Origin of the sequence: Variovorax sp. VRV01, assembly GCF_014852545.1 — a bacterium.
GTDB lineage: Bacteria > Pseudomonadota > Gammaproteobacteria > Burkholderiales > Burkholderiaceae_C > Variovorax > Variovorax beijingensis_A.
On record NZ_JACVBS010000004.1, the window covers coordinates 280,562 to 334,524 of the forward strand.

Here is a 53,963-nt window from a genome sequence, read left to right on the forward strand (position 1 = left end):
CAGGAACAGCATCTGGGACGACAAGCTCCAGACCGTCGCCACGCGCATCCTGCTGACCATTCCCGGCGAAGACAAGCTCAAGGGGCTGCGGCCGCGCGCCAACGGCCTTCAGCTGCGCGACGAGGCGCTGCCCGAGAGCGAGGCGTTCGCGTTCCAGATCTGGCTCGACGGCGACCGCCTGCTCGTGCGCTCGCCCGGCGCGCCCGAGACCCCGCTGCGGCCGGGCTTCGCCGGAGGCGCGGCCACCAGCGTGATCGCGGGCGCGCGATGGCGTGTCTACTCCGCCTCGGACAAGACTGGCCGCGTGCATGTGCAGGTGGGCAATCTGCACAGCGTGGTCGACGCCGAACTGCGCGGGGACGCGATGACCGCGCTGGTCATCAACACGCTCTTGCTGCTGCTGGTGGGCGCGCTGATGTGGTTTGTGGTGCGCCGTTCGCTGAAGCCGGTGCTGGCGCTGGGCGAGCAGATGCGCCAGCGGCGCAGCTTCGACCTCACGCCGCTCTCTCCGGCGCCGCTGCCGCGCGAACTGCATCCGCTGGTCGCGTCGTTCAACCATGCGCTGCGGCAGCTCGACGAGGCGGTCGAGGGCGAGCGCCGCTTCATCGGCGATGCGGCGCACGAGCTGCGAACGCCGCTCTCGGCGCTGCAGGCGCAGGCCCAGATCGCGCTGCGCGCACCCACCGCGGCCGAGAAGGACGTCGCACTCGCCAAGCTGCTCGCCGTGGCCGAGCGCAGCACGCGCCTGTCGGAGCAGTTGCTCGACCTGGCGCGCCTCAATGCGGGCGCCAACGCGCCGCAGCATGCGCCGGCCGACCTGGGCGCACTCGTGATGCACGTGGCGAACGAGTTCGACGTGCATGCGCTCCAGCACGCGCGCACCATCCTGCTCGACGCGCGGCCGTGCACCATTCGCTGCGACATTGACGAGATCGGCATCCTGTTGCGCAACCTGGTCGACAACGCGCTGCGCTACACGCCCAAGGGCGGCCGCGTGCGCGTGAGCTGCGGCCACGCGGCGGGCACCGAACCCGACGAGGCCCGGCGCGTCTACCTCGAGGTGGCCGACGACGGCCCGGGCGTGCCGGACGCGGAGCGCGCCGCGATCTTCAAGCGCTTTCATCGCGTGGCCGGCACGCCGTCGCGCGGCAGCGGCATCGGGTTGTCGCTGGTGGCGGGCATCGCCGAGGTGCATCGCGCAACCATCGAGACCGGCGCCGGACTCGACGGCCGCGGCCTCGGCATCCGCGTGCTGTTTCCGGCGTTGGGCTCCGCCGAGACTCCCGCGCTTCAGAATCTGTAGAGGTAGCCGACGCGCACGCCGGTCTGGCTCGACCGGCCGACCAGCGGGCTGTTCTTGATGCCGCTGCCGAGGCGGGTGCCGCTGAGGTCCAGGAACAGGGTCTGCTTGGGCGCCACGGCGTAGTCCACGCGCAGGCCCAGTTCGACGTTCGCGGCGGCGTCGCCGTCGTAGCGGGCGCGGTCCGGGCGGGATTCCGCTGCGCGCACGCCGTAGTAGTAGTCGACGTACTTGCGGTCGACCCAATGCACGGCGAGCCGTGGCGTGAAGCTGAAGGCACCCGAGGTGAAGCGGCGGTCGACCTGCAGCTTGAACCTGGTGCCCTTGCTGTGCCCGGAAGCGTCGGCCAGCAGCTCGGCCGACAGGTTGGCGAACTCGTTGCGCCAGATCGCGGCGCCCCCGAGCCAGATGCTGGCCTTGCGTTCCTCCATGCCGGCCAGGTAGGGGGAGTCTTCGGCCTCGTAGCCGTCCGACGCGTAGCGCGCACGCAGCCGGAACGACACCGGACCCGCGGAAGGGAGCTTCAGGTCGAGGCTCGGGCCCGCAACGCTGACCCACCGGTTCTCGTAGGTGACCATCGGAATGGCGATCGTCTTGTCGTCGAATTCGCGGTAGGGCTTGCGGTCCATGCCCGCAGCGATACCGAGACCCCACTGGGAGCCCCCGGCCTGGAACTTCTCTTCGTCAGACTGCGCCCAGGCGAGTGGCATGCAGGTGGCGGAGATGGCGGCCGCGGCGATTGCCGCGAAGGCCGGGCGGCCATGGAAACGGGGGCCTCGGGCGGCAAGGCGGGTTGGCTTCTTCATCAGGATCCTCAGGGTGGAGAGTCGAAGGTTCGAAGCGGCATCGCCGCCTCGCCGCCGGATGCTGACCCTGAGGCTTTAATAACTCTTTAGGCTTTTTAAGATTCGATGAATGGCCCGGCGCTCAGCCCAGGAAGCGCAGCAGCAGCCGGTTGAATTCATCGGCGCGCTCGTACTGCGCCCAATGCCCTGCCCCGTCGATCACCACGCCTTCGCGCTGCGGATGGCCGGCCGTGAGCTGCGCCACCAGCGGCCGCGGATCGGCGGTGACGTCGTACTCGCCCCAGAGCAGCAGCTGCGGCCCGCCGAGCGTGTCGAGCGTGGCCTGCAGGCCGCCCGCCTGCGACACGTCCTTGCTGCGAAAACGCGTGCCGTGGCAGGAGATGTCGTGGATCTCGAACGCCACCGGGTCGATCGCGGCCTTGTCGTGCAGCATCAGCGCGGCCAGGTTGTGCAGCAGCGCGGCGCGTTCCTGCGCGCGGTCGGGGGCGGCGCGCCAGTTGATCATCTCCACCGCCATGCGCCGCATCGTGCCGTGGCCCCCGCTGCCCACAAGCGCGAGGCGCCGGATGGCACCGCGCCGCACCGCGAAGCGCGCCGCGGTGAGCCCGCCGAAGGAGAAGCCGCTCAGGTCGATGGGCGTGCCCGCGCCGATCAGCTGGTCGAGCGATCCGCCCAGCGCATCGAGCAACGGGCCGAGCGGGTCCTCGCCGGGCGCTGCGCGCGGCGGCGCGTCGGAATCGTTGAAGCCGGGCATGTCGGGCAGCCAAAGCGTGCGCCCGGCCGAAAGCGCCTCGACGTTGCGCAACCAGTGCATCCAGCTGCCGTGGCCGCCGTGCAGCAGCACCAGCGGCGCGTGGGTGTTGTCATCGCCGAAGCGGCGCCAGCAGACGCGAACGCCGCCGTGCACCACGTCATGGCGCGTACCGCTCGCGGCGATGCGTTCGATCTGCAGGCGGGCTTCGGTATTGAAATCTGAATCAGGAATGGAAGGCATCGCCCGATTCTGCCAACGCGCAGCCTTTTCAGCTGGCGCCGGCGCCGAAGCGGTAGCTCGACACCACGAGGCCGCCCATGAAGGCCTCTTCGTGATAGACGCGTTCGCCGGGCTCCTGCTCGGCCGCGCCGACTGCCACCATCAGCGGGATCAGGTGCTCCTCGCGCGGATGCGCCATGCGCGCCGACGGTGCGGCGGCCCAGTCCTGCAGCCGCTGCACGCGCTCCTGCGGTGCCGACTGCACTGCCGTGTGGTCGAGCCAGTCGCCGAAGGCCTTGGAAACGCCGTGTGCCTGCGGGCCGAAGTTGCGCAGGTTGTGGTAGCTCAGGCCGCTGCCCACGATGAGCACGTTCTCGTCGCGCAAGGGCGCGAGCGCGCGGCCGAGTGCCAGGTGCTCCGCCGGATCGAGCCCGCGACGCAGCGACAACTGCACTACCGGCACGCCGGCATCGGGGTACATCGCCTTCATGGGCGAGAACATGCCGTGGTCGAAGCCGCGCTCGGGGTCGATGGCCGCCGGCAGCCCGGCCGCCTCGAGCAGCGACTGCACACGCCGCGCAAGCTCGGGCGAACCCGGTGCGTCGTAGCGCACTTCATAAGTGTGGGCGGGAAAGCCGCCGTAGTCGTAGATCATGGGCGGCCGGCGGTTGCCCTGCACCGTGAAGACCGGCGCCTCCCAATGGGCCGACACCATCAGGATGGCGTCCGGCGTGCGGCCGATCTGGCGCGGCATATCGGCCAGCGCCGCGGCCAGCTGGTCATAGACACCGCCCATCTCCTTCTTCATCCAGGGCCAGGGGCCTCCGCCATGCGAGATGAAGTACGTGGGCAGGCGCGAGGGGGTGTTGTCGTGGGTCAAGCCGATGCTCCTTGAAGGCGTTGCACCGACTGTAGACATTTCCCACGGGGAAATCGACAGGCTACGATGCATCGATTCATTTCCTCAGAGGAAACCATCCATGGACCGTCTGACCAGCCTGCGCGTGTTTCGGGAGGTCGTCGAATCGGGCAGCTTCGTGGCCGCGGCCGAGCGGCTGTCGATGTCGCCGCCGATGGCCAGCAAGCATGTGGCGCAGCTCGAGAAATCCCTGGGCGCGCGGCTTTTGCACCGCTCGAGCCGCCACCTGAGCCTGACCGAGGCCGGCACCGCCTGGTACGAGCAGAGCCGGCGCGCACTCGACCTGCTCGATGCCGCCGAGGCCGCCATCGGCCAGACAAGCGAGGCGCCGCGCGGCCAGCTCAAGGTGAGCGCGCCGGTGTGGTGTGCCACGCCGCGCTTCGCGCGCGTGCTGGCCGACTACCGCGAGCGCTTTCCGGAAGTGCTGGTCGACATCCACCTGGAGAACCGCAAGGTCGATCTCGCGGCCGATGGCTACGACCTCGCGTTGCGCGCCACCCAGGAGCCCTCCCCGGCGCTGATCGCGCGGCCGCTGTGCCGCGTGCCCTTCCACCTGGCAGGCACGCCCGCCTACCTGCGCCGCATGGGCGGCAACCCCACGCTGCCGGCCGACGTGGACCGGCTCGGCGCCATCGTGCCGAGCTACGTGAACCTCGACAACCTCTCGCTCAAGGGGCCGGGCGGGCGGATGTTTGCGCTGCGGCTCACGCCGGCGCTGCGCTCGGACGACACCACGCTCACCTTGCATGCGGTGCGCGCGGACATGGGCATTGCCTTCCTGCCCGAATGGCTGGTCGACGACGACCTGGCCACGGGCCGGCTGGTGCGGCTTTTGCCCGACCACGCCTCGCCGCCGGTCACGCTGTTTGCCGTGTACACCAGCCGCCAGTACATGGCGCCCAAGCTGCGCAGCTTCATCGACTTTCTCGGCGAACGACTGGGCGGCCAACCGCCCGCGGCGGCAAAACGCACCCTTTCGGGGCAAGGACATGCCACCCCGGGCTAAAGTCGCGGCTTCCCCTGGAGACCGCACGCCTTGTTCCGTTTCTTCGAAAAACTGCTCCATCCCTATCCCGCGGCCGAACCGTCGCCTCCCCCGACGGGCTTCTTCGCGTTCCTGTGGGCCTGCACCCAGGGCCTGCGCCTCAAGATGGCCGTCATGGCGGCGCTCACCGCGGCCATCTCGGGCTTCGAGGCGCTGCTGTTCGCGATCCTCGGGCGCATCGTCGACTGGCTCGGCGGCCAGGTGCCGTCGCGGCTGTGGGCCGAGCGTGGCGACACGCTGGCGTGGCTGGCCGCGCTGCTGGTGATCAGCATCGGCGTGGTCGCGCTGCAGACCATCGTCAAGCACCAGACGCTGGCGGTGAACCTGCCGATGCGCCTGCGCTGGAACTTCCACCGGGTGATGCTGGGCCAGAGCATGGCCTTCTACCAGGACGAATTCGCGGGCCGCATCACGGCCAAGGTGATGCAGACCGCACTGGCGGTGCGCGACACCCTGTTCGTGCTGGCCGACGTGGTGGTGGCGATGGGCGTGTACGTGGTGACCATCATCGTGCTCGTGACCGTGCTCGACGTGCAGCTGGTGCTGCCCTTCATCGTCTGGCTGGTGCTCTATGCGGGTGCGCTGATGTACTTCGTGCCGCGGCTGGGCAAGGTGGGCAAGGCGCAGGCCGACGCGCGCGCGCTCATGACCGGGCGCGTGACCGACGCCTACACCAACATCGCCACCGTCAAGCTGTTCTCGCACACGCAGCGCGAGGCCGGCTTCGCGCGCGAGGCGATGCGCGAGTTCATGCACACGGGCTACGGCCAGATGCGGCTGGTGAGCGCCTTCGAGATCGTCAACCACACGCTCAGCATGGGCCTGACCGCCGGCATGGCCGGCACCGCGCTGTGGCTCTGGTCGAACGGCACGGTGGGCGTAGGCGCGGTGGCCGCAGCCACCGCGATGGCGCTGCGCCTGCAGGGCATGTCGCACTGGATCATGTGGGAGATGACCAGCCTGTTCGAGAACATCGGCACCGTGCAGGACGGCATGAAGACGCTGTCGCGCCCGCGCACCGTGCTCGACGCGCCCGAGGCCGGCGTGCTCGAGGTGCCGCGCGGCGAGGTGCGCTTCGAGCATGCGAGCTTCCGCTATGCGGATGCGGGCCGCCGCGTCATCGACGACCTGAACCTGGTGGTGCGGCCCGGCGAAAAGATCGGCCTGGTCGGCCGCTCGGGCGCGGGCAAGTCGACGCTGGTCAACCTGCTGCTGCGCTTCCATGACCTGGAGAGCGGCCGCATCCTGATCGACGGGCGCGACATCGCGCACGTGACGCAGGATTCGCTGCGCAGCCACATCGGCATGGTCACGCAGGACACCTCGCTCATGCACCGCTCGGTGGCCGACAACATCGCCTACGGCCGGCCCGATGCCACGCCGGCCCAGATCGAAGCGGCCGCCCGGCGCGCCGAAGCGCACGACTTCATCCAGACGCTGGGCGACGCCAGCGGCCGGCAGGGCTATGAGGCGCACGTGGGCGAGCGCGGCGTGAAGCTCTCGGGCGGCCAGCGCCAGCGCGTGGCCATTGCGCGCGTGATGCTCAAGGACGCGCCGATCCTGCTGCTCGACGAGGCCACCAGCGCGCTCGACTCCGAGGTGGAGGCCGCCATCCAGCAGAGCCTCTACCGGCTGATGGAAGGCAAGACCGTGATCGCGATCGCGCACCGGCTGTCGACCATCGCGGCGATGGACCGGCTCATCGTGCTCGACGAAGGCCGCGTGGTGGAGGAAGGCGACCACCGCACGCTGATGGCGCAAGGCGGACTCTATGCACGGCTGTGGGCGCACCAGAGCGGCGGTTTCCTGGGCGACGATCTCGACGAGGAAGAAGAAGCCCTGCGGGCCTGAGTGCCTGAGCCCATGCCGGCGATTTGTCAGCAAGAGTTACAGCCGTGCGGGGCGGGCGCCCGGACGGTCTTCGCGAGTCCTACAGCACAGGCCGCCACCCGCCGACAGCAACCGGACACCCCGGGCGCGATGCTGAAGCTGTCGTCAACAACGAGGAGTCCTCGCGTGAATTCCATCATTTACATCGTCGGTCTGGTCGTCGTGGTCGTAGCCGTGCTTTCGTTCTTCGGCCTGCGCTGAAACCGGGCACGCGTTTTCGACTCGCCTGCTGAACAACAACGGGGCCGTTCGCGCGGCCCCGTTTCTCATGGGTCACCCAAAGCGCGCCGGGCATAATTCGCGCGCCCCGGCACTTGCGGGGCACCACTTGCTGCGAAGGGACCCTGTTGACCAACACCGCGTTGCGCGAACCTGCCTTTCCGGACGCGGTCGTCACCGAAGCGATCCGATGGACCGAGGAGAAAGGTCCGCTCGACGACGCAGAGGTCCTGCGCGCGGCCCTCGCCCGCGCTTGCGGCGCGCCGGCACGCATCACCGTACGCGCGCTCCTGCTCGGTGAACGCATCGGCCTGCAATCCGAGCTGGCACGCGCCAGCCAATGGGCGCCATGGGTGCTGCTCGGGCTGGTGGCGCTCATCGTCATGGCCGGCCTGGGCCTCGCGGGCAACGTGGTCGGCGGCGGCGAACGGCACATCAACGTGATCGTCGCGCTCGCGAGCCTGCTCGGCCTGCATGCGCTCACGCTGCTGCTCTGGCTGGCCGGCCTGTGGCTGCCGCTCGGCGCGTTCAACACGAGCTCGCTGGGATGGATCTGGCTGTCGCTCACCGCGCGCGTGGCCGGCGGCAAGCGCGGCCAGGCGCCGGTGCTGGTACGGGCCGCCACCGGGCTGCTCGCGCGCGCCAGGCTGCTGCCCTGGGCGCTGGGGCTGGTGAGCCACGGCATCTGGTCACTCTCGTTCGCCGTGGTGCTGGCCGCGCTGCTGTTCGCGCTGGCGTTCCGCAGCTACACGCTGAGCTGGGAGACGACGATCCTCGACCCGGCCTTCTTCGTGCACGCCGTGCAGGTGCTGGGCTGGGCGCCGTCGCAGATCGGCTTTCCGGTTCCCGACGCCGCGACCGTGCTCTCTGCTTCTCCCGGCGCCGCGGGCCAGCGCACGTGGGCGCTGTGGCTGACCGGCTGCATCGTGGTGTACGGGCTGCTGCCGCGCCTGGCGCTGGTGCTGCTGAGCGCGGCGGTGTGGCAGCGGCGCCGCGCCGCGCTGCGGCCCGACTGGAGCGATCCTTACTACCGCAGGCTCGCGGCGCGCTTCGCTGCGCTCGCGCCGCCCGCCATCGTCGATGCCGATCCGGGGCGTGCGCCGGGCTCGGCGCCCGCGGGCCTTGCGCCTTCGGATCTGCGCGATAGCCTGTTCGTCATCGGCTTCGAGCTGCCTGCGGATACGCCGTGGCCGCCCGAGGGCCTGCCCGCCATCACCCCGGCCCAGGTGCAGCGCATCGACGGCAGCGCCCCCGCGCGCCGCGCGCTGCTCGACCAGTTGGCGCAGGCCCGTCCGCGTGCCGTGCTGCTGGCGTGCCACGCCGCATCGAGCCCCGACCGGGGCACCGAACGCTTCCTGCGCGAAGTGCTGGCCCATTGCGGCGAATGCCGGCTCTGGCTGGCACCGGCCGCCAGGGACATGCCCGGCGCGAACGCATCGCAGCGCTGGATCGACTGGTTGCAGGGCACCGGCTTGCCGCGCGTCGCGGCCACGCCCCGGCTCGAAGACGCATTGCAAGGCCTCGGCACCACCCCATGACGCAGCAGCATCAAGCCATCCGCATCGCCGTGGTCGGCCACACCAACGCGGGCAAGACCTCGCTGCTGCGCACGCTGACGCGGCGCGCCAATTTCGGCGAGGTGTCGCAGCGCCCCGGCACCACGCGCCATGTCGAATCGGTCGATCTCGAGGTGAACGGCCAGGCCGCCGTGCGCTTCTTCGACACGCCGGGCCTCGAGGACGCAGTGGCGCTGCGCGAGCACCTGGCCGGCTTCGATGCGCAGGCCACGCCGCCCGAGCGCATCCGCCAGTTTCTGCAGGGCCCCGAAGCGCATGGCGTGTTCGAGCAGGAAGCCAAGGTGCTGCGCACCATGCAGGGCATCGATGCGGCCTTCCTCGTGATCGACGTGCGCGAACCGGTGCTGCCCAAGTTCCGCGACGAGATCGAGTTGCTCAACTCCTGCGCCCGGCCCGTGCTGCCGGTGCTCAACTTCGTGCGCGATGCGGCCAGCCGCGAGCCCGACTGGAAGGAACTGCTCTCGGCCTATGGCCTGCACGTGCAGGTGCGCTTCGACGCCGCCGCGCCCTTCGTGGGAGCCGAGCGCGAGCTCTACGGCGACCTGTCGACCTTGCTGCGTGACCGCCGCGAGCAGCTGCGCGCGGTGGTGGATTCGCTCGCCGCCGAAGCCGCGGAGCGCCGCGGCGCGGCCTGCGCGCGCATCGCGGAACTGCTGGTCGATGCCGCCGCGCTGCGCCGCACGGTGCCGGCCGAGGAGTTCGCCGACACGGCGCGCCGCAAAGCCTTCGTCGCGGCCTTGCGGAAGGACGTGTTCGACAAGGCGCAGCGCTGCACCGACGACCTGCTCGCGCTCTACGGCTTCCGCCAGGACGATGCGGGCGAGGCGCCGCTGCCGCTCATCGAAGGCCGCTGGACGCTGGACTTCTTCAGCCCCGAAGCCCTGAAGGACGCGGGCCTGCGGCTCGGCAAGGGCGCGGCCATCGGCGCGGCCGTGGGCGTGGTGGCGGACCTGGCCGTAGCCGGCATTTCGCTCGGCACGGGCGCGGCGCTGGGCGGCGCCATCGGCGGCGCGGTGTCGCAGGGCTGGGGCCCGTTCGGCCGCAAGCTGGCGAACCGGCTGCGCAACGTGCACGAGCTCACGGTCGAGGACGGCGTGCTGTTTGCGCTGGTGGCCTGGCAGCTGAAGCTCACGCGCGCACTGGAGCAGCGCGGGCATGCGGCCACGGGGCGCATCGCGGCCGAAACGAGCGCGACGCAGGACGCGCCGACGCGCGCCACGGCCGCCGCCGTGCGCGCGGCGCGGCCTGCACGCAGCCATCCCGAATGGGTATCGGCGGGCCTGGCCTCGCGCGGCTTCTGGCGCCCGGCACCGCAGCGCGATGCGCTCGCGGCCGATCTCGCGCGCACGCTGCTGCAAGCGTTCGAGCCCTGAGCGCCGGCTCCTGCCTTCGCTTGCAGGCGGAGGCGCCGGATTCCTACGTGCTGACGCTGCCGTGCGCCCCACGCTTTGTTCGAAGACATCGACGGCACGCGGGGTGCCGTTCGTTTTTTTGTCTTCCCCGAAAAGGAGCATCCATGGCCGTCGAATGCAAACTGCTCGCCACCCCCTTGATCGGGCGCGTGTGGCAAGGCCGCACCCCCATTGCGCGCGCCGACGAATACCTGCGCTACAGCTTCGAGCATGGCATCCAGGAGATCGCCAAGAAACCGGAATGCCTGGGCGTGCAGTACTTTCGCAAGCTGAACGGCGAGACCGCCGAATTCAGGACCGTCTCCTACTGGCAATCGATCGAGCACATGCACGCGATGCACGCGCAACGCGGCGATCCGCTGCGCGTGGCGCCGCTCGCACGCGATTCCGAGTTCCTGCTCGAGCTGCCGGAATTCGTGGACATCGTCGAGGTGCACGTCAACTCGTTCGGCACCGGCAGGTAGCCTCCGGTCCTAGCTTTCGAGCAGATCCTCCAGCCGCAGCGGCAACCGGCGCAGGCGCTTGCCGGTGGCATGGAACACCGCATTCACGATGGCGGGCGCCACGCCGACCATGGCCACTTCGCCCAGGCCTTTCACGCCCATGGCATTGAGCCGCGTGTCGGGCTTGCCGACGAAGTCGACATCGATGCGGCCGATGTCCGCCGCCACGGGCAGCACGTATTCAGCAAGGTCCGCGTTGAGGAAGCCGCCGTAGCGCGTGTCCACCTCGCTCGCCTCGCGCAGGGCGGCGCCAATGCCCCACACCACGCCCCCTTCGACCTGGCTGCGTGCGGTGCGCAGGCTGGCCACCGTGCCGCAGTCGGCCACGCTGAGCACGCGCGGCACGCGGATGCGCCGCGTGGTGGGTTCGATGCGCACCTCGACGAAGTGCGCAATGAAGCTGAAGGCGACGAAATCCGGGTACACCGGCCCCGCCGCGGCGGGCAGGCCGCCGGTGAGCCGTCCGAAGACCTGCTCCGGCTGGCCCGGCGCGCGCATCCGGCTCTCGGCCTCGGCAAAGGGACGGCCCGAGGCACGCAGCAGCGCCACGGCCGTGCCGCCGTTCGCATCGCCTGGCGCACCCGCGTTCTGGCGCAGGTCGTCCATGAGCCGCTGCGCGGCTTCCTGCACCGGCGGCAAGGCGGTGGCCGTGCCCCAGGAACCGGCGGTCAGGTGTTGCGGCGCGGCGGCGGTGTCGCCGACCAGGATCTCCACCGCGGCCACCGGCGCGCCGAGCACGCGCGCCACCGTCAATGCGATGGCGGTGCGAATGCCCTGCCCCATCTCGTGGCCGCCGACCGCCACCCGCACCGCGCCGCTCGCATCGAGTCGCACCTTGGCCACGGCCGGAGCAATCGCCGCCTTGTAGGCGCCGGCCGCCACGCCCCATCCGATGAGGCTGCCGTCGGGCGCGCGCATCGAGCGCGGCGCCATCGTGCGGCGCGCCCAGCCGAAGGCGCTGCTCCCCTTGGCGAGGCACTCGGCCAGGTGGCGCGACGAAAAGGGCTTGCCGCTGATCGGATCGACGGCCGCGTCGTTCGCCAGCCGGAACGCGACCGGGTCGCGGCCGAGCGCGTAGGCCATCTCGTCCACCGCGCTTTCGAATGCGAAGGCGGCCGGATGCTCGAACGGCGCGCGCATGTAGCCGGGCGTCTGCACGTCGGTGCGCACGAGCCGCTCGCGGCCGAGGAAATTGCCGATGCCGTAGAGCCGCGCAGTGATCTCGGTGCCGCTCGACGGAAACAGGTCGTGGCGCGAGGTCTGCTGGTCGATCTCGTGGATGGCGGCGACCAGCTTGCCGCCGTGGTCGGCGCCCAGGCGCACCCGGTGGCGGCTCGCCGGCCTGAAGCTCGCGTTGTGGAACAGCTGGCTGCGCGACAGCACGAGCTTGACCGGCCGGCCCAGCGCGCGCGCCGCAATCGCCACCAGCGCGGTGTGCGACTGCAGCGAGTTCTTCTGGCCGAAGCCGCCGCCCACCGTGGGCGACAGCACGCGCACCCTGGCCGGCTCGATGCCGAGCTGCTTCGCCAGGCCGTGGCGCACGCTTTCGGCATTCTGGGTCGGCTCGTGGATGGTGAGCACGCCGTCGGCGCTCCACTCGGCCACGGTCGCGATGATTTCCATCGGGTTCTGGTGCTGGATCGGCAACTCGTAGGCCGCGTCCACCGTGAAGGCCGCGCCCTGGAGCACGGCCTCGGCATCGCCCGCCCGCCGGTCGGCGAACATCGGCTGCGGCAGCAGGGCCGATTGCGCCTGCGGCTGGGCGTCGGGCGCATCGATGGTCGCCACGAAAGGGACGGCAGCATAGGTCACGGCCACCAGCGCCGCGGCCTCGCGCGCGGCCTCGGGCGTGTCGGCCACCACCATCGCCACGGTCTGGCCGCGGTAGGCGACCTGCGGCGAGCGCAGCGGATAGAAGCTCTGGAAGCCGAAGCCGCCGCCCATCAGGAAGCCGCCGGTGTCGAAGCTGCCGGCGTTCTCGTGCGTGAACACCGTGCGAACGCCGCGCACGCGCTGCGCCGCCGCGGTGTCGATGGCGGTGACGGCGCCGCGTGCGATGCGCGAGGGCACCAGCGCGGCATGCAGCAGCCCGGCGCGCGCATCGTCCGCCGCATAGCGCGTGGCGCCGCGCACCTTGTCGCGCGCGTCGACGCGCTCGGCGCCCGCGCGGGTCGTGCGCTTCGTCATCACCGTCTTGAGGCTCGTTGCCATCTTCAGCTCCTTTCCCTGGCCAGCATCAGCGCATCGGTCACCGTCTCGATGCCGAGCGCCACCTTGAACGCGTTGTGCTCGAGCGGCTTCGCGCCCTCGAAGGCAAGCTCGGCGGCGCGCCGCGCGGCCGCGCGCGTGAACGGCTGGCCGACCAGGCTGCGCTCGGCCTCGGCCGCGCGCCACGGATGCGTTGCCACGCCGCCGAGCGCAATGCGTGCGTCGGACACGCGGTTGCTCCTGAGCTCCAGGGCCACGGCCGCCGAGGCGAGCGCAAAGGCATAGGACTCGCGGTCGCGGATCTTGTGGTACGTGGAGCCCCGGCCGATCGCCCCGCGCGGCACGCGGATGCCCACGATCAGCTCGTCGGCCGCGAGCACCGTCTCCAGGTGCGGCGCGGCACCGGGCGCGCGGTGCAGTTCGCGCACCGGCACCGTGCGTTCGCCGCGCGGGCTGACGGTGTCGACGAGCGCATCGAAGGCCACCAATGCAACGGCCCAGTCGCCCGGATAGACGGCCACGCAGTCGTCGCTGCCGCCCAGCACCGCATGGCCGCGGTTCTGGCCGCCCACTGCCGAACAGCCGCTGCCGGGCACGCGCTTGTTGCAGGCGAATTCGGGCCCGCCGCGAAAGTAGGCGCAGCGCGTGCGCTGCAGCAGGTTGCCGCCCACGGTCGCCATGTTGCGCAGCTGCTGCGAAGCGGCCTTCCACAGCGACTCCGACAAGGCCGGGAATTCGCGCTGCACCACGGCGTTGTCCGCCACGTCGCTCATGGCCGCGAGCGCGCCGATGCGCAGTTCGCCGCGGCTGGCGGTGTCGACTTCGCGCAGGCCCTCGATGCGGGTGATGTCGATCACCGTGGCCGGCGCTTCCACGCCGAGCTTCATCAGGTCGAACAGCGTGGTGCCGCCCGCGAAGTAGCGCGCGCCGGGCTGGTTCTGCGCGAGCAGCTGCACGGCTTCGCCGGTGCTGCGCGGACGCAGGTAGGCGAAGTCATGCATGGCGGCTGCCCTCCATGCGGCGCATCCGTGGCGCGGCCTCGCGGATCGCTTCGAGAATGCCCGTGTACGCACCGCATCGGCAGATGTTGCCGCTCATGTATTCGCGGATCTGCGCGTCGCTGGTGGCATGGCCTTCGCGCACGCAGGCAATGGCGGCCATGATCTGGCCGGGCGTGCAATAGCCGCACTGCAGCGCGTCGTGGTCGAGGAAGGCCTGCTGCATCGGATGCAGCGTGCCGTCGGGCGACTCGATGCCCTCGATGGTGGTCACGGCGCAGCCGTCGGTCTTCACGGCCAGCGTGAGGCACGAGGCCACGCGGCGGCCGTCCACATGCACCGTGCAGGCACCGCACTGGCCGTGGTCGCAGCCCTTCTTGGCGCCGGTGAGGCCGAGCTGTTCGCGCAGCACGTCGAGCAGCGAGGCGCGCGGCTCCAGCTTCAGTTCGTGGAGCCTGCCGTTGATGGTGACGCGGGTCTCCTGGGAGCCCGTGCCGGAGTTGGGTGCCGCGCTGCCGGCTTCCGCGGCCGCACTCGCGCCGGCCGAAGCCGCGGCGCCCGCACCGGCCGCCGTGGTCATCATGAACATGCGCCGATTGACGGCAGGCAATGCGCCTGCCGCGTTCTGCAGGAGTGGTTGGCTCATGGGGCTTCTTCCTTTCTTGCTTCTTCAGAATTCACGGCCGAGGCGCGCATCGACCGACGCGGGGCCGCTGCCGCGCGCCGCGATGCACAGCGCGGCGAAGACCAGCATCAGCGGGTATTCGTAGCCGCGGTCGATCCAGGGAAAGGTGGGTGCGAGCAGGTAGCAGATGACCAGCATCTGCACCACCACCATCGGCGCGACGATGCGCGTCAGGAAACCCAATGCCAGCATCAGCCCGCCGACGCCTTCGAGCAGCGCGATGAACCAGCCGATCAGCGGGGCAGCGGGCAGGTGCAGCACGTTGGCGATCAGGTTCACCGAGCCGGCCATCGGATCGGCCATGCTGCCGTGGCTGCGGCCCAGCAGCTTGGGGATGCCGTGGGTCATGAGCATCAGGCCGAAGGCGGTGCGCAGCAGCGCATAGCTCAGCGGCTCCAGCCGCTCATAGACGCTGCGCAGCCGCGGAAAGATCAGTTGCATGGGGATTGCTCCTGGGTCAAAGGGGATGCGGGAAGCGCCTTCGAAGATGGCGCGAGAGAAAGTCTCTCTGTTCTCCCTGGGCGAATAAATACGTAAATCTCGCCAATACAATTCAAGGAGACTCAACAATCGAGAAGAACCCATGGACCGCTTCGACGCCATGCAGCTGTTCACCCGCATCGTCGATCTGGGCAGCTTCACCCAGGCCGCGGCCGCGCTCGACATCCCGCGTGCCACGGCCACGCATGCCATCAAGGAGCTGGAGGCCAGGCTGCACGTGCGGCTGCTGGAGCGCACGACGCGCCAGGTGCGCACCACCGTCGACGGCCAGGCCTTCTACGAGCGCTGCCGCCATTTGCTGCGCGAACTCGAAGAGACCGAGTCCTCACTGGCGGAGCTGTCGGTCAACCCGCGCGGGCGCCTGCGCATCGACATCCACGGCGCGCCCGCCCAGGCCATCGTGCTGCCGCGCATCCAGGAATTTCATGAGCGCTATCCGCACATCCAACTGGCCATGGGCAGCGGCGACCGGCTGGTGGACCTGGTGCGCGAAGGCGTCGACTGCGTGGTGCGCGCGGGCGAGCCCAAGGATTCGTCGCTGGTCACGCGCCGCCTGGCGCTGCTGCCGCAAGTGACCTGCGCGAGCCCGGGCTACCTGGCCGCGTACGGCACGCCCACGCAGCCGTCCGACCTCGCCCGGCACCTCGCGGTCAATTTCTTCTCGGCCTCGCGGCCCGAGGTGTTTCCGTACGAGTTCATGGTGGACGGCAAGCTCGAGACCTGCATGCTGAAGGACTGGATCAGCGTCAACAACGCCGATGTCTACAAGAGCTGCGCCGAACAGGGCTGCGGCATCATCCAGGTGCCGCGCTTCAGCGTGGAGAGCCAGTTGCGCGAAGGCACGCTGGTCGAGATCCTGCCGCACACGCCCTGCCCGCCCATGGTCTATTCGGTGCTGTACCCGCACCACCGCCAGCTCTCGCCGCGGGTGCGGGTGTTCATCGACTGGATCGCGCAGCTCTATGCGGAGCGCTTCGGCAGCGCGGCCGCATAGGCGCCGGCGCAGTGGTCACCGCTCAGTCATGCGGCGCACCTAGCATCCGCAGGCCCTTGCCGCCATCCACCCAGACTGCACCCCACCCACGCGATGTACCCCGGCGAACGGCTCAACGGATACAGCCATCTGCTGGGCCTGCTGCTCGCACTCGCGGCCACCGCGCTGCTGCTCGCCAAGACCCTGCCCACCGGCGACGCCGCGCGGATTGCCGGCGCGCTGGTGTTCTCGCTCTCGGCGGTGGTGCTGTATGCGGCGTCCACGCTGTTCCACAGCACCCGCGGGCGCCTCAAGCGCTTCTGGGAGCGCGTGGACCACTGCGCCATCTACCTGCTGATCGCGGGCACCTACACGCCGTTCGCGCTGGTCACGTTGCACGGGGTCTGGGGCTGGCTGCTGATGGCCGCCGTATGGGGCGCGGCCCTCTTCGGCATCGCACGCGAACTGCTGCAGGCAGGCAGCGCAGCCTCGAAGCCGCCGCTGGCGCTCTACATTGCCATGGGCTGGCTCGGCGTGCTGGCCGCGGTGCCGCTGGCCGCGCGGCTCGACAGCGGCGGGCTCGCGTGGCTGCTGGCCGGCGGGGTGCTCTACACCGTGGGCACGGTGTTCTACCGCAACCGGCGGGGCTTCAGGCATGCGCACGGCACCTGGCACCTGTTCGTGCTTGCGGGTACGGCGAGCCACTACGTGTGCGTGGGGTGGTTCGTGCTTTGATGCGCAGCCGCGGGCGAACAGGACCCCGCCGTAAGCACCTGTTACCACCTCCCGCGGAGTTTCGCGTCGTGAGATGTGCACAATGCGCCCCATGCCAAATATCGCCTCCATCCTGAAATCCGAGATTTCCCGTGTCGCCCGCAAGGAAGTTCGCGCGGAGATCGAAACGCTCAGAAAAGCTTCCACGCTGCACCGCGCCTCGATCGCCGCATTGCGCCGGCAGGTCGAAAAGCTGGAGAAGGAACTGCGCCGCGCCACCAGGACCGTGGCGCGCGCCACTCCCGCAGGCGATGCCGACGAAGCCGCCGAATCAGGCCCGCACCGGCGATTCAGCGCGAGCCGGCTGGCCGCGCACCGCGTCAAGCTCGGCCTCTCGGCCGCTGCCTACGGCAAGCTGGTGGGCGTGACCGGCCAGACCATCTACAAATGGGAGCAAGGCAAGGCCAGGCCGCGCAAGGCCCAGCTCGAAGGCCTGGCCGCCGTGCGGGGCCTCGGCCGGCGCGAAGTGGCCGAGCAGCTGAACGGATAAGCCGGCCGCGCTCTTCTTTCATGTCCAGCCTCATCGTGCACGGCGGCACGCCGCTTCGTGGCCGCATCACGCCTTCCGCCAACAAGAATGCCGTGCTGCCGGTACTGTGCGCCACGCTGCTCACGCGCGAGCCGCTGCGCCTGCATGGCGTGCCCGACATCACCGACGTGCGCAAGATCCTCGACATCTTCCGCAGCCTGGGCAGCGAGGCGCGCATGGACCACGCCACCGGCACGCTGGAGCTGCACCACCGCGACACGGCCTTCGATGCCGCGCGCGACCGGCTGCCCGAGGAAATGCGCTCTTCGATCATGCTGGTGCCGCCGCTGCTCGCGCGCTTCGGCATTGCGCGGCTCGAAGACAACGTCAAGGGCTGTACGCTGGGCGTGCGCGAGATCGATCCGCACGTCGATGTGTTCCGCCGCTTCGGCGCAGAGGTGGAGCGCGCCAGCGGCTCGCTGCTGGTGCGCTGCGCCGGGCCGCTCGTGCCCGCGCAGCATTGGCTCGACTACGCCTCCGTCACCACCACCGAGAACTTCGTGCTGTGCGCGGCGGCGGCCAACGGCAGCTCCACGCTCACCAATGCCGCCTGCGAGCCGCACGTGCAGGAGTTCTGCCGCTTCATGGCGATGCTCGGCGTGCGCATCGAGGGCATCGGCACCTCTCGGCTCACGGTGCACGGCGGCGGCGCGCTGGGCGGCGGGGAATTCCGCTTCGACGAGGACTTCAACGAGATCACCACCTTCCTCGCGCTGGGCGCCATCACGGGCGGCGACGTGGTCGTGCGCAACAGCGCGCCCGAGAACTTTCCGCTGATCGACCGCACCTTCGCGAAATTCGGCGTCACGGTCACGCACGCCGACGGCTGGTCGCGCGCCAGCAGCGACGGCCCGCTGAAGGTGCAGACGCCTTTCACCAGCAACGTGCTCACCAAGGTGGAGGCGGCGCCGTGGCCGTACTTTCCGGTCGACCTGCTCCCCATCTTCATTGCGCTGGGCGTGCGCGCCCAGGGCAATGCGATGTTCTGGAACAAGGTGTACGACGGCGCGCTGGGATGGACCGGCGAGCTGTCGAAGTTCGGCGCCCACGTCTTCTCCTCGGACCCGCACCGGCTCATCAGCTTCGGCGGCAGCCCGCTGACGCCCGCCGTGGTCGAGAGCCCCTACATCATCCGCGTGGCGATCGCGCTCTTCATGGTGGCGGCGAGCATCGAGGGCCGCTCCGAAATCCGCAATGCCACGCCGATCCGCCGGGCCCATCCGCGCTTCGCCGAGAACCTGCGCAGCCTGGGCGCGCAGGTGGAGTGGGCGAGCGAGGAGTGAATCATCGGGCGGGCGCGGGGCGGCTCAGCCCCGCAGCGCCTCCACCGCGATGCGCGCCGCCGATGCGATGACGTCGTTGCGGCCCGGCGCATCCTGCGCCGGGAACGTCAGGTACACCGCCATCACCAGCGGCGCGCCGGCCGGCGGCCACAGCACGGCGATGTCGTTCACCGTGCCATAGGAGCCGGCCCCGGTCTTGTCGCCCACCTTCCAGTCAGCCGGCACGCCCGCACGGATGCGCGTGGCGCCGGTGGTATTGCCCAGCAGCCAGGCCTCGAGCTGGCTGCGCTGCGCCGCCCCGAGCCCGTCGCCCAGCACCAGCCGCTGCAGGCTCGCGGCCATGGCCTCGGGCGAGGTGGTGTCGCGCGGATCGCCCGGAATGGCGCTGTTGAGCTCGGTCTCCCAGCGGTCGAGCCTGAAGACCGGGTCGCCGATGGAGCGCGCGAACGCAGTCACCGCGGACGGGCCGCCGAGCATCTTCATCAGCAGGTTGGCCGCGGCGTTGTCGCTGTACTGGATGGTGGCGGCGCACAGCGCGGAGACCGTCATGCCCTCGCCCAGGTGCTTCTCGGTGACGGGCGAGTTGGGAAGAATGTCGCTCCTCGCGTAGCTCACGCGCCGCTCCAGCAGGCCGGGCTCGCGGCTGCTGCGATCCAGGATGACGGCGGACGCCATCATCTTGAAGGTGCTGCACATCGGGAAGCGCTCGGTGGCGCGGTGCTGCACGCGTGCGCCGGTGGCGGTGTCGAAGGCGACCACGCCGAGCCGCCCGCCCACGGAGCGTTCGAGGGCCGCGAGCTGCGCTTGGGCACCTGAAAGCGTGCCGGCCTGCGGTCCCTTGGCGGACCATGCGGTACAGGCGCCGGCCAGGGGCAAGGCCGAGGCGGCGAGCAGGAAGGTGCGGCGATTGGCGGAGGATTTCATGGGTCTTCTTTTTTGCGAGTGGATGGAACGGAGCGAATCGTAGGAGCGCCATCGCGCAGGCTCCAGCGCCAGGCGGCGCTGCCGCGTCTCGCCTGTATCGGGTGTAACCGCAAAAATCATTCAACTTATTGGTTGAATAATTTTCGAGGCACGGCTACATTCAACCTCATGGTTGAACTAGACGATGAACGGCTCGACGCCGTGTTCCAGGCCCTGGCCGACAGCACGCGCCGCACCATGCTGCAGCTGCTGGCCCAGGGCGAATGCAGCGTGGGCGAACTCGGCGCACCGTTTCGCATGTCGTTCGCGGGCGCATCCAAGCACGTCAAGGCGCTGGAGCGCGCCGGCCTGGTCTCCCGCACGGTGCAGGGCCGCGCGCACGTCTGCCGGCTGGAACCGGCGGCGCTCGCGTCGGCCAACGCATGGCTGCGCTACTACGAAGGCTTCTGGAACAACCATCTGGACGCGCTGGAGAAGGAACTGCGGCGCGACGCATCCCGCGGCAAGTGAAGTCCCCATTCTTTTTCAAGGAGCAAGCCATGGCCAAGAACAGCCTCGGAACCCTGATCGAACCCGGCACCCTGCGCATGGAGCGCACCCTGCCCGCCCCCGTCGAGCGCGTATGGGCCTATTTCGTCGACCCCGGCAAGCGCGCCGCCTGGCTGGCCGGCGGCACCATGGCCGAAGTGCCCGGCAGCGTGTTCGAGCTGCGCTTCGACCACACCCGGCTCTCCGGCGAAGTGGCCCCCGAGCGCTTCAGCGCCTGCCGCAGCCCCATCGTCCAGAAATCGCGGGTCGTCGAATTCGAGCCACTCAAGCGCCTGACCATCAGCTGGGGCAGCGAAAGGGCCACCGCCTCCGAGGTCACTTTCGAGTTCACGCAAGAGGGCGATGCCACGCACCTCGTGCTCACGCACCGGCGCCTGCCCGACCGCAGGGAAACCCTCAGCGTCTCCAGCGGCTGGCACGCCCACCTCGACGTGCTCGACGACGTGCTGCACGGCCGCAAGCCGCGGGGGTTCTGGACCAACCACGCGGCGCTCGAGAAGGCCTACGACGAACGCCTTCCGGCCTGAGCGGACGAAAAAGCCGCGCCGCTCCATCCGGTGCGGCCGGCCCCTTTGCGGAGTCGGATGGCGACTACAGGCAAGCGCCCGCGCTTGCGTTAAGGTTCGCAGCATCCGCGACTCCGAAGCATCCCATGGCCACCACTCCTTCCCCCGTACCGGTCCGCAAGCATTTCTCGATGATCCGCGGCTTTCACCTGGCCGACGTATTCACGCTCGGCAATGCGGCGTGCGGGGTGGGCGCGGTGTTCCTCTCGATGGCCTTCATGGCGAGCCAGTCGCTGGCGCACTTCCTCTGGGCCGCCGCGCTCGCGCCCGCGGCCTTCGTGTTCGACGTGTTCGACGGCCGCATCGCGCGCTGGCGGCAAACCCATTCCGCGCTGGGACGCGAGCTCGACTCGCTGGCCGACGTGATCTCCTTCGGCGTGGCGCCGGCCGCGCTCGCCTTCGCGGCGGGCCTGGACGGCGGCTGGGACTGCGTGCTGCTGATCTATTTCGTCGGCTGCGGCGTGAGCCGGCTCGCGCGCTACAACGTCACTGCCGAGGCGCTTTCCGCCGGCGCCGACAAGGTCAAGTACTTCGAAGGCACGCCCATTCCGACCAGCGTGGTGCTGGTCGGCGTGCTGGCCTGGGCCGCGTGGCAGGGCCGCATCGGCGACGCGGTGTGGGGCGGCGCCTGGGTGCTCGGCCCCTGGCAGCTGCATCCGCTCACGCTGCTCTTCGCGCTGTCGGGCACGCTGATGATCAGCAAGACGCTGCGCATTCCCAAGTTCTGACCGTCCATCCACTCCAAGGAACCCCGTCAAATGATGAAGCTGTATTTCGATCCACAGAGCCGCTCGCAGGTCGCGAAATGGATGCTCGACGAAGCCGGCGTGGACTACGAAATCGTGCCCACCCTGATCCGGGAGAAGGCGCACAAGAAGCCCGGCTACCTGAAGATCAATCCCTCGGGCAAGCTGCCGGCGCTGGTCGACGGCCGCGCCCGCGTCTTCGAGAATGCGGCCATCTGCATGTACGTGGCCGAGAAGTTTCCGCAGGCCAGGCTGGCGCCATCGGTAGGCTCGCCCGAGCGCGGCCGCTACCTGTCGCTGATGGTCTATTCGACGGCGCAGCTCGAACCCGCGATGGGCGACAGCCTGCTCGGGCTGCACAGCAACAACAGCGCGCGCGGCTGGACCCATTTCGAGCAGGCCAAGAATGTGGTGGAGCACGAGCTGGGCTACGGCCCGTACCTCTTCGGCGCGCAATTCACCGCGGCCGACGTGATGATCGGCTCGATGTTCATCTGGCACCGCGCCTTCGGCGGGCGCTCGAACCGCCCCAAGATCGACGCCTACATCGACCGCCTGCAGGCCCGCCCCAAGGGCATGAAGTTCGGCTGAACCGCACCCATCCCATGTCAAAAGCACCCTTCCCCCAAGGCGCGGCGACCGGCCTCGACCAGCTGGTCCGCATCGCCGCCGAGCAGCCGCTGGCACCGGCCTGCGACCATTTCTACTTCCTGCGCCACGGCCAGACCGGCCGCAATGCGCAGCGCATCTTCCAGGCCGTGGACGAGCCGCTGAGCGAACTCGGCCTGCAGCAGGCCGCGCGCGCCGCCCAGCTGCTGGCGGGCGAGCCGATCCGCACCATCGTCTGCAGCGACGCCCGCCGCGCGCACGACACGGCGCATGCCGTGGCCACCGTGCTTCGCCTTGTGCCCACGCCGCAGGCGGCCTTGCGCGAGCGCAACTTCGGCGCGCTCATCGGCACCTCGTCGGCCGAGATCGACTGGGCCTGCGAGCCCGAGGGCGGCGAAACCCTGGCCCAGTTCGTGGCCCGCAAGCGGCTGGCGCTGGACGCAGCGCTGGCGCAACCCGCGCCGGTGCTGGTGGTGGCACACGGAGGCACGCTCTACGCACTGGCCGCGCTGATCGGCCTGCCCATCGACCTGGCCCTGCTCGGCAATGCGCAGCCATTGCGTTTCTCGCGCAGCGGCCCCACATGGACCGTGACGCCGCTGCTGCGGCATGCCGACGGCAGTTCAAGCCTGGCCTGAAGCGGCCGGCAGGCGTACCGTTCGGCATCCACACCACCGAAAAGCATGGAATTCAAGGACTACTACAGCGCCCTGGGCATCGACCGCACTGCGTCCGAAGAGGACGTGCGCAAGGCCTACCGCAAGCTCGCGCGCAAGTACCACCCCGACGTCAGCAAGGAGCCGGACGCCGAGAAGCGCATGCGCGACATCAACGAAGCCAACGACGTGCTGCGCGACAAGGAAAAGCGCGCCGCCTACGACGCGCTGGCCGACCGCGTGGCGCGCGGCGGCCATCCCCAGGGCGACTTCCAGCCGCCACCGGATTGGGACACGGGCTTCGAATTCCACCGCGGCCCGAACCAGGGCCCGGCCGACCATGCCGACTTCAGCGAGTTCTTTTCGTCGCTGTTCGGCGAGGCCGAGCGGCGCGGCGCGGCAAGGCGCAACTACCGCGCCCGCGGCGAGGACCATCACGCGGCCATCGAGATCGCGCTCGAGGATGCGCTCAACGGCGCCGAGCGCGAGATCACGCTGCGCGCACAGGAACTCGACGCGCAGGGCCGGCCCACCTTCAAGACGCGCACGCTGAGCGTCAAGATCCCGCCCGGCGTGCATCCGGGGCAGTTCATCCGTCTCGCCGGCCAGGGCATGCCGGGCCACGGCGGCGAACCCGCGGGCGACCTCTACCTGGAAGTGCGCATCGCGCCGCACCGGCTCTACCGCATCGAGGAACGCGACCTCTACATGACCTTGCCCGTCACGCCGACCGAGGCCGCGCTCGGCGCGCAGGTCAAGGTGCCCGTGCCCACCGGCGGCGTGGTCGAGGTGACCGTGCCGCGCAACGCGCGCAGCGGCCTCAAGCTGCGGCTCAAGGGCCGCGGGCTGGCCGGCAAGCAGCCCGGCGACCTGTACCTGCTGCTCGACATCGCCCTGCCACCGGCCGACAGCGAGGCCGCGCGCAAGGCCTACGAGCAGCTGGCGCAGGCGTCCGCTTCGTTCAACCCACGCCAGCATCTGGGAGTGTGAGCATGGCGACCGTTTCCGTGACAACCACAGCCATCAGCGCCTCGCAGCCGCTCGCCGCCAGCGAGCTGGCCCATGCCTGCGGCGCCGATACCGAGTGGGTGGTGCAGCTCGTCGAGGTGGGCATCGTGCAGATCGCCGCGGTCGAAGCGCCGCCCGAGCACTGGCGCTTCTCCAGCACCGACCTGCAATGCGCGCTCGAGGCGCGCCGCCTGGAGCGCGACTTTGGCGTCGGCCTCGACGCCGCCGCGCTGATCCTCGACCTGCAGCACGAGGTGCGGCGGCTCAAGGCGGTGATCCGCGCGCACGGGCTTCGCTAGCCACCCCGCAAAGCGCAGATCAGCCGGATTTGCCGCGCGCGTTTTTCTTCGGGCCTTCGGCGCGCGGCGCATTCGCGGCGGCCGGGCCATTGCTGCCATTCAGCTGATCGACCCACAGCAGGGTGTCGACGTACGACATGAACCGGTTGAGGTATTCCGGCGAAAGCTCGTGCATCAGCATGAGCGACCGGTGCACCAGGTGGTGCGAATTCAGCGGGCCCGCATTTTCCGGCACCTTGGCCAGCGACTGCGTCAGCCGCCGGTCGGCACTGAGCCGCGACCAGGTGCTCCTGAAGTAGCGCAGCGTCTTGAGCTCGGGGGTGGCGGGTACGGCGTCATCGGCCGCCGCGCCATCATCGCCTTGCGGCGGCGCCTGCCGCGCCATGTGCTCCACGAGCTCCGCGAGCGGGCCGCGGGGAAGCCGGGCTGCCTGTTTCGCGCTCGCATCGCGAACCGCCGGAAGGCCGTCCGCGTGCCGAGCCTCTTCGAGATTCCCGCGATACGCCGCGAGCAGCACGGCCAGCCGCTCGTCGAGGATGCGCCGCGCATCGCCCTCATGGGCGGCCGCCCGCCTCGCGAGCGCCTCGATGAAGCGAAAGCGCACGGGATCCCGGCGATGCCCGCCCTGCGCGCGCCAGGCGTCGAGCACTGCGGCGGGATCGATGCTGCTGCTACTCACGGGACTTGGTGCCGGCGCCAGCCTGCCGCGGCGTGGGCGCCATTTCGACACGCCGGTTCTTCGCCCGCCCTTCGGCATCGGCATTGGATGCCACGGCCTGCTCGGAGCCGAAGGCCGCGGCAAACACCGATGACGACGGAACGCCCTCCTCGATCAAGGCCCGCGTCACCGTCAATGCGCGCTGGGCCGAGAGCTCCCAGTTGTCGGCGAACGGACGGTTGCCGTCCTTCGACTGCCGCATCTGCCGGTCGTCCGTGAAGCCGCTCACCATCAGCACCTCGTCGCGCGCGCGCAGGTACGTGGCCACGGGCGCGGCCAGGCTCTTGAGCACCTGCCGGCCTTCGGGCTGCAGGTCGGCCGAGTTGAAGGCGAACAGCACGCTGCCGCTGATGCCGATGCGCCCGTTGTTCAGCGTGACCCGGCCCGCCGCGAGCGGCCCGGCCAGCGCCTGCTCGAGCGCCTCGCGGCGCTGCGTCTCGGCCTGGCGCTGCTGCACTTCGGCCTGCAGCTTCGCCGCCAGGTCCAGTTGCATGCCGAGCGCCCCCACGAGAATCAGCACGAAGGCCCCCACCAGCCCCGACATCAGGTCGCCGAAGACCGCCCACACCGGCACGCTCGGCTCCAGGCCGGCGTCGAGATCGTCCCGCATCACGCCTCGCTGCCCACGGCGGCCTGCCGGCCCGCGATCTGCTGCAGGTCTTCGACGATCTGCTTCTGCGACATGATGCTCAGGTCGATGACTTCCCTCGCCTGCGCCACGTAGTACGCCAGCTGCTCGTCGCTGCGCGCGATGGACTTGCCGAGCGCCCCTTCGACGCGCTGCAGGTGGGCCACCAGCTTGTCGTTCGACTCGCTGAAGAGCTGCACGGCAAAGCCGAAGGCCTCGCCCAGACTGGCCACTTCAACGGCGCTGCCGGTGATCTGCGCGGCGACCGCGGCCATCTTGCCGGTTTCCTCGTCGACCTTCTCGGTGAAGCGGCTGCCCACGCGGTCCAGCACGTCCGCCGATACACCCACCAGCGCATCGACCGCCGAGCGCTGCTCGGTGGAGGCGTGGTTCACGGCATCGAGCAGGGTTCCCAGCGTTTCCATGATGCGGCTGCGTTCTTCCAGCATCGCGTTGTCGCGCGCCATGCTGTCGGACAGCTTCTGGCGCAGCTCGGCCACCACTTCGGCCGCCACCCGCGGCGCTTCCGAGGCGGCCTGCAGCAGTTGGGCGATCTCGCCGACCGTGTTCTTCGCATGCGTCTCGGCCTGGGTCGACATGTCGCGCGCGGTTTGCGCGAGCGCGTCGAAGAGCTGCTGCTGCTGGCTTGCCGTGTATGCGCCCGCCTGCTGCCACTGCTGCTGCAGCGACGCGGACACGGTCGCCAGCGCTTGCGTCCAGGCCGACAGCCGCTGCTCGTCGCGCGCTGCGATATCGGCCTGCAGCGCGGCATGCGCCTGTTCCACCGTGCGCAGCAGCGAGGCCGAGTGCTGCTCGAAGCCGGCTGCCGCCGCCGCAAGCGACTGCTGCGCCTCCTGCGACAGCTTTTCGCTGACGCGCTGGTGCTGCGCGAGTGCGCTGCTCCAGGTGTCGGACACGCCGGCCGCCGTGCTTTCGAGCCGGGCCGAGACGCCCTCCACCAGCGAGGCCGAGCGCTGCTCGAAGGTTTCGGCAAAGCGGTCATGCGAAGCGCGCAGGTCGCTCGACAGCGCCTCGGAGGTGCGCTGGTGCTCGGCGAGCGCAGCCTGCCAGGTGCCTGCCACGCTGGCGGTGGCCGCCTCGAAGCGGCTCGAAAGCCCGTCGAGCTGCTGCTGCACGGTGCGCGCGACGGTGTCGTGCAGCGAGGCCGTCTCGCGCGCGATGCCCGCCATGGTGGCCTCGACCACCGGCTGGATCGTCGCGCCCGCGATGCGCGCGCTTTCGCTCAGGCTCTGCTTGAGCGACTGGTCGACCGAAGAGGCCAGCCCGGCATACACGGCCTCGGCCTTGGTGTGGAACTGCGCCTGGCCGGCGGCAAGGCGCTCATTCAGGGCCTGGCTCTGCCGCTCCATCGCCGCCATCATGGCCTGCAGCTGGTCGACCAGCCGCGGCATCTGGTGGGCTTGCTGTTCGAGCAGCTGGAACGAGGCCTCGCGCTGGTGGGCCAGCGAGTAGGCGCGCAGCGTGGTGGCGATCCTGCTGTCGAGCATCTGCCCGGCCTGCAGCCGCTCGCGCCGGCACAACGCCGAGGCCAGCCCCAGCATCGCGGAGGCGGCCACGCCGGCCACCGAGGTGCCGAACGCCAGCCCCAGGCCCTTCACGGGCGCCGACAGCGAGGCGCGGATGGCCGGCAGGTCGGTCGCGCTTTCCAGCGCCATGCCGGTGCCGTTCAGCGTGACCACCATGCCGAGGAAAGTGCCCAGCATGCCCAGCAGCACCAGCAGTCCGGCCAGGTACGGCGTGAGCGCCGGCCCCGGCAGGCCCACGCGCTCGCCTTCGATGCGAAGGCGCACCGCATTGCGCAGCGTGGGATGCAGCCGGTCGAGCCAGGCGCCCAGGCTCGAGGGCGGGTCGGAAAGATCCGCCACGGCGCGCGACAAGGTGGCGGTGGCCTGCTGGAAGCGATGCAGTTCCAGCGCGCCCATCAGGTAGAACGCGCCGACCAGCATCGTGACGGCGAGCGCCAGCGTGTGCGAGCCGACGTATCCGGCCCCGACCCAGCAGACGACGGCCAGGCCCGCAGCAAAAACAGCGTAGTGAAGAAATCTATTCATGGCACTCTGGTGGCCTCATGCGAAGGGCTTCGAGCAGTCCTTCGATCGGTTGAAATCGGAAATCGAGTTCGGCGAGCAGCACGTTCTTCATGTCCTTGCGGAACACATGCAGCCACTCGCCGGCCTCTGCCTCGCTGCCGGGTTCGCCCACCGTCTCCGGGCTGGCCTGGCGCAGGCGCGTGAAATGCTTTTCGAGCAGCGCGGGCACGGCCGCGAGCAGGCTGTGCTCGCGCGCAGCCAGCACCTGCTCCATCACCACGTCCACCGCCGCAAGCCGCGCCATGGCCGGCGACCTGGCCGCCAGCAGCGCCCGCAAACGGCCGCGCAGCGGGCCGATGCCTGCTTCCATGGCCTGTTGCAGCGTGAGATGGCGGCGGCGAAACGGCGTGAAATCAACGGCCGCCGCGACAGCGCCGTCTTCGGCCACCGCCTTGGCCAACGCGGACCGCGCACGCACGCATTCGCGCTCCTCGGCGCTCGCGGAAGCCCGTGCGCGCGAAGGCGCAGCCGCCGCCACGGCGCCGTCCAGCGCGGCCGACAGCGAGATGGCGTCGGTCCAGCCGAACCATTGGCTCAATCGATCCGCGGTGGCCTGCCGGGGTTCGCGGACGTCGACCTCGGTCAGCCGGGAAAGCAAGCGAACAAGCGCCGAGCCGTTGAAAACTGTGCGCTGTGAAACTTGCGCCATACCCGCCAGAACGAAAAACCTGGCAGTCTACACCGGCGGCTCTCCTTGGCCTCCCCGCTCCACGGCTGCTGCCGGGAGGGAAAGTTCAAGCAAACGTTCCAGGCGGTAACCAGGCGTTCCGTTGGATTCAGACCGCCGCTTCCGCAGGCCAGCCTGAGCGCGCCGCGCGTTCGAGCGCAGAACGCACCACCATCCGGTGGAACGGCGCGATCAGCCGGATGTAGTTGCGGCCGAAGAGGTTGTGGCAGTGCACCACCGTGACGGCAGTGAGCGAATCCCCCGCCACGGAGCGCATCACCGAAACGCGGAAATCCAGGTGCCGGTCGTCCTCGCCGAGCACCACCTCGTTGGCATGCGTTTCGTAGATGCGAAAGATGCCGACGCGCGGCGCACCGTCCGGCGTGCCGGCGCGCAGCGCGCTGGCCGTCTTGAGGCCGAAGCCGCCGACCAAGCGGTCGCGCAGCGCCAACAGCGCGTTGACCCAGGGAGCGGGACGCTCGAAAGTGAAGCGCGCCAGCGCCAGCACGTCGCGGGTGGCGCCCTGAGGCAGGTCGATGGCGAAGGCGTCGGCCAGAAAGGCGCCGCGATAGAGGCCGGCCACGCGCGCGCCCGGGGGCAGCGCCTCGCGGCGGGAACTGTGCAGCCGATGGTGGTTTGTCATTGCAAGATCTCGAACACATCGCCGTTGGTCGGCGTCGCCTGCTCGTGATAGATGTCGTAGAGATACTGCGAAAGCTCGGCGCGTGGGACGTCGGATGGAATTGCCAGCTGGATCCTGCGGCGCTTGCCGTCGGGCCCCGTCAAGTAGCTCTCCCAGCGGTCCGCGGCTCTTTCAATGGCCATGACCTGGCCGAACACGTTGAACAGATAGCGCTCGCCGCTCATGGGTATTCACGCTGGACCGCGTGCGAGAAGGCCAGCGGATCGGCCGCCAGCGAGGCCGGGAGAAAGGTCGGCCGCAGGTTGACGGCCGCCAGCTCCGAGATCGGGAACCAGCGGAATTCCAGATCCAGGTGGCTCTCGATGCCGCGGTAGCTTCGCGCCTTGTCGAGATGGGGCGAATCCTCGGCCAGCGAGACGAGAAAATAGAACCCGATCTCGTGGTTGCGCCGGCCCGCGAGGTCGAAGAAGTTCTCCGCCACATGAAGAAGCCGGCCGCATTCGACTTCTTCGCCAAGCTCTTCCCTCATCTCCCGCACGATCGTGGCCGAGGCCTCTTCGCCGACTTCGACCCTGCCACCCGGCAAGGCCCAGTAGTCGTCGCCCGGCGCGCGGTGAAGGAGCGCGTGGCCCGCATGAAGGATGACCGCGGCGGCCCGCACCTGAAAGCGCTGGCCGTGGAGATGGACTGAAATCATGAGGCTCGAGTATCGGTGGTTAAAGTCCGAAGCACCCCCTGCCGAAGAACGAAACCCGCAACCAGATGACCCCAGAGACCAAGCCCCGCTGCACCTGGGCCCAGAGCGATCCGCTGCTGGCCTCCTACCACGACGCCGAATGGGGCGTGCCCGAGCGCGACAGCCGCGCGCTGTGGGAAAAGCTCATGCTCGACGGCTTCCAGGCGGGCCTCTCGTGGCTCACGATTTTGCGCAAGCGCGATGCGTTCCGTGCTTCATTCGAGGGCTTCGTGCCCGAAAAGGTGGCACGGTTCACCACGGCCGACGTCGACCGTCTGATGCTGGACGCGGGCATCGTGCGCTCGCGCGCCAAGATCGAGGCCACCATCGGCAATGCCCGCGCCTATCTGGCGATGCAGGCCGCGGGCGAGGATTTTTCGGAATTCGTCTGGGGCATGGCCGGCGGCAAGCCCATCGTCAACAGCAGGACCGGCGCAGTGCCGACCAAGACGCCGCTTTCGGAACAGATGTCGGCGGCCCTGAAGAAGCGCGGCTTCAAATTCGTGGGGCCGGTGATCGTCTATGCATGGATGCAGGCCACCGGCATCGTGGACGACCACGCACCCGAGTGCTTCTGCCACCACGCCGCGCCGCGGCAGCGCTGAAAACGCAAAAAAACCGGACGGCACCTGGGGCGCCGTCCGGCTTTTTTACTGCAGAGGAAAGACGCGCGGGCGATGCCGCCGTCTCTTCTCTTGTGCCCGCCTTCTTACAGGCCGGCTTGGCGCGTGAAAGTGCGTGCCTGCGAGGGAACCACGCTGCCGGCGAAAGCTTCGCGGCGCAGGTTCTGGCCGGGCGCGTGAGCGGCAGCAACAGCTTCGCTGCGGACTGCGGCGCGGTCGGTCGAAGCAGCCAGCACGGGCGCCACGGTGGACGAAGCGGCGTCGCTGTAGACGTTGCCTTCGCGGGCAGCGGCAGCGGCCTGGGGAGCCACGTCGGCGCGGCTGTAGCCGGAGCTCAGGGGCTGCACGCCTTCGTAGGTTTCTGCGTGGGCGCCGGCAGCGGCGAGCAGGGACAGAGCGGCGGCGGCGAGGATGTTCGAGGTCTTCATTTCAATTTCCTTCTTGATTGGGCTTTGGATGCCCTGAAGTTTGCACCAGGATGACAAGGGAAAACCCTAGCCAAACCGAATCGCAGTGTTCATGAAACTGAAACAATAACGGGGAACTTTTTGACGTGAGCGCCAAAGTCCACACTTTCCTCAAGAAATTTGGCTCAACCTGCGTATTTTTTCTCTAGCTCGTCGAGCGCGGGCTTGCCGACGAGGCGCTGCCGTTCGGCAAACGAAGCCACGAGCGATGGGTCTTCGTCGAGGCGGCGAGTATCGCGCAACACGGTCAATGCACGTTGCATGCCAGCCACTGCGCCCTGCAACGCGGCATTGGCGTACAGCACCAGTCCATAGCCGAGCGCGCCCAGTTCTTCGGCGCCGAAGGTGGGCGTCTTGCCGCCGATCACCATGTTCATGAGCTGCGGCTTGTCCAGAAGCCGCGGCATGGCGCGCACTTCGTCGGCCGAGGTCACGGCCTCGACGAACAGGATGTCGGCACCGGCCTCGCTGAACTGCTGCGCACGTTCGATGGCCGCCTCGAAGCCGTGCACGGCCGCCGCGTCGGTGCGGGCCATGACGAGCATGCCGGCGTCGGTGCGCGCATCGACCGCAGCCTTGATCTTGCCCAGCATCTCTGCGGTGTCGATCACCGCCTTGCCGGCGAAATGGCCGCAGCGCTTGGGGCTGACCTGGTCCTCGAGCTGGATGCAGTCGGCCCCCGCGCGCTCGAGCACGCGCACCGCGTGCCGCACGTTGAGCGCGTTGCCAAAGCCGGTGTCGGCATCGACCAGCAGCGGCAGGTTCACCGCATCGCGGATGCGCGCGGTGTGCTCCGCGATGTCGTGCAGGCCCATGAAGGCCTGGTCGGGCAGGCCGAAGTGCATGTTGGTGACGCCGGCGCCGGTGACGTAGACGGCCTCGAAGCCCAGGTCTTCGATCACGCGGGCCGACAGTGCATTGAATGCGCCCGGCACCAGCACGCCGCGGCGCGCCTCGGCCAGGCGGCGCAGGGTCTTCTTCGGCGACTCGTTGTCTTGGGTCATGGTCATGCGGCGTACAGATCCACGTACTCGTGCACCGGCATGGCCTCGAGCTTCCTCGCATCGAGCGACACGCCGAGGATGGCCTCTTGCTGCTTCTGCGCGAAGCGGCGCGCCAGGTTGGTACGGAACTTGGCTTCGAGCAGCGGAATGCCTTCGGCGCGGCGGCGCTTGTGGCCGATCGGGTATTCGACCGCGACCTCCGCAAAGCTGGTGCTGTCCTTGAACTCCACGGTCAGCGCATTGGCGATGCTGCGCTTCTCGGGGTCGTGATAGTCGGCCGTGAAGCGCGGGTCTTCCACGCACACGATCTTGTCGCGCAGCGCATCGATGCGCGGGTCGCTCGCCACGCCGTCCTCGTAGTCGGCGGCGGTGAGACGCCCGAAGATCATGGGCACCGCCACCATGTACTGGATGCAGTGGTCGCGGTCGGCCGGGTTGGCGAGCGGCCCCTTCTTGTCGATGATGCGGATGCAGGCCTCGTGCGTGCGGATGCTCACCTTCCGGATGTCGTCCACCGTCTTGCCGGACTGCTGCAGCTGCGCATGCAGCGCCATGCCCGCCTCCACCGCCGTCTGGCTGTGGAACTCGGCGGGAAAGCTGATCTTGAACAGCACGTTCTCCATCACGTAGCTGCCGTACGGGCGCTGGAACTTGAACGGCTGGCCCTTGAACAGCACGTCGTAGAAGCCCCAGGTCTTCGCGGTGAGCACGCTCGGGTAGCCCATCTCGCCGGTCTTGGCGATGAGCGCGAGCCGCACCGCGCGGCTGGTGGCGTCGCCCGCGGCCCAGCTCTTTCGGCTGCCGGTGTTGGGCGCATGGCGGTAGGTGCGCAGGCTCTGCCCGTCGACCCATGCGAGCGACACGGCATTGACGATCTCGTCGCGCGACAGCCCCATCAGGCGCGCCACCACTGCAGTGGAGGCCACCTTCACCAGAACCACATGGTCGAGCCCCACCTTGTTGAACGAATTCTCCAGTGCCAGGCAGCCCTGGATCTCGTGCGCCTGGATCATCGCCGTGAGCACGTCGCGCATCAGGAGCGGCTGGCGCCCCACGGCCACCGCATTGCGGCTGAGCCAGTCGGCCGTGGCCAGGATGCCGCCGAGGTTGTCGCTCGGATGGCCCCACTCGGCCGCGAGCCAGGTGTCGTTGAAGTCGAGCCAGCGGATCATCGTGCCGATATTGAAGGCGGCCTGGATGGGGTCGAGCTGGTACGGCGTGCCGGGCACCTTCGCGCCATGCGGCACCACCGTGCCCGGCACGACCGGGCCGAGCAGCTTGGTACAGGCCGGGTATTCGAGCGCCTCGAGGCCGCAGCCGAGTGTGTCGATCAGGCAGTGGCGCGCGGTCTCGTATGCCAATGCGCTCGTGATCTGCTGGGGGGCAAGCAGGTAGTCGACGATGTCGACCAGCACCTGGTCGGGTTCGGGGCGGATGTTGCTGATGGGAGCGGACATGATTCTGCTGTGGTGGTGAACGGGGGAGGATGCCTTCAGCGGCGATCGGAGATGGGCACGAAGACGAGGTCTTCCGGGCCGGTGTAGTTGGCGCTGGGCCGGATGATCTTGTTGTCCTGCCGCTGCTCGATGATGTGCGCGGCCCAGCCGCTGGTGCGCGCAATCACGAAGAGCGGCGTGAACATGGCTGTCGGCACGCCGAGCATGTGGTAGCTCACGGCGCTGAACCAGTCGAGGTTCGGGAACATCTTCTTCGCATTCCACATCACGGCTTCGATCCGCTCGGCGATGTCGTACATGCGGGTGGACCCGGCCTCCTCCGAGAGCTGCTTCGCGACCCGCTTGATGACCGCGTTGCGCGGATCGGAGACGGTGTAGACCGGGTGGCCGAAGCCGATCACGACCTCCTTGGCTTCCACACGGCGGCGGATGTCCGCCTCGGCTTCGTCGGGCGTGTCGTAGCGCTTCTGGATCTCGAAAGCCACCTCGTTGGCGCCGCCGTGCTTGGGACCGCGCAGCGCGCCGATGGCCCCGGTGATGGCCGAATACACGTCGGAGCCCGTGCCCGCCACCACGCGCGCGGTGAAAGTCGAGGCGTTGAACTCGTGCTCGGCATAGAGATTGAGCGAGGTGTGCATCGCCCGCTCCCAGCTCGCCGATGGCGCGCGGCCATGCAGCAGGTGCAGGAAGTGCGCGCCGATCGAGTCGTCGTCGGTCTCGACCTCGATGCGCCGGCCCTGCGTGGACCAGTGATACCAGTAGAGCAGCATCGAGCCGAGCGACGCCATCAACCGGTCGGCGATGTCGCGTGCGCCGGGCAGCGAATGGTCGTCCTTCTCGGGCAGCACGCAGCCGAGCGCGGAGACGCCGGTGCGCATCACGTCCATCGGATGGGCGCTGGCGGGCAGGCGCTCCAGCGCCTCCTTCACGCTCGCGGGCAGGCCGCGCATGGCCTTCAGGCGGCTCTTGTAGGCGCGCAGCTCCGACGCGCTGGGCAGTTTGCCGTGCACCAGCAGGTGTGCGATTTCCTCGAACTCGCAGACATCGGCGATGTCGAGGATGTCGTAGCCGCGGTAGTGCAGGTCATTGCCGGTGCGCCCCACGGTGCACAGCGCGGTGTTGCCTGCGGCGACGCCCGAAAGCGCGACGGATTTCTTCGGCTTGAAGCCGGCGGCAGGCGGGTTCTCTGTGGCCAGTGTCATACGGTCTCCTCGAATGTTTCTTCATGAAGGCGCGGCGTATTCGCCAGCCGCACCGGTCGTCCGGCGGCATCCACCGCCACCATCTCGAATTCGCCGTCAAGCACACGCACGAGCGCCTCGGTGGCCACGTCCTGCACGCTGCCGGCCACGCGCACGGTGAGCGAGCTGCGGCCCACGCGCGACACCTGCGTGTCGAGCACGAGCGTGCTGCCCAGCCGCACCGGCGCATGGAACAGCACCTCGCCGCAGCGTGCCATCACCACGTCGCCGCGCACGAAGCTGCGGCCCGACAGGAACGCCGCCTTCGACAGCAGCTGCAGCGCCTGCCCGCCGAACAAGGTGCCGTAGTGGTTGGTGTGTTCCGGAAACACCACCTCGATCAAACGGACAGTGCCGCGCGCGTTTTGCATGATTCGCAATTTACGCAACATCGTGCCCATAATGAAGACCTGAATTGGCGAATGATTGCGAACGGATCGCCATCGATTTGCGAATGTTGCGAAGAACGGATCAACGATGAAGAAGACCTTCATGGGCGTGCGGCTCCGAAGCCTGCGCGAGGAGCGCGGCCTGAGCCAGCTCGCGCTGGCGCAGCAGCTCGGCCTGTCGCCCAGCTACCTGAACCAGATCGAGCAGAACCAGCGGCCGCTCACCGTGCCGGTGCTGCTGCGCCTGCACGCCACACTGGGTGTCGACATCCAGGCCTTCTCGGAAGACGAAGAGGCGCGGCTCGTCGCCAGCCTGCGCGAGGCGCTGGCCGACAACCCGGGCGGCGATGCGGTCGCGCTCGCCGAGCTGCGCGAAGTGGCCACGCAGATGCCGGCCGTGGGCCGCGCGCTGGTAGCACTGCATCAGCGGCACCGCGATGCCATGGAGCGGCTCGAAGCGCTGGCCGCCGAGCTCGGCGACGGCCGCGGTGATCTCGCACGCATGCCGCAGGCGCGGCCGATGCCTTTCGAGGAGGTGCGCGACTTCTTCTTTGCACACCAGAACCACATCGCCCCGCTCGACGACGCCGCCGAGGCTTTCTCCGCGCAATGGCGGCTGCGCGAAGGCAATCCGGGCGACCGGCTCGCGCATCGCCTGCTCGACGCGCATGGCGTGCAAGTGATTCCGGCGGAGGATGACGAGGGCGGCGCGCAACGCCGCTTCGACCCGGCCACGCGCGTGCTGCGGCTCTCGCGCCATCTGGAGCCGGGCCAGCACGCCTTCCAGCTCGCAACGCAACTCGCGTTCCTCGAACTCGGCGGCATGATCGACCAGCTCGTGGCCGAGGCGCCGCTGTCGAGCGACACCGCGCGTTCGCTGGCGCGCATCGGCCTGGCCAACTACTTCGCTGCCGCGTTGTTGCTGCCCTACGGCATCTTTCTTGAAGCGGCCGAGCAGCTGCGCTACGACATCGACCAGCTCGCACGGCGCTTCGGCGTGGGCTTCGAGACCATCTGCCATCGCCTGAGCTCGCTGCAGCGGCCCGAGGCGCGCGGCGTGCCCTTCTTCCTGATCCGCGTCGACCGCGCGGGCAACATCTCGAAGCGGCAATCGGCCACGCACTTCCACTTCTCGAAGACCGGCGGCACCTGCCCGCTGTGGAACGTGTACGAAGCCTTCGCGCAGCCCGGCCGCGTGCTGACGCAGCTCGCGCGCATGCCCGACGGCCGCGCCTACCTCTGGATCGCGCGCACGGTGTCGCACGGCTACCGAGGCTATGGTTCGCCCAACAAGACCTTTTCCATCGGGCTGGGCTGCGACATCAGCCATGCCACGCGGCTGGTCTATTCCAAGGGCATGGACCTGCACGATCCCGAGGTGCCGACGCCCATCGGCGCGGGCTGCAAGGTGTGCGAGCGCGAAGCCTGTCCGCAGCGCGCCTTTCCGTTCGTGGGGCGCCCGCTCGACGTGGACGAGAACCAGAGCCGCTTCATGCCCTATGCCGCGGCGCCCGACAGGTACGCCACTGCGCGCACCGCCGTCAGGAACGCGGCCAGCCGCGCACCAGCGTCCGGATCGCCACGGCGCCGCTCCCCTTGACCTCGGCGCGGTAGCTGCCCACCAGGGCTTCGCGCTCGGCCGCGGCCTGCGGGTCGTTGCGCCAGGCGAGCAAGGCGGCCACGTCCGCATCGGGCAGCGCTGCGAGCAGCGCCTGCGTGACCTGCCTCTCGAACTCGCGTGCCACCGTCAGCAGGTTGCGCGGGCGCGGCGATGTGACGCCGCGCGACCACAGCGTGTCGACGGCCATGTCGAGCGTGCGGTCCGGCAGCGAAGTGAACTGTCCGGCGTTGCCGCGCGCCAGTTGCTTGACGACCGAGCTCAGCAGCAGCTGGCTCGAGAAATCGACCTCGCGCAGGTCGGCCACGGCCATGCGCTCGAGCAGTTCCGTGCGCGCGGGATCGGCCGGCTTCGCTCGTTCACGGTTGAAGAACTCCATCTTGCCTGTGTCGTCCATTGCGGCGTAGTCGGTGCGCAACTTCGAGAGCCGGGCCACCGCGGCCTGCACCTGCGGGCTCGGCGCCGCGCCGCCCTTGCCGGCAGCAGCCACCTCCTGCTGGATGGCGGCAACGGACGCGGCCACATCGAAAGATCGCGCAGCGGCCGTGTCCAACGCCTTGAGCGCCTTGTCGGCAATGGCCTGATCGGCAGGCTCCAGCAGCTGGCGCGCATCGCGCGACACGGCACCCGGCGCATAAGCCGCCTGGTAGCGCGCCTGCACGCCCTCGAACTGCAGCAGGGCCTGGGCGCGGTCTTGCGCCCAGCCCATGACGGGTGCGAGCAGCAGCGGCAGCAGGAGAAAAAAAGGCGCGAGAAAGAAACGTCTCGGTGAAACTGAAAGGGCAACCATGGCGCCATTATTGGCGCTCGCCCTGCCCGCTTCTCTCTCCTCAGGCGGCCGCCAGTTCCTTGCGCAGCAGATTCGCGGCCGCAACCATGTTCGACAGCGCGGCCTCGGTCTCCGGCCAGCCGCGGGTCTTCAGGCCGCAATCAGGGTTGATCCAGAGGTTATCCAGCGGCACCACGCCGGCCGCCTTGCGCATCAGGCGCACGATCTCGTCCACCGAGGGCACCCGCGGCGAATGGATGTCGTACACGCCGGGGCCGATCTCGTTCGGGTAGCGGAAGCCCCCCGCATTGTTCTCGCCGCCGAATCCCCGCAGCAGCTCCATGTCGGAGCGGCTGGTCTCGATGGTGATCACGTCGGCATCCATGGCCGCGATTTCCGGCAGGATGTCGTTGAATTCCGAATAGCACATGTGGGTGTGGACCTGCGTCTCGTCGCGCACGCCCGAAGCGCTGATGCGGAAGGCGCGCGTGGCCGACTTCAGGTAGGCCGGCCAGCCGGCGCGGCGCAGCGGCAGGCCTTCGCGGATCGCGGGCTCGTCGATCTGGATGATGCCGATGCCGGCGCCCTCGAGGTCCACCACCTCGTCGCGGATCGCCCAGGCGATCTGCTCGCAGGTGATGCTGCGCGGCTGGTCGTCGCGCACGAAGGACCATTGCAGGATGGTGACGGGGCCGGTCAGCATGCCCTTCATCGGCAGCTTGGTGAGGCTCTGCGCATAGGCGGTCCATTCGACCGTCATCGGCGCAGGGCGCGCCACGTCGCCGAAGATGACCGGCGGCTTCACGCAGCGCGAGCCGTACGACTGCACCCAGCCGTTGGCGGTGAAGGCAAAGCCGTCGAGCTGTTCGCCGAAGTACTCGACCATGTCGTTGCGCTCGGCCTCGCCATGCACCAGCACGTCGATGCCCAGCGCTTCCTGCTTGCGCACGGCCAGTGCGATTTCGGCGCGCATCTTCTCGCGGTAGCCTGCCGCATCGAGCTCGCCGCGCTTGAAGGCGGCACGCGCGGCGCGGATCTCCCTGGTCTGCGGGAACGAGCCGATGGTGGTGGTGGGCAGCGCGGGCAATGCGAAGCGCGCGCGCTGCACCCGCTGCCGCTGGCCGAACGGGGATGCGCGCTGGTCGTCGCCGGCCACGCTGCGGGCGAGCCGCAGCGCCACGTCGGCGCGGTGCACGCGCGGGCTGCTGCGCCTTGCGGCCACCGCGGCGCGCGCGGCTTCGAGTTCTTGCGCGACCGAGTCCTCGCGGCCGTCGAGCACGGCGCGCAGCACGCGCAGTTCGCCGAGCTTTTCGACGGCGAAGGCGAGCCACGACTTGAGCTCCGCATCGAGCTTGTCTTCCGCGGCCAGGCTGAACGGCACGTGCAGCAGCGAGCACGATGGCGCGATCCAGAGCTCGCCGCGCCGCTTGTCGATCACCGGGCGCAGCACGGCAAGCGCCGCGTCGGGGTCGGTGCGCCAGATGTTGCGGCCGTCGACGATGCCGATCGACAGCACCTTGTGCGTGGCGAGCCAGTCGGCCACGCCCGTCAGCTCCTGCGGCGCGCGCACGGCGTCCACGTGCAGGCCGGCCACCGGCAGCTGGCAGGCGAGGCGCAGGTTGTCCGACAGCGGCGAGAAGTAGGTCGCCAGCAGCAGCTTCGGCGCACTGCGGGCCAGTTGCCAGTAGGCGCGCTCGAAGGCATTGCGCCAGGCATCGGGCAGGTCCAGGCCGAGGATGGGCTCGTCGATCTGCACCCATTCGACGCCCTGCTGCTTGAGCCGGTTCAGCACCTGTTCGTACACGGGCAGCAATGCATCGAGCAGCGACAGGCGGTCGAAGCCCTCTTGCTTCTCCTTGCCAAGGTACAGGAAGCTCAGCGGCCCGAGCAGCACGGCCTTGACCGCATGGCCGGCCTGCTGCGCCTGCGCCACCTCGTCGAAGAGCCGCGTCGAGGCCAGCCTGAACTGCGTGGCCGCGGTGAACTCGGGCACGAGGTAGTGGTAGTTGGTGTCGAACCACTTGGTCATTTCCAGCGCGAAAGTGCCCTCGGCGCCGTGGCTGCAGCCAGCCTGGTGCGTATGGCCGGCCTCGTCCTCCACGCCGCGCGCCATCCTGAAATAGCGCGACAGCTCGGGCTCGTCGCCTTTGAAGCCGAAGCGCGCCGGCTCGCAGCCGAAGAGTTGGATGTGGTTGGCCACGTGGTCATAGCAGGCGAAGTCGCCGACGGTGACGTAGTCGAGCCCGGCGTCGCGCTGGGCCTGCCAGTGGCGTACGCGCAGCTGGCCGCCAACTTCTTCCAGCGCGGCGTGGTCGATCTCGCCGCGCCAGTGCTTTTCGAGGGCGAACTTGAGTTCCCGGTGGGCGCCCATGCGCGGAAAGCCGAGGATGTGGGTACGGGTGGTCATTGCAGATGGTCCGGTCGCTGAATCTTTGAGAATCGGCAATGGTCGGGCTTTGGGGCATATGATTCAAACGAAACCTTTTGCCCATTCGCTTGAAAATCATTCATGTTGCAGTCGATCCTCGAGATACGCCACCTGCGCACGCTCGTTGCGCTGCGCGACACCGGCAGCCTGGTGCGCGCGGCGCAATTGCTGAACCTCACGCAGTCGGCGCTGTCGCACCAGGTCAAGCTGCTCGAAGACCGCTACGGCGCGCAGCTCTTCGAGCGCAAGTCGGTGCCGCCGCAGTTCAGCACCACCGGGCTGCGGCTCTTGCAGCTGGCCGATGCCGCGCTGCCGCTGGTCGAAGAAGCCGAGCGTGACGTGGCGCGGCTGGCGCTGGGCCGCAGCGGGCAGCTGCGCATCGTGGTCGAGTGCCACACCTGCTTCGACTGGCTGATGCCGGCCATGGATGCCTTCCGCCAGCGCTGGCCGGAGATCGAGCTGGACATCGTCTCGGGCTTTCATCCCGACCCGATCGCGCTGGTGATGCAGAACCGCGCCGAGGTGGCGATCGTCTCCGAGCAGGACCCCGACGAGACCGTGGACTACCACGCGCTGTTCCGCTTCGAGATCGTGGCGCTGCTCGCCAACGACCATGCGCTCGTCGCCAAGCCGCATCTGACGGCGCGCCACTTTGCCGACCAGACGCTCATCACCTACCCCGTGCCCGACGAGATGCTCGACATCGTGCGCCAGGTGCTGGCGCCGGCCGGCGTGGCGCCTGCGCACCGGCGCACGACCGAGCTCACGGTGGCGATGCTGCAGCTGGTGGCGAGCGGCCGCGGCGTGGCCACCCTGCCGCTGTGGGCGGTGCAGAACTACCTGGACCGCGGCTATGTCACGGCCCGGCGCGTGGGCGCCCGGGGCCTCACGGGGCGGCTCTACATGGCCTGCACGCAGGGCACGTCCGGCCAGCCGTGGCTGGCGGACTTCGTGCGCATCACGCGCGAGAGCTGCTTCAAGAGCCTGCCGGGCATCGAGCTGCTCTGACGCGGCCCTGCAGCAGAATCATGGCCATCGATTCGACAACAGAATGAGCTTCCCATGGCACTGACGAAGAAGGGCAGGTACTGGTATGGCAGCGGCCCGGACGACACCCGAGCCGAACTGCTGCGCTACAGCAAGGCCAACGCCTGTCCGGCGACCCGGTTCGCGGAATCGGTGTGCGCCTGCGGCCACCGCGCGTTCAGGCTCGAGACCGACGAAGACGCAGGTGCCGCACGGCGCACCTGCCTGGCCTGCGGCACGGTTCAGCTGATGGGCGACAGCGCGGAGTTTGCGGACGAGGCCGAGTTCGGCGGCCATGAATGCGTCTGCGCGGCCGAGAGCTTCGAGCTGCTGTCGGGCGTCGCGCTCTACAGCGACAGCAGCGACGTGCGCTGGTACTACCTGGGCTGCCGCTGCACCGCGTGCAATCTCGTGGGCGTATTTGCCGACTGGAAGTGCGAAGCCGGCGACGCCGAGGCCTTTCTTGCCGCGGTCTGACCGGCACCCGCGGCGCCGAGCATCCATGCCCTGAAGGCGGCCACCTTCGGCCTGTGGCGGCTGTCTTCGGGGTACACGAGGTAGTAGGCAAAGTCTTCGAGCCACGCGGCTTCCGACAGCTGGACCAGCCGGCCTTCGGCCATCTCGTCCGCCACCAGCGCCGCCGGCAGCAAGCCCGCGCCCTGCCCCGCAAGCACCGCCTTCAGCAACAGGCCCGAATCATCGAAGGACGGGCCGCGCACCGGCGCGGCCTGATCGATGCCCTGCGCCTCGAACCACATGGCCCAGCCCTTGCGCTCGGCATCGTTCACGCGCGGCCAGCGCATGAGATCGGCCGGTGCCGCGGGCGGCCCGAGGCTGCGAACCAGCGCGGGCGCGGCAACCGGAACGATCTCCACCGTGAGCACGCGGTGGCTGATCAGGCCGGGATAGCGGCCGAGCCCATGGCGGATCGCCACGTCCACACCGTCGCGCGAAAAATCGGCCAGCGCGGTGCTGCTCACCACCTGCAGATCGATGTCCGGATGCGCATCGTGAAAGCTCTTGAGCCGCGGCACCAGCCACATGGACGCGAAGAACGGCGTGGTGCTCACCGTGAGGATGCCGGTTTCCGCAGGCATGGCGATGCGGCGCGTCGCGTCGCTGATCTGCCGGAAGGCATTGCGCACCGGCGGCAGGTAGGCCTGGCCCGCATCGGTCAGAAAGATGCCGCGGTTCGCGCGCCGGAACAGCGCAATGCCCAGGTGCAGCTCCAGCGACTTGATCAGCTGGCTGACGGCGCCGGCGGTCACGCACAGCTCGTCGGCCGCGTTCTTCACCGAGAGATGGCGGGCGGTCGCCTCGAAGGCGCGGAGCGCGTTGAGCGGCGGGAGCTGGTGTTCCATCGTTTAGCTGAGCTGAACTGATTGCCTCAGAAAATCTGGTTTGTAAGGCCGTGCGGGAAAGAGGAGCATCCGCACACTGGCGCATGAAGAAGAAGCACTCTTGCGCGCTGGAGCCCATTCTCCAACCAATAGATATTCTGAGCAAACTGGAGACCCGCATTGACCTCCTTCTCCTCCCGCTCAGCGCCACGCACACGCCTTTTCCGCGGCTGGTTCGTGGTGGCCGGTGCATTCGCCGTCACGCTCGTGGGCTTCGGCAGCGCCTACACCTTCAGCGCCTTCCTCGAATCGCTGCAGCGCGACTTCGGCGCCTCGCGCGGATCGGCCTCGCTGGTGTTCTCGCTCGCGGGCTTCCTCTACTTCGGGCTGGGTGTGGTCAGTGGCCCGCTCGCGGACCGGTGGGGTGCGCGGCGGCTGGCGGTCGCGGGCATGGTGCTGGTCGGCCTGGGCCTGGCCGCCGCGGGACAGGCGCGCAGCCTGACCGAGGCTTGCCTGGCCTACGGCCTGGGCGTCGGGCTCGGCGTCGGCGCCTCCTATGTGCCGGTGCTGGGCGCGGTGCAGCGCTGGTTTGTCAGGCGGCGCGGATTCGCCTCGGGGCTGGCGGTGAGCGGCATCGGCGTGGGCACGCTGGTGATGCCGCCGCTGGCCTCGCTTCTCATCGAGGCGCTGGGATGGCGCCACGCCTACCTGGCGCTGGGCGCAATGGCCGTGGTGGTGGGCGCCGGCATGGCGCTGCTGATCGAGGACGATCCGCGCCACCGCGGGCTCGGGCCCGACGGCGATCCACCGCAGCCGCAAGCACCGTCGGCCTTGCCCGCAGGCTCCACGTTGCGCGACGCGATCAGGTCGCGCCGCTTCGCCGGGCTCTATGCGGCCTGCCTGATCAGCTCGTTCGGGCTGTTCGTTCCCTTCGTCCACCTCGTGCCCTACGCGCTCGACCACGGCCAGTCGGCCAGCGCGGCCGTGCTGCTGCTCGGCGCCATCGGCGTCGGCAGCACGGCGGGGCGATTTTTTCTTGGCGGGCTGGCCGATCGGCTGGGCCGGCAGCTGGCGCTGCCGCTGATGTCGGGCGGCATGGCGCTTTCGCTGGTGGTGTGGGCGGTGTCCGGCGGGTTCTGGGGGCTGGCCGCGTTCGCGTTTGCCTACGGCGTTTTCTACGGCGGCTTCGTCGCGCTGCTGCCTGCCCTCGTCATGGATTACTTCGGCGGCCGCAGCATCGGCGCGATCCTGGGCGTGCTGTACACCAGCGTGGCCTTCGGCACCCTGGTCGGCCCGAGCGCGGCGGGCTTCGCATTCGACATCAGCCGCAGCTACCTGCTGCCGATCCTCGCCAGCATCGGCGCCAACCTGGTCGCGGCCGGGGTGCTGCTGGCCATGTCGAAGACGCGCACGGCGGCAAAACCGGGCGCGCGGGGTACAGTCGGGAATGAACCCACAAACGCCCAGCGCTCCTAAGCCGCCCGAAACGGCTCCCGCCGAGATCACGGAGACGCAGGCGTTCACGCGCGCATGGGCCGTGTTCCTGCTGCTGTTCGTGGGTGTGCTGGGCCTTCTGTGGGCCAGCGACGCCCTGTTCGGCTAGAAGCGGGGACGCTAGGACGAAGCCTTCTGCAGCAGCTTCAGCACGCTCGAGAAATCGAGCGCGCCATGGCCCGCCAGGCTGTGCGCCGCATAAAGGCTGCGTGCGAGCCCGCCCAGCGGCGTGGCAGCGCGAACGGCGGTGGCGTTTTCCTGCGCGAGGCCCAGGTCCTTGAGCATCAGGTCGGTGCCGAAGCCGCCCGCGTAGTTCTTCGATGCGGGCGCGGTTTCCATCACGCCGGGCATCGGGTTGTACTTTTCGAGCGCCCAGTTGCCGCCCGAGCTGCGCCGCATGATTTCGGACAGCACCTTGGGATCGAGCCCGTTGGCCACGCCCAGCGCCAGCGCCTCCGAGGTGCCGATCATCAGGATGCCGAGCAGCATGTTGTTGCAGATCTTGGCGGTCTGGCCCGCGCCGATGCCGCCCGCATGGAAGATGTTGGCGCCCATCTTCTCGAGCACGGGGCGCGCACGTTCGAGGTCGTCGGCCTCGCCGCCGACCATGAAGGTCAACGTGCCGGCAATCGCGCCGCCGGTGCCGCCGGAAACCGGCGCGTCGATCATCGCGATGCCCTTGGCCGCAGCCGCCTCCGCCACCTTGCGCGAGGTGGCGGCGGCAATGGTGCTGCTGTCGATCACGAGCGTGCCGGCACGGATGCTGTCGAGCAGGCCGGGCTTGCTGCCGCCGCTGCCCAGGAACAGGCCCTCCACGTGCGCGCTGGCCGGCAGCATGCTGATGACCACGTCGGCATCGGCCACCGATTCGGCGGCCGATGCGGCAATGGCCAGGCCTTCGGCCGCGTATTTCTTGCAGGCCTCGTCCGACAGGTCGAAGCCCTTGACCGCAAAGCCCGCCTTGCGCAGGTTCAGGGCCATGGGTCCGCCCATGTGGCCGAGGCCGATGAATGCGATTTTCATTTGATGTCTCCGTTGTATTCGTGAAAGAGGCTCAGGCCAGCGCGGCCAGCTCCGCGGGCATCTGGCCGCGCGGGCGCAGGTGGTCCTCGATGAAGGCGGGCGTGATCTCTTCGAGGGCGGCGGGGTTCCAGCGCGGATTGCGGTCCTTGTCGATGAGCACCGCGCGGATGCCCTCGGCAAAGTCCTTGTGCGCGCAGAAGCCGAGCGAGGCCCAGTATTCGAGCCGGAACACCTCGGCCAGCGACATGTGGTGCACGCGCTGCCAGAGCTCGAAGCTCAGCGCCGCAGAGCTGGGTGCGCCCTTGGCGAAGGTCTTGGCGGCGGACTGCAGCCAGGCATCGTCGCTCTGCAGGCTGCGCAGGCGACCAGCGATGTCGAGCAGGTCGTCGCCGGCCATCAGCGCGTTGATGGTGTCGTAGTGTTCGCGCACCTTGGAGGGCGGCATCTCGGCGCCCTCGCCGGCGCGCGCGAGGATGCGCGAAAGCTCGGCGCGGTCGGCCTTTTGCTCGCCGCGCCAGTGCGCGGCGGCAATCGCTTCGAACACCTGGCCCTTGCGCTCATGCGGCACCAGCACGTCGGCCAAGCCGCAGAAGATCGCGTCGGCCGCATTGAGGTTGGCGGCCGTGAGCGCCAGGAACAGGCCCGTGCGGCCCGGCGTGCGGCGCAGGAACCAGCTGCCGCCCACGTCGGGGTACAGGCCGATGCTGATCTCGGGCATGGCAACGCGGCTCTGCGCGGTGACCACGCGGTGCGAGCAGCCCGCCATCAGCCCGACGCCGCCGCCCATCACGATGCCGTGGCCCCAGCAGAGGAAGGGCTTGGGAAAGGTGTGGATCAGGTAGTCGAGCTCGTATTCCTCGCGGAAGAAGTCTTCGGCGTAGGTGTTGCGCGCGGGGCCGCACTCGAGCAGCGTCTGGTACAGCTGGCGCAGGTCGCCGCCGGCGCAGAAGGCCTTCTCGCCGGCCGCCTGCAGCAGCACACCGACGATGCCGTCGTCCTTCGCCCATTCGCGCAGCCGAGGCGTGAGCAGGCGCACCATGTCCACCGACAGCGCGTTGAGCGAAGCGGGTGCGTTGAGCGTGGCGGTGGCAAAGCGCTTGCCGCCGGCGGTCTTGATTTCGTCGAAGAGAACTACGGAGTCGGTCATTGTCTTGAGAGGTTCTGGATGCGGGGCTTCAGCGGATATCGCTGTCCCCTTCCAGCAATTTTCGCGCAACGATCACGCGCATGATCTCGTTGGTGCCTTCGAGGATCTGGTGCACGCGGGTATCGCGCACCAGCCGCTCGAGCGGAAACTCGCTCAGGTAGCCGTAGCCGCCGTGCAATTGCAGCGCATCGTTGCAGACGTTGAAGCCCGCATCGGTCGCAAAGCGCTTGGCCATGGCGCAGTAGGTGCTGGCATCGGCATGGCCCGCATCGAGCTTGCTTGCCGCGAGCCGCACCATCTGCCGCGCGGCGACCAGTTCCGTCGCCATGTCGGCCAGCTTGAACTGCAGGGCCTGGAAGCTCGCGATCGGCTGGCCGAACTGCTGGCGCTCGTGCAGGTAGCGGCGCGCCGCATCGAGCGCGCCCTGCGCCGCGCCCACCGAGCAGGTCGCGATGTTGATGCGCCCGCCATCGAGCCCCTTCATCGCGATGCGAAAGCCCTCGCCTTCCTTGCCCAGCAGGTTCTCGGCCGGCACGCGCACGTTGTCGAAGCTGATGGTGCGCGTGGGCTGGCTGTTCCAGCCCATCTTGTGCTCCTTCTTGCCGTAGCTCACGCCCGGCGCGTCGGCCGGCACCGCAAAGGCCGAGATGCCGCTGGCGCCCGCGCCGCCCGTGCGCGCCATGAGCACCAGCACGTCGGTCGACCCGGCGCCCGAGATGAAGGCCTTGCCGCCGTTGATCACGTACCCGGCGCCCTGCAGCTCGGCGCGCGTCTTGAGCGAGCCCGCGTCCGACCCGGCGCCCGGCTCGGTGAGGCAGTAGGAAGCCAGCTTGCGCCCGCTCGTGAGCTCTTCGCCCCATTGCTGCGCCACCGCGTCGGTCGCCCAGGTGCCGAGCATCCAGGTCGCCATGTTGTGGATCGTGATGAAGGCCGTGGTCGAGGGGTCGACCGCGGCCATCTCCTCGAACACCAGCGCAGCATCGAGCCGCGGCAGCCCGAGGCCGCCGATGCGCTCGGGCGCATAGAGCCCGCAGAAGCCCAGCTCGCCAGCCTTGGCGATGGCCTCCTTCGGGAAGATGGCCTCGGCGTCCCACCGTGCCGCATGCGGTGCGAATTCGGCCTGCGCAAAATCGCGTGCGGTCTGCGCAAAGGCGTTCTGCTCTTCGGACAATTCGAAGTTCATTGTTCGCGACCCTTCCAGTGGTCCAGCTCGGCCGTCCGTTTCCGGGTCGATTCCTCCAGACATGAATTGAACACCAGCGGCCAGATGGAGCCGCCTTCGCTCGCTTTCGAGGCCCGCTTGCAAGAGGGGTCGCGGCCCTTGAGCCAGGCGCGCTGCTCGGTGCGCAGCGCGACGCGCATTTGCGGCGGGAGCGTCTTCATCACCTCGCCGTAGCGGATGTTGAGCGCGGCGTCGGCGGCGCGAAAGTCGCGCACCGCGCAAGCGTTCATCTGCTGCTGGTTGCCGTCGGGCCTGCAATCCAGCGGGTTTGCATCATCGGCCGCATGCGCGCCGGCGGCGAGCAGGAGCAGCACGGCCGATGCCGCGACAGCGCAGAACGCGCGGCTCACTTGAGACTGATCGTGGTGTTGACGCCGTGCGAGACGGTGCTGTCGTCGAACCAGCGTGCCGTCACGGTCTTGGTCTGCGTGTAGAACATGATGACCTGCTTGCCGTACGGGCCCAGGTCGCCGAGCTTCGATGCGCGCGAACCGGTGAACGAGAACATCGGCACCGGCACCGGGATCGGCACGTTGATGCCGACCTGGCCCACGTCGATGTCTTCCTGGAAGCGGCGCGCCGCGGCGCCCGACTGCGTGAAGATCGCCGTGCCGTTGCCGTTCGGGTTGCTGTTGATCAGCTCGATGGCCTCGTCGATGTTCTCTGCATCGGCCACGCAGAGCACGGGCCCGAACACTTCCTGGTCATAGATCGTCATGCCGGGCTTCACGCCCGAAAAGATCGTCGGGCCCACGAAGTTGCCCTTCTCGTAGCCGGGCACCGTGGGCTTGCGGCCGTCGAGCTCCAGCTTGGCGCCGTCGGCCACGCCGCGTTCGATGAGATGGTTGACACGGTCGTAGGCTGCACAGGAAACCAGCGGTCCCACGTCCACGCCCTTCTCGGTGCCCGCGCCGATCTTCAGCGTCTTGGCCTTCTCGATGAGTTCGGGCACCCAGTTGCGCGCCTCGCCCACCAGCACCGCCACCGACACCGCCATGCAGCGCTGGCCGGCCGCGCCGAAGCTCGCGCCGGCCAGTGCGTTGAGCGTCTGCTCCTTGTTGGCGTCGGGCATCACGATGGCGTGGTTCTTCGCGCCCATCATGCATTGCACGCGCTTGCCGGCCAGCGTGGCGCGGTTGTAGACGTGCGTGCCGACCTTGGTCGAGCCGACGAAGCTGATGGCCTTGATGTCCTTGTGGTCGCAGATGCCGTTGACCACCGCTTCGCCGCCATGCACCACGTTCAGCACGCCGGGCGGAATGCCGGCCTCGAGCGCCAGTTCGGCGAGGCGCATCGTGACCATCGGGTCTTGCTCCGAGGGCTTCAGCACGAAGGTGTTGCCGGTGACGATGGCCATCGGGAACATCCACAGCGGAATCATGGCCGGGAAGTTGAACGGCGTGATGCCGGCGCACACGCCCAGCGGCTGCAGCAGCGTGTAGGTGTCGACGCCGTTGGCCACGTTGTTGGCCAGCTCGCCGAGCTGCAGGTTGCCGATGCTCGCGGCATGCTCCACCACTTCGAGGCCGCGGAACACGTCGCCCTCGGCGTCCGGCAGCGTCTTGCCCTGCTCGGCGGTGAGGATGGCGGCCAGCTCGCCCATGTTCTCGCGAATGAGCTGCTGGTACTTCAGGAAGATGCGGGCACGCGCGCCGATAGGCGTCTTGCGCCAGGTCTTGAAGGCGTCCTTGGCGGAAGCCACGGCGGCATCGAGCTCGGCCTGCGTGGCAAACGGCACGCGGGCCAGCACTTCCTGCGTGGCCGGGTTGACGATGTCGCGCCATTCGCTGGTCTTGGATTCAACGAATTTGCCGCCGATCAGCAGTTTGACGGTGGCGACCTGGGTCTTGGGGGTGGTGGTGGCGTCCATGGGGTTTTGTCTCCTGTGAATACGGGGCCTGCATGCAGGTTCAACACGCATCCTAGCTTTGCAGATTTGCCATGACAATAGACAAATATGCGCCATTGCTTTGCAAAAATGCAGAGCCCACCCAAGAACACGCGAACACATGGACTGGGACAACCTCCGCTACTTTCTGGAACTGGCCCGCTCGGGCACGCTGATGAGCGCCGCGCGCCGGCTGGAGGTGGACCACACCACGGTGGCGCGGCGCATCCAAGCGCTCGAAAAGGAAGTGGGCGCGCCGCTTTTCTCGCGCGAGTCGGGTGGCCACCGGCTCACCGAGGCGGGCCGCAAGCTGCAGCCGCAGGTCGAGGCCATGGAAAGCGCGTTCCAGGCGGTGGAGAGCACCGCACCGGCCTCCCAGGAGGGGCTGTCGGGGTTGATCCGCATCGGCGCGACCGAGGGCTTCGGCACCGTGGTGCTGGCACCGCAGCTGGCGCTTTTCGCGCAGCAGCATCCCAAGCTCACCATCGACCTGCTCGCGATGCCGCGGCTGGTGCACCTGTCGCGGCGCGAGGCCGACATCGTGATCTCGCTCGAGCGGCCGGCGCGCGGACCGGTGGTCGTGACCAAGCTCACCGACTACACGCTCAGGCTCTATGCGTCGAAGAAGTACCTGGCCGCGCACAAGCCCATCAAGACACGCGAAGACTTGCGCGGCCACATCTTCATCAGCTACGTGGACGACCTGCTCTTCAGCAAGGAGCTGCAGTACCTGGACGAACTGCACCGCCCCGATGCCTTCGCGCTGCGCAGCACCAGCGTGCTCGCGCAGCACCGCGCGGTGCTGGCGGGCGCGGGCATCGCGGTGCTGCCGGCCTTCATCGCGGAGAACGACGGCGCGCTCAAGCCCGTGCTGCCGGGGCAGGCGAACTTCACGCGCACGTTCTGGATGTCGATGCCGGCGGAGACCAAGCACCTGGTGCGGATGCAGGCGGTGTGGGAGTTCCTGCGCGAGACGGTGCAGGCACAGCGGCAACTGCTGCTGCCCGCGCCCGCATGACGCCGAAGAATCAGCGCCGCGGCGGCGCGAGGTCCGGAAAATTCAGCGCCACGAACTCGATCACGAACTCCTGCGGGTCCGCGCGCAGCTGCTGCTCTTCTGCCCGGTCGAGGTAGCTGCGCCAGAACTGCCGGATCTGGTCCTGCACGTCATCGGCAAAGCCCATCTGGGTGCCGACCATCTCCTGCCAGGTGCCGCTCGCATTGAAGGTCTGGGCGAGCGTGGGCTCCAGCGCCTCGAGCTTGGCGCGCTTGGCGTCGTCGAGCTGGTCGATGGCGTCCAGCACCAGGCAATCCACCAGCCGCAGCAACGGCCTTCCTTCGTATCTGTTCGTCGTCTGCATGCGCCAAGTTTCTCATTGCCCGGGGCCGCTAGGACGTCGGCCAGGCCGGCGCATGGCTGCCCGGCGGCATCGACGGACGCGGCCATGTGGCCGGCGTGCGCGACAGCTGCGCGCCGTGGCGCAGCGCGGTCAGTTCGCCGAAGCCTGAGGCCGAGGTCTCCAGATAGGGCTTCAGGTCGGGCCGGGCGATCGACAGGCCGCCAGCCACGCGACCGAGCCCGCGCAGCCATTGCCCCGTCTGCGCCAGCGACACCTGCACATGCCAGCTGCCGCCCTCCTGCTGCTGCCGCCAGAGCGCCGCGGCCGCGCCGAAGGCGATGAGGTAGCCCGTGGCCTCATCGAGGATCTGCATCGGCAGCGGCTTCGGCTTGCCGTCGCCGGCCGCTTCGCCTTCGGCGTGGTTGAAACCCATGGCGGTCTGCACCAGCGAATCGAAGCCGCGGCGATGCGCCCACGGGCCTTGCGTGCCATAGGCCGTGAGCGACACGCACACGATGCCGGGTCTCAGCCGCGCGAGTTCCGCCGGCCCAAAACCCAGTGCCGCGATGCCGCCGGGCCGGTAGCCCTGCACGAAGACATGGGCCTGCGCGGCGAGCTGCCGCAGCACGGCGCGGCCCGCCTCGGTGCGCAGGTCCACGTGCGCCGACAGCTTGCCGCGGCTGGTGTCGGCGATCGATTCGATGTTGGGCAGGTGCGGCGAATTGACGAGCATCACGTCGGCGCCATAGGCCGCCAGCGCGCGGCCTCCCACGGGGCCCGCGAGGATGCGCGTCAGGTCGAGCGAGCGCAGGCCCTCGAGCGGCCGCTGGTCTTCGCGCAGCGGCGGCAGCACGCGCGGCGGTGCATCGCCGATGCGCTCGATCGTGAAGAGCGGCTGTGCCGCAATGGCCCGGCCCTGCGGCGTTGCGTCCCATTCGTCGAAGCGGCGCAGCGCGGTCGCCACCAGGCCTTGCGCGGCGGCGGCGTCTTCGAAGTCGAGCGCGCGCCACGTCGCCATGGCCGCCTCGGCCTCGGCGCGCGTGGCGGTGGCCGGATCCAGCTTCATCAGCCGCAGCGCGCCGTCGCGATGGTGTGCGAAGTTCGCGTGGATGCGCACCCAGCCGTCGGCGCAGCGGTACAGCCCGGAGAAGCTGTCCCACAGCTCGGGCACGCGGCCGTCGAGGCTGAACCAGCCGGTGCAGTCGAGCGCCGCGTGGCGCATGTCGACGGCCACTTCCTGCCGCCCGGCGCCGCGCAAGTGGCCCAGTTCGCAGGCCGCGAGTGCCGCCGCCGCGATGGTGCTCTGCGCGGCCGCACCCACCGCGAAGGACGACGGCAGCACCGGGTCTTCGCCCGTGAGCCGCGCTTGTTGCAAGGCCTCGGGCGGCAGGCCCGCCCGCTGCCAGATGCTGTCCAGGGCGTCGCTCGCATTCATTTCATTTCTCCAGAACGTCCAAAGCAAAAAGGCGGGGCCCGCTCTCGCGGCCCTGCCCTTCGTCGCCGTTGCGCCGCCGCCCTACTGGATCAGCTTGGCGCCGGTCTTGGCCTGCAGCGCGTCGAAGCTCACGCCCGGCGCGAGCTCGACCACCTTGAGGCCTTCGGGCACCACGTCCATCACGGCCAGGTCGGTGATGATGCGGTCGACCACGCCCACACCGGTCAATGGCAGCGTGCACTTCTCGAGGATCTTGAGGTCCTCGGTGCCGTCCTTCTTCCTGGCGACGTGCTCCATCAGCACGATCACGCGCTTCACGCCGGCCACCAGGTCCATGGCGCCGCCCATGCCCTTGACCATCTTGCCCGGGATCATCCAGTTGGCGAGGTCGCCCTTCACGCTGACCTGCATGGCGCCGAGAATCGACAGGTTGATCTTGCCGCCGCGAATCATCGCGAAGCTGTCATGGCTGCCGAAGATGGCCGAGCCGGGGATGGTGGTCACGGTCTGCTTGCCGGCGTTGATCAGGTCGGCGTCGACCTGGTCTTCGGTCGGGAACGGGCCGATGCCGAGCATGCCGTTCTCGCTCTGCAGCCACACTTCCTTGTCGCCGACGAAGTTGGCCACCAGCGTGGGAATGCCGATGCCCAGGTTCACGTAGAAGCCGTCTTCGAGTTCTTGCGCCGCACGCGCGGCCATTTGGTCTTGGGTCCAGGGCATCTCAGGCTCCTTTGTTGTTCTTGACGGGGGCAGGCACTTCGCTGCCGGCGGCGGCCTGCGCAATGGCGGCCTGGGCTTCGACCTTGGCGGCCGCGGCGTCGGCCGGCGCGGCGGCGCTCACGGTGCGCTTCTCGATGCGCTTCTCGGGCTTGGCGTTGAGCACGATGCGATGCACGTAGATGCCGGGCAGGTGGATGTCGTCAGGGGCCAGTTCGCCCACCTCGACGATCTTCTCGACCTCGACGATGCAGATCTTGCCGGCCATGGCGGCGGCTGGGTTGAAGTTGCGCGCCGTGAGTCGGAAGCGCAGGTTGCCCGACTTGTCGGCCACGTCGGCCTTGACCAGCGCCACATCGGGCACCAGCGAGCGCTCCATGACGTAGGTTTCGCCGTCGAACTCGCGCAGTTCCTTGCCTTCGGCCACCTGCGTGCCGACGCCGGTCTTGGTGAAGAAGGCCGGAATGCCCGCGCCGCCGGCGCGCAGCTTCTCGGCCAGCGTGCCCTGGGGCGTGAATTCGAGCTGCAGTTCGCCCGCGAGGTACTGGCGCTCGAACTCCTTGTTCTCGCCCACGTAGGACGCGATCATCTTCTTGATCTGGCGCGTCTCGAGCAGCTTGCCGAGGCCGAAGCCGTCGACACCCGCGTTGTTGGAGATGCAGGTGAGATCCTTGACGCCCGAGTCGTGCAGCGCGTCGATCAGCGCCTCGGGAATGCCGCACAGGCCGAAGCCGCCGACCGCGAGCGTCTGCCCGTCGGCCACGACCCCCTTGAGTGCCGCGTCTGCGGAGGGATAAATCTTGTTCACTCGGGCTCCTTGATGGATGGTGGAGAGTTGGCGTAAAGCCTTTTGCAAGCCTTGAACGATACTACGTAGTCGCATACGTAGTATTTCGTAATGGTGACCCCCGATGCCCGAGATCGACTACCGGCTGGCTTTTGAACATGCGCCCGTCGGCATGGTGGTGTCGAGCAACCGCACCATCGTGGCCTGCAACGAGCGGGTGTGCGAGATTTTCGGTGCAACGCCCTCCGCCCTGGTCGGGCATTCGTTCAGCATCCTGTACCCGAGCGTGGTCGAGTTCGAGCGCATCGGCAAGCGCATGGAACCGTTCCTGAACGCCAGCGGCCGCTATGCCGACAACCGCATGATGAAGCGCCTGGGCGGCCTGCACGGCGCCATTGCCGGCGAGACCTTCTGGTGCCACGTCACGGGCCACGCCATGAACCGCGCCGCGCCGCACGAGGCCGGCATCTGGACCTTCGAGGACCTGGGATCGCGCCGCGCGGTCAAGGCCGAGCTCACGCCGCGCGAGCGCGAGGTGGCGGCACAGGTGATGCGCGGGCTGACCTCGAAGGAGATCGGCAAGGCGCTGGGCATCAGCCACCGCACGGTGGAACTGCACCGGGCGCGGCTGATGCGCAAGTACGCGGCGGCGACCACGGCGGAGCTGGTGCAGAAGCTCATCGCGGGCTGATCGTTGCAGAAACGGAAACGCGGTGTCGGCGAAAGGCCTGCGCCACGGGGCTCGCCGATGGCTATCTTGGAGGCATGCGGGCACTCCGCCCGCAGTCACTCAGGAGCCGTTATGACCACACCCCTTCATTCCGAGAAGAACCTGCTGCTGTCGTCCAAGCTGTCGGTTGCACGCGCGCATGCGCTCGCCGCCCACCGGCTGCCCGTGACGCTCACGCTGGCAGCCATCATCCTGTCTGTGCTCGGCGTCAAGCCGTAGCCCGTCAGTCGGGCTTGATGTCCGCCGCCTTGATCACCTTCGCCCAGGCCGCCAGTTCCTGGTCGACGAACTTGCCGAGCGCCGCCGGGTCCATGTAGGTGGCGAAGGCGCCCTGCTCGTCCACCTTCTTGCGGAACGGCTCGC

The 53,963-nt window shown here is 69.0% G+C and carries 59 protein-coding genes (2 of these 59 running past the window's edge); 26 read left to right on the forward strand and 33 right to left on the reverse strand.

Translation table 11 applies throughout. The features are described 5' to 3' along the window. On the forward strand, positions 1–1,303 hold the 3' portion of the coding sequence (locus IB278_RS09610; protein ID WP_192323292.1) for a sensor histidine kinase. Its footprint begins 107 nt before the window's first position; 1,303 of the gene's 1,410 nt are visible here — the last part of the coding sequence; the start codon falls outside the window, past its left edge; it ends in the stop codon at positions 1,301–1,303. On the opposite strand, the gene IB278_RS09615 is transcribed toward IB278_RS09610, so the two are convergent. The 3 genes from IB278_RS09615 to IB278_RS09625 form a co-directional block, all read right to left on the reverse strand. Then, positions 1,291–2,106, reverse strand: a complete 816-nt coding sequence (locus IB278_RS09615) for a MipA/OmpV family protein (protein ID WP_192323293.1) — start codon at positions 2,104–2,106, stop codon at positions 1,291–1,293. The two genes, IB278_RS09610 and IB278_RS09615, sit on opposite strands and share 13 nt — an antisense overlap. Before the next feature lie 121 nt (positions 2,107–2,227). Continuing rightward, the gene (locus tag IB278_RS09620) at positions 2,228–3,100 is read right to left on the reverse strand and encodes an alpha/beta fold hydrolase (protein WP_192323294.1); all 873 of its coding nucleotides are present in this window, start codon (positions 3,098–3,100) and stop codon (positions 2,228–2,230) included. Positions 3,101–3,128: 28 nt separating this feature from the next. Continuing rightward, entirely contained in the window at positions 3,129–3,959 is an 831-nt protein-coding gene (locus tag IB278_RS09625; RefSeq protein WP_192323295.1) for a DODA-type extradiol aromatic ring-opening family dioxygenase, read from the reverse strand. Positions 3,960–4,059: 100 nt separating this feature from the next. Between IB278_RS09625 and IB278_RS09630 the strand changes: the two genes are divergently transcribed. The 5 genes from IB278_RS09630 to IB278_RS09650 all read left to right on the forward strand — a co-directional run bounded on the left by IB278_RS09630 (position 4,060) and on the right by IB278_RS09650 (position 10,605). After that, positions 4,060–5,004: a LysR family transcriptional regulator gene (locus IB278_RS09630; RefSeq protein ID WP_192323296.1), complete on the forward strand. Its 945-nt coding sequence runs from the start codon at positions 4,060–4,062 to the stop codon at positions 5,002–5,004. 30 nt (positions 5,005–5,034) lie between these two features. Further along, the gene (locus tag IB278_RS09635; RefSeq protein ID WP_145744791.1) at positions 5,035–6,894 is read left to right on the forward strand and encodes an ABC transporter ATP-binding protein; all 1,860 of its coding nucleotides are present in this window, start codon (positions 5,035–5,037) and stop codon (positions 6,892–6,894) included. A gap of 386 nt (positions 6,895–7,280) precedes the next feature. Further along, on the forward strand, positions 7,281–8,690 hold the full coding sequence (locus IB278_RS09640) for a DUF2868 domain-containing protein (RefSeq protein WP_192323297.1): 1,410 nt from the start codon (positions 7,281–7,283) through the stop codon (positions 8,688–8,690). Further along, entirely contained in the window at positions 8,687–10,102 is a 1,416-nt protein-coding gene (locus IB278_RS09645; protein WP_192323298.1) for a GTPase/DUF3482 domain-containing protein, read from the forward strand. The genes IB278_RS09640 and IB278_RS09645 overlap by 4 nt, the downstream gene beginning before the upstream one ends. 143 nt (positions 10,103–10,245) lie before the next feature. Beyond that, entirely contained in the window at positions 10,246–10,605 is a 360-nt protein-coding gene (locus IB278_RS09650; protein WP_145744786.1) for a hypothetical protein, read from the forward strand. A 9-nt stretch (positions 10,606–10,614) separates the two neighbouring features. Here the strand turns inward: IB278_RS09650 and IB278_RS09655 are convergent, their stop codons facing one another. Genes IB278_RS09655 through IB278_RS09670 form a run of 4 tightly spaced genes read right to left on the reverse strand, consistent with a single transcriptional unit; the run spans position 10,615 to position 14,976 of the window. Beyond that, the gene (locus IB278_RS09655) at positions 10,615–12,855 is read right to left on the reverse strand and encodes a xanthine dehydrogenase family protein molybdopterin-binding subunit (protein ID WP_225612829.1); all 2,241 of its coding nucleotides are present in this window, start codon (positions 12,853–12,855) and stop codon (positions 10,615–10,617) included. Positions 12,856–12,857: 2 nt separating this feature from the next. After that, positions 12,858–13,853, reverse strand: a complete 996-nt coding sequence (locus IB278_RS09660; protein ID WP_192323299.1) for an FAD binding domain-containing protein — start codon at positions 13,851–13,853, stop codon at positions 12,858–12,860. Continuing rightward, complete coding sequence (locus IB278_RS09665; RefSeq protein ID WP_145744783.1) at positions 13,846–14,496, reverse strand: (2Fe-2S)-binding protein; 651 nt, start codon at positions 14,494–14,496, stop codon at positions 13,846–13,848. Before IB278_RS09665 ends, IB278_RS09660 begins: the two co-directional genes overlap by 8 nt. Before the next feature lie 24 nt (positions 14,497–14,520). Continuing rightward, positions 14,521–14,976: a DoxX family protein gene (locus IB278_RS09670; protein ID WP_192323300.1), complete on the reverse strand. Its 456-nt coding sequence runs from the start codon at positions 14,974–14,976 to the stop codon at positions 14,521–14,523. Positions 14,977–15,118: 142 nt separating this feature from the next. Here IB278_RS09670 and IB278_RS09675 point away from each other — a divergent pair, with 142 nt between their 5' ends. The 4 genes from IB278_RS09675 (at position 15,119) to IB278_RS09690 (ending at position 18,595) form a co-directional block, all read left to right on the forward strand. Further along, on the forward strand, positions 15,119–16,030 hold the full coding sequence (locus tag IB278_RS09675; RefSeq protein WP_145744778.1) for a LysR family transcriptional regulator: 912 nt from the start codon (positions 15,119–15,121) through the stop codon (positions 16,028–16,030). Between the two features lie 93 nt (positions 16,031–16,123). Continuing rightward, entirely contained in the window at positions 16,124–16,744 is a 621-nt protein-coding gene (gene trhA / locus IB278_RS09680) for a PAQR family membrane homeostasis protein TrhA (protein WP_192323301.1), read from the forward strand. A gap of 91 nt (positions 16,745–16,835) precedes the next feature. After that, positions 16,836–17,273 (forward strand): helix-turn-helix domain-containing protein, encoded by a 438-nt coding sequence (locus IB278_RS09685; protein WP_186454203.1) that lies wholly within the window; start codon positions 16,836–16,838, stop codon positions 17,271–17,273. Positions 17,274–17,293: 20 nt separating this feature from the next. Further along, positions 17,294–18,595 carry a UDP-N-acetylglucosamine 1-carboxyvinyltransferase gene (locus IB278_RS09690; protein ID WP_192323302.1) on the forward strand — a complete coding sequence of 434 codons (1,302 nt, stop codon included), beginning with the start codon at positions 17,294–17,296 and terminating at the stop codon, positions 18,593–18,595. 24 nt (positions 18,596–18,619) lie between these two features. Here the strand turns inward: IB278_RS09690 and bla are convergent, their stop codons facing one another. After that, entirely contained in the window at positions 18,620–19,519 is a 900-nt protein-coding gene (bla, locus tag IB278_RS09695) for a class A beta-lactamase (RefSeq protein ID WP_192323303.1), read from the reverse strand. 168 nt (positions 19,520–19,687) lie between these two features. Between bla and IB278_RS09700 the strand changes: the two genes are divergently transcribed. The 7 genes from IB278_RS09700 to IB278_RS09730 all read left to right on the forward strand — a co-directional run bounded on the left by IB278_RS09700 (position 19,688) and on the right by IB278_RS09730 (position 23,952). After that, the gene (locus tag IB278_RS09700; protein WP_192323304.1) at positions 19,688–20,029 is read left to right on the forward strand and encodes an ArsR/SmtB family transcription factor; all 342 of its coding nucleotides are present in this window, start codon (positions 19,688–19,690) and stop codon (positions 20,027–20,029) included. A 29-nt stretch (positions 20,030–20,058) separates the two neighbouring features. Continuing rightward, positions 20,059–20,595 carry an SRPBCC family protein gene (locus IB278_RS09705; RefSeq protein ID WP_192323305.1) on the forward strand — a complete coding sequence of 179 codons (537 nt, stop codon included), beginning with the start codon at positions 20,059–20,061 and terminating at the stop codon, positions 20,593–20,595. Between the two features lie 125 nt (positions 20,596–20,720). Further along, the gene (locus tag IB278_RS09710; protein ID WP_145744764.1) at positions 20,721–21,362 is read left to right on the forward strand and encodes a CDP-alcohol phosphatidyltransferase family protein; all 642 of its coding nucleotides are present in this window, start codon (positions 20,721–20,723) and stop codon (positions 21,360–21,362) included. 30 nt (positions 21,363–21,392) lie between these two features. Further along, positions 21,393–21,971 carry a glutathione S-transferase family protein gene (locus IB278_RS09715; protein ID WP_209502780.1) on the forward strand — a complete coding sequence of 193 codons (579 nt, stop codon included), beginning with the start codon at positions 21,393–21,395 and terminating at the stop codon, positions 21,969–21,971. 14 nt (positions 21,972–21,985) lie between these two features. Next, positions 21,986–22,627, forward strand: coding sequence for a histidine phosphatase family protein (locus tag IB278_RS09720; protein WP_192323306.1), 642 nt, complete (start codon positions 21,986–21,988; stop codon positions 22,625–22,627). A 45-nt stretch (positions 22,628–22,672) separates the two neighbouring features. Next, positions 22,673–23,635, forward strand: coding sequence for a DnaJ C-terminal domain-containing protein (locus IB278_RS09725; RefSeq protein ID WP_145744760.1), 963 nt, complete (start codon positions 22,673–22,675; stop codon positions 23,633–23,635). A gap of 2 nt (positions 23,636–23,637) precedes the next feature. Continuing rightward, entirely contained in the window at positions 23,638–23,952 is a 315-nt protein-coding gene (locus IB278_RS09730; protein ID WP_145744759.1) for a chaperone modulator CbpM, read from the forward strand. 19 nt (positions 23,953–23,971) lie between these two features. Here IB278_RS09730 and IB278_RS09735 read toward each other — a convergent pair whose 3' ends face one another. From IB278_RS09735 to IB278_RS09765, 7 genes are all read right to left on the reverse strand, one after another. After that, positions 23,972–24,631: a DUF2894 domain-containing protein gene (locus IB278_RS09735; RefSeq protein WP_412556322.1), complete on the reverse strand. Its 660-nt coding sequence runs from the start codon at positions 24,629–24,631 to the stop codon at positions 23,972–23,974. Continuing rightward, positions 24,624–25,280, reverse strand: a complete 657-nt coding sequence (locus IB278_RS09740) for an OmpA family protein (RefSeq protein ID WP_145744757.1) — start codon at positions 25,278–25,280, stop codon at positions 24,624–24,626. Before IB278_RS09740 ends, IB278_RS09735 begins: the two co-directional genes overlap by 8 nt. Next, the gene (locus IB278_RS09745) at positions 25,280–27,370 is read right to left on the reverse strand and encodes a DUF802 domain-containing protein (RefSeq protein ID WP_192323307.1); all 2,091 of its coding nucleotides are present in this window, start codon (positions 27,368–27,370) and stop codon (positions 25,280–25,282) included. The genes IB278_RS09740 and IB278_RS09745 overlap by 1 nt, the downstream gene beginning before the upstream one ends. Further along, positions 27,363–28,058, reverse strand: coding sequence for a DUF3348 domain-containing protein (locus IB278_RS09750; protein ID WP_145744753.1), 696 nt, complete (start codon positions 28,056–28,058; stop codon positions 27,363–27,365). The genes IB278_RS09745 and IB278_RS09750 overlap by 8 nt, the downstream gene beginning before the upstream one ends. A gap of 127 nt (positions 28,059–28,185) precedes the next feature. Next, a complete protein-coding gene (locus IB278_RS09755) occupies positions 28,186–28,719 on the reverse strand; it encodes a DUF2867 domain-containing protein (protein WP_145744751.1) in 534 nt (177 codons plus the stop codon). Continuing rightward, a complete protein-coding gene (locus IB278_RS09760) occupies positions 28,716–28,943 on the reverse strand; it encodes a hypothetical protein (protein WP_145744749.1) in 228 nt (75 codons plus the stop codon). Before IB278_RS09760 ends, IB278_RS09755 begins: the two co-directional genes overlap by 4 nt. Further along, entirely contained in the window at positions 28,940–29,416 is a 477-nt protein-coding gene (locus tag IB278_RS09765) for an NUDIX hydrolase (RefSeq protein ID WP_145744748.1), read from the reverse strand. The genes IB278_RS09760 and IB278_RS09765 overlap by 4 nt, the downstream gene beginning before the upstream one ends. 65 nt (positions 29,417–29,481) lie before the next feature. Between IB278_RS09765 and IB278_RS09770 the strand changes: the two genes are divergently transcribed. After that, entirely contained in the window at positions 29,482–30,060 is a 579-nt protein-coding gene (locus IB278_RS09770; RefSeq protein ID WP_145744746.1) for a DNA-3-methyladenine glycosylase I, read from the forward strand. A 104-nt stretch (positions 30,061–30,164) separates the two neighbouring features. Here IB278_RS09770 and IB278_RS09775 read toward each other — a convergent pair whose 3' ends face one another. The 5 genes from IB278_RS09775 to IB278_RS09795 form a co-directional block, all read right to left on the reverse strand. Further along, positions 30,165–30,506 (reverse strand): alpha/beta hydrolase, encoded by a 342-nt coding sequence (locus IB278_RS09775; protein WP_192323308.1) that lies wholly within the window; start codon positions 30,504–30,506, stop codon positions 30,165–30,167. Between the two features lie 164 nt (positions 30,507–30,670). Then, positions 30,671–31,549, reverse strand: a complete 879-nt coding sequence (locus IB278_RS09780) for an isocitrate lyase/PEP mutase family protein (RefSeq protein ID WP_192323367.1) — start codon at positions 31,547–31,549, stop codon at positions 30,671–30,673. 2 nt (positions 31,550–31,551) lie between these two features. Then, positions 31,552–33,006: a bifunctional 2-methylcitrate dehydratase/aconitate hydratase gene (locus IB278_RS09785; RefSeq protein WP_192323309.1), complete on the reverse strand. Its 1,455-nt coding sequence runs from the start codon at positions 33,004–33,006 to the stop codon at positions 31,552–31,554. 35 nt (positions 33,007–33,041) lie between these two features. Continuing rightward, a complete protein-coding gene (gene prpC / locus IB278_RS09790; RefSeq protein ID WP_192323310.1) occupies positions 33,042–34,208 on the reverse strand; it encodes a 2-methylcitrate synthase in 1,167 nt (388 codons plus the stop codon). Next, the gene (locus tag IB278_RS09795) at positions 34,205–34,741 is read right to left on the reverse strand and encodes an acyl-CoA thioesterase (RefSeq protein ID WP_307698037.1); all 537 of its coding nucleotides are present in this window, start codon (positions 34,739–34,741) and stop codon (positions 34,205–34,207) included. Before IB278_RS09795 ends, prpC begins: the two co-directional genes overlap by 4 nt. On the opposite strand from IB278_RS09795, the gene IB278_RS09800 reads away from it, so the two are divergent. Next, positions 34,725–36,236, forward strand: coding sequence for a short-chain fatty acyl-CoA regulator family protein (locus tag IB278_RS09800; RefSeq protein WP_192323311.1), 1,512 nt, complete (start codon positions 34,725–34,727; stop codon positions 36,234–36,236). The genes IB278_RS09795 and IB278_RS09800 overlap by 17 nt on opposite strands. Here IB278_RS09800 and IB278_RS09805 read toward each other — a convergent pair. After that, entirely contained in the window at positions 36,178–37,044 is an 867-nt protein-coding gene (locus tag IB278_RS09805) for a hypothetical protein (protein WP_145744735.1), read from the reverse strand. The two genes, IB278_RS09800 and IB278_RS09805, sit on opposite strands and share 59 nt — an antisense overlap. Positions 37,045–37,084: 40 nt before the next feature. Next, on the reverse strand, positions 37,085–39,430 hold the full coding sequence (metE, locus tag IB278_RS09810) for a 5-methyltetrahydropteroyltriglutamate--homocysteine S-methyltransferase (RefSeq protein ID WP_192323312.1): 2,346 nt from the start codon (positions 39,428–39,430) through the stop codon (positions 37,085–37,087). A 102-nt stretch (positions 39,431–39,532) separates the two neighbouring features. On the opposite strand from metE, the gene IB278_RS09815 reads away from it, so the two are divergent. Beyond that, complete coding sequence (locus IB278_RS09815) at positions 39,533–40,459, forward strand: LysR family transcriptional regulator (protein WP_145744731.1); 927 nt, start codon at positions 39,533–39,535, stop codon at positions 40,457–40,459. 54 nt (positions 40,460–40,513) lie between these two features. Further along, positions 40,514–40,954 carry a hypothetical protein gene (locus IB278_RS09820; protein WP_192323313.1) on the forward strand — a complete coding sequence of 147 codons (441 nt, stop codon included), beginning with the start codon at positions 40,514–40,516 and terminating at the stop codon, positions 40,952–40,954. On the opposite strand, the gene gcvA is transcribed toward IB278_RS09820, so the two are convergent. Next, positions 40,855–41,838 carry a transcriptional regulator GcvA gene (gene gcvA / locus IB278_RS09825; protein ID WP_145744727.1) on the reverse strand — a complete coding sequence of 328 codons (984 nt, stop codon included), beginning with the start codon at positions 41,836–41,838 and terminating at the stop codon, positions 40,855–40,857. The genes IB278_RS09820 and gcvA overlap by 100 nt on opposite strands. A gap of 159 nt (positions 41,839–41,997) precedes the next feature. On the opposite strand from gcvA, the gene IB278_RS09830 reads away from it, so the two are divergent. Both IB278_RS09830 and IB278_RS09835 read left to right on the forward strand, forming a co-directional pair. Next, positions 41,998–43,293, forward strand: coding sequence for an MFS transporter (locus tag IB278_RS09830; protein ID WP_192323314.1), 1,296 nt, complete (start codon positions 41,998–42,000; stop codon positions 43,291–43,293). Beyond that, a complete protein-coding gene (locus IB278_RS09835; RefSeq protein WP_186454202.1) occupies positions 43,265–43,420 on the forward strand; it encodes a hypothetical protein in 156 nt (51 codons plus the stop codon). Before IB278_RS09830 ends, IB278_RS09835 begins: the two co-directional genes overlap by 29 nt. A gap of 11 nt (positions 43,421–43,431) precedes the next feature. On the opposite strand, the gene mmsB is transcribed toward IB278_RS09835, so the two are convergent. Genes mmsB through IB278_RS09860 form a run of 5 tightly spaced genes read right to left on the reverse strand, consistent with a single transcriptional unit; the run spans position 43,432 to position 48,573 of the window. After that, on the reverse strand, positions 43,432–44,334 hold the full coding sequence (gene mmsB, locus IB278_RS09840) for a 3-hydroxyisobutyrate dehydrogenase (RefSeq protein WP_192323315.1): 903 nt from the start codon (positions 44,332–44,334) through the stop codon (positions 43,432–43,434). A gap of 31 nt (positions 44,335–44,365) precedes the next feature. After that, positions 44,366–45,481 carry an enoyl-CoA hydratase/isomerase family protein gene (locus tag IB278_RS09845; protein ID WP_192323316.1) on the reverse strand — a complete coding sequence of 372 codons (1,116 nt, stop codon included), beginning with the start codon at positions 45,479–45,481 and terminating at the stop codon, positions 44,366–44,368. A gap of 28 nt (positions 45,482–45,509) precedes the next feature. Beyond that, positions 45,510–46,664, reverse strand: a complete 1,155-nt coding sequence (locus tag IB278_RS09850; protein WP_192323317.1) for an acyl-CoA dehydrogenase family protein — start codon at positions 46,662–46,664, stop codon at positions 45,510–45,512. Then, positions 46,661–47,053, reverse strand: coding sequence for a lysozyme inhibitor LprI family protein (locus IB278_RS09855; protein ID WP_192323318.1), 393 nt, complete (start codon positions 47,051–47,053; stop codon positions 46,661–46,663). The genes IB278_RS09850 and IB278_RS09855 overlap by 4 nt, the downstream gene beginning before the upstream one ends. Continuing rightward, positions 47,050–48,573: a CoA-acylating methylmalonate-semialdehyde dehydrogenase gene (locus IB278_RS09860; RefSeq protein ID WP_145744716.1), complete on the reverse strand. Its 1,524-nt coding sequence runs from the start codon at positions 48,571–48,573 to the stop codon at positions 47,050–47,052. Before IB278_RS09860 ends, IB278_RS09855 begins: the two co-directional genes overlap by 4 nt. A 139-nt stretch (positions 48,574–48,712) precedes the next feature. Between IB278_RS09860 and IB278_RS09865 the strand changes: the two genes are divergently transcribed. Then, positions 48,713–49,609: a LysR family transcriptional regulator gene (locus IB278_RS09865; RefSeq protein WP_192323319.1), complete on the forward strand. Its 897-nt coding sequence runs from the start codon at positions 48,713–48,715 to the stop codon at positions 49,607–49,609. A gap of 10 nt (positions 49,610–49,619) precedes the next feature. On the opposite strand, the gene IB278_RS09870 is transcribed toward IB278_RS09865, so the two are convergent. The 4 genes from IB278_RS09870 to IB278_RS09885 form a co-directional block, all read right to left on the reverse strand. Next, positions 49,620–49,952 carry a hypothetical protein gene (locus IB278_RS09870; protein WP_145744713.1) on the reverse strand — a complete coding sequence of 111 codons (333 nt, stop codon included), beginning with the start codon at positions 49,950–49,952 and terminating at the stop codon, positions 49,620–49,622. A gap of 28 nt (positions 49,953–49,980) precedes the next feature. After that, entirely contained in the window at positions 49,981–51,366 is a 1,386-nt protein-coding gene (locus IB278_RS09875) for a CoA transferase (RefSeq protein WP_192323320.1), read from the reverse strand. 81 nt (positions 51,367–51,447) lie between these two features. Next, positions 51,448–52,086, reverse strand: coding sequence for a 3-oxoacid CoA-transferase subunit B (locus IB278_RS09880; protein WP_145744711.1), 639 nt, complete (start codon positions 52,084–52,086; stop codon positions 51,448–51,450). Between the two features lies 1 nt (position 52,087). Continuing rightward, positions 52,088–52,891 (reverse strand): CoA transferase subunit A, encoded by an 804-nt coding sequence (locus IB278_RS09885; protein ID WP_145744709.1) that lies wholly within the window; start codon positions 52,889–52,891, stop codon positions 52,088–52,090. A gap of 103 nt (positions 52,892–52,994) precedes the next feature. On the opposite strand from IB278_RS09885, the gene IB278_RS09890 reads away from it, so the two are divergent. Both IB278_RS09890 and IB278_RS09895 read left to right on the forward strand, forming a co-directional pair. Continuing rightward, positions 52,995–53,561: a LuxR C-terminal-related transcriptional regulator gene (locus tag IB278_RS09890; RefSeq protein WP_192323321.1), complete on the forward strand. Its 567-nt coding sequence runs from the start codon at positions 52,995–52,997 to the stop codon at positions 53,559–53,561. Positions 53,562–53,672: 111 nt separating this feature from the next. Next, positions 53,673–53,819 (forward strand): hypothetical protein, encoded by a 147-nt coding sequence (locus tag IB278_RS09895; protein WP_192323322.1) that lies wholly within the window; start codon positions 53,673–53,675, stop codon positions 53,817–53,819. A gap of 4 nt (positions 53,820–53,823) precedes the next feature. Here IB278_RS09895 and IB278_RS09900 read toward each other — a convergent pair whose 3' ends face one another. After that, positions 53,824–53,963, reverse strand: the final stretch of a protein-coding gene (locus tag IB278_RS09900; protein ID WP_145744704.1) for a Bug family tripartite tricarboxylate transporter substrate binding protein. 832 nt of this gene lie beyond the right edge of the window; the window shows 140 of its 972 coding nt (coding positions 833–972); its start codon lies off the right edge, out of view; its stop codon occupies positions 53,824–53,826.

Bases quoted from the DNA above. Each gene is read 5' to 3' on its own strand.
- IB278_RS09615 (WP_192323293.1), bottom strand. From the start codon at position 2,106: ATGAAGAAGCCAACCCGCCTTGCCGCCCGAGGCCCCCGTTTCCATGGC.
- IB278_RS09620 (WP_192323294.1), bottom strand. From the start codon at position 3,100: ATGCCTTCCATTCCTGATTCAGATTTCAATACCGAAGCCCGCCTGCAG.
- IB278_RS09630 (WP_192323296.1), top strand. From the start codon at position 4,060: ATGGACCGTCTGACCAGCCTGCGCGTGTTTCGGGAGGTCGTCGAATCG.
- IB278_RS09645 (WP_192323298.1), top strand. From the start codon at position 8,687: ATGACGCAGCAGCATCAAGCCATCCGCATCGCCGTGGTCGGCCACACC.
- IB278_RS09650 (WP_145744786.1), top strand. From the start codon at position 10,246: ATGGCCGTCGAATGCAAACTGCTCGCCACCCCCTTGATCGGGCGCGTG.
- IB278_RS09655 (WP_225612829.1), bottom strand. From the start codon at position 12,855: ATGGCAACGAGCCTCAAGACGGTGATGACGAAGCGCACGACCCGCGCG.
- IB278_RS09660 (WP_192323299.1), bottom strand. From the start codon at position 13,853: ATGCATGACTTCGCCTACCTGCGTCCGCGCAGCACCGGCGAAGCCGTG.
- IB278_RS09665 (WP_145744783.1), bottom strand. From the start codon at position 14,496: ATGAGCCAACCACTCCTGCAGAACGCGGCAGGCGCATTGCCTGCCGTC.
- IB278_RS09670 (WP_192323300.1), bottom strand. From the start codon at position 14,976: ATGCAACTGATCTTTCCGCGGCTGCGCAGCGTCTATGAGCGGCTGGAG.
- IB278_RS09675 (WP_145744778.1), top strand. From the start codon at position 15,119: ATGGACCGCTTCGACGCCATGCAGCTGTTCACCCGCATCGTCGATCTG.
- trhA (WP_192323301.1), top strand. From the start codon at position 16,124: ATGTACCCCGGCGAACGGCTCAACGGATACAGCCATCTGCTGGGCCTG.
- IB278_RS09685 (WP_186454203.1), top strand. From the start codon at position 16,836: ATGCCAAATATCGCCTCCATCCTGAAATCCGAGATTTCCCGTGTCGCC.
- IB278_RS09690 (WP_192323302.1), top strand. From the start codon at position 17,294: ATGTCCAGCCTCATCGTGCACGGCGGCACGCCGCTTCGTGGCCGCATC.
- bla (WP_192323303.1), bottom strand. From the start codon at position 19,519: ATGAAATCCTCCGCCAATCGCCGCACCTTCCTGCTCGCCGCCTCGGCC.
- IB278_RS09700 (WP_192323304.1), top strand. From the start codon at position 19,688: ATGGTTGAACTAGACGATGAACGGCTCGACGCCGTGTTCCAGGCCCTG.
- IB278_RS09705 (WP_192323305.1), top strand. From the start codon at position 20,059: ATGGCCAAGAACAGCCTCGGAACCCTGATCGAACCCGGCACCCTGCGC.
- IB278_RS09710 (WP_145744764.1), top strand. From the start codon at position 20,721: ATGGCCACCACTCCTTCCCCCGTACCGGTCCGCAAGCATTTCTCGATG.
- IB278_RS09715 (WP_209502780.1), top strand. From the start codon at position 21,393: ATGATGAAGCTGTATTTCGATCCACAGAGCCGCTCGCAGGTCGCGAAA.
- IB278_RS09720 (WP_192323306.1), top strand. From the start codon at position 21,986: ATGTCAAAAGCACCCTTCCCCCAAGGCGCGGCGACCGGCCTCGACCAG.
- IB278_RS09725 (WP_145744760.1), top strand. From the start codon at position 22,673: ATGGAATTCAAGGACTACTACAGCGCCCTGGGCATCGACCGCACTGCG.
- IB278_RS09730 (WP_145744759.1), top strand. From the start codon at position 23,638: ATGGCGACCGTTTCCGTGACAACCACAGCCATCAGCGCCTCGCAGCCG.
- IB278_RS09740 (WP_145744757.1), bottom strand. From the start codon at position 25,280: ATGCGGGACGATCTCGACGCCGGCCTGGAGCCGAGCGTGCCGGTGTGG.
- IB278_RS09745 (WP_192323307.1), bottom strand. From the start codon at position 27,370: ATGAATAGATTTCTTCACTACGCTGTTTTTGCTGCGGGCCTGGCCGTC.
- IB278_RS09750 (WP_145744753.1), bottom strand. From the start codon at position 28,058: ATGGCGCAAGTTTCACAGCGCACAGTTTTCAACGGCTCGGCGCTTGTT.
- IB278_RS09755 (WP_145744751.1), bottom strand. From the start codon at position 28,719: ATGACAAACCACCATCGGCTGCACAGTTCCCGCCGCGAGGCGCTGCCC.
- IB278_RS09760 (WP_145744749.1), bottom strand. From the start codon at position 28,943: ATGAGCGGCGAGCGCTATCTGTTCAACGTGTTCGGCCAGGTCATGGCC.
- IB278_RS09765 (WP_145744748.1), bottom strand. From the start codon at position 29,416: ATGATTTCAGTCCATCTCCACGGCCAGCGCTTTCAGGTGCGGGCCGCC.
- IB278_RS09770 (WP_145744746.1), top strand. From the start codon at position 29,482: ATGACCCCAGAGACCAAGCCCCGCTGCACCTGGGCCCAGAGCGATCCG.
- IB278_RS09775 (WP_192323308.1), bottom strand. From the start codon at position 30,506: ATGAAGACCTCGAACATCCTCGCCGCCGCCGCTCTGTCCCTGCTCGCC.
- IB278_RS09780 (WP_192323367.1), bottom strand. From the start codon at position 31,549: ATGACCCAAGACAACGAGTCGCCGAAGAAGACCCTGCGCCGCCTGGCC.
- IB278_RS09785 (WP_192323309.1), bottom strand. From the start codon at position 33,006: ATGTCCGCTCCCATCAGCAACATCCGCCCCGAACCCGACCAGGTGCTG.
- prpC (WP_192323310.1), bottom strand. From the start codon at position 34,208: ATGACACTGGCCACAGAGAACCCGCCTGCCGCCGGCTTCAAGCCGAAG.
- IB278_RS09800 (WP_192323311.1), top strand. From the start codon at position 34,725: ATGAAGAAGACCTTCATGGGCGTGCGGCTCCGAAGCCTGCGCGAGGAG.
- IB278_RS09795 (WP_307698037.1), bottom strand. From the start codon at position 34,741: ATGAAGGTCTTCTTCATCGTTGATCCGTTCTTCGCAACATTCGCAAAT.
- IB278_RS09805 (WP_145744735.1), bottom strand. From the start codon at position 37,044: ATGGTTGCCCTTTCAGTTTCACCGAGACGTTTCTTTCTCGCGCCTTTT.
- metE (WP_192323312.1), bottom strand. From the start codon at position 39,430: ATGACCACCCGTACCCACATCCTCGGCTTTCCGCGCATGGGCGCCCAC.
- IB278_RS09815 (WP_145744731.1), top strand. From the start codon at position 39,533: ATGTTGCAGTCGATCCTCGAGATACGCCACCTGCGCACGCTCGTTGCG.
- IB278_RS09820 (WP_192323313.1), top strand. From the start codon at position 40,514: ATGGCACTGACGAAGAAGGGCAGGTACTGGTATGGCAGCGGCCCGGAC.
- gcvA (WP_145744727.1), bottom strand. From the start codon at position 41,838: ATGGAACACCAGCTCCCGCCGCTCAACGCGCTCCGCGCCTTCGAGGCG.
- IB278_RS09835 (WP_186454202.1), top strand. From the start codon at position 43,265: ATGAACCCACAAACGCCCAGCGCTCCTAAGCCGCCCGAAACGGCTCCC.
- mmsB (WP_192323315.1), bottom strand. From the start codon at position 44,334: ATGAAAATCGCATTCATCGGCCTCGGCCACATGGGCGGACCCATGGCC.
- IB278_RS09845 (WP_192323316.1), bottom strand. From the start codon at position 45,481: ATGACCGACTCCGTAGTTCTCTTCGACGAAATCAAGACCGCCGGCGGC.
- IB278_RS09850 (WP_192323317.1), bottom strand. From the start codon at position 46,664: ATGAACTTCGAATTGTCCGAAGAGCAGAACGCCTTTGCGCAGACCGCA.
- IB278_RS09860 (WP_145744716.1), bottom strand. From the start codon at position 48,573: ATGGACGCCACCACCACCCCCAAGACCCAGGTCGCCACCGTCAAACTG.
- IB278_RS09865 (WP_192323319.1), top strand. From the start codon at position 48,713: ATGGACTGGGACAACCTCCGCTACTTTCTGGAACTGGCCCGCTCGGGC.
- IB278_RS09870 (WP_145744713.1), bottom strand. From the start codon at position 49,952: ATGCAGACGACGAACAGATACGAAGGAAGGCCGTTGCTGCGGCTGGTG.
- IB278_RS09875 (WP_192323320.1), bottom strand. From the start codon at position 51,366: ATGAATGCGAGCGACGCCCTGGACAGCATCTGGCAGCGGGCGGGCCTG.
- IB278_RS09880 (WP_145744711.1), bottom strand. From the start codon at position 52,086: ATGCCCTGGACCCAAGACCAAATGGCCGCGCGTGCGGCGCAAGAACTC.
- IB278_RS09890 (WP_192323321.1), top strand. From the start codon at position 52,995: ATGCCCGAGATCGACTACCGGCTGGCTTTTGAACATGCGCCCGTCGGC.
- IB278_RS09895 (WP_192323322.1), top strand. From the start codon at position 53,673: ATGACCACACCCCTTCATTCCGAGAAGAACCTGCTGCTGTCGTCCAAG.